Annotated in this window: 55 protein-coding genes (2 of these 55 only partly in view); 30 read left to right on the plus strand and 25 right to left on the minus strand. The window is 70.8% G+C overall.

From position 1 onward, the window contains the following. The 5 genes from B7W94_RS05885 to B7W94_RS05905 form a co-directional block, all read left to right on the plus strand. Window positions 1-398 carry the 3' portion of a putative immunity protein gene (locus B7W94_RS05885; protein WP_085605245.1) on the plus strand. Its footprint begins 136 nt before the window's first position, so only the last 398 of its 534 coding nucleotides appear in the window; its start codon lies off the left edge, out of view; its stop codon occupies window positions 396-398. Between the two features lie 118 nt (window positions 399-516). Then, window positions 517-1,194, plus strand: coding sequence for a response regulator transcription factor (locus B7W94_RS05890; RefSeq protein WP_025102802.1), 678 nt, complete (start codon window positions 517-519; stop codon window positions 1,192-1,194). Next, a complete protein-coding gene (locus tag B7W94_RS05895) occupies window positions 1,187-2,512 on the plus strand; it encodes a sensor histidine kinase (RefSeq protein ID WP_085605246.1) in 1,326 nt (441 codons plus the stop codon). Before B7W94_RS05890 ends, B7W94_RS05895 begins: the two co-directional genes overlap by 8 nt. A gap of 169 nt (window positions 2,513-2,681) precedes the next feature. Continuing rightward, window positions 2,682-3,578, plus strand: coding sequence for a hypothetical protein (locus B7W94_RS05900; RefSeq protein ID WP_253247391.1), 897 nt, complete (start codon window positions 2,682-2,684; stop codon window positions 3,576-3,578). Between the two features lie 28 nt (window positions 3,579-3,606). Then, on the plus strand, window positions 3,607-3,834 hold the full coding sequence (locus B7W94_RS05905) for an RNA-binding S4 domain-containing protein (protein WP_025102805.1): 228 nt from the start codon (window positions 3,607-3,609) through the stop codon (window positions 3,832-3,834). Here B7W94_RS05905 and B7W94_RS05910 read toward each other — a convergent pair. After that, window positions 3,774-4,766 (minus strand): DMT family transporter, encoded by a 993-nt coding sequence (locus B7W94_RS05910; protein WP_253247392.1) that lies wholly within the window; start codon window positions 4,764-4,766, stop codon window positions 3,774-3,776. The two genes, B7W94_RS05905 and B7W94_RS05910, sit on opposite strands and share 61 nt — an antisense overlap. A 32-nt stretch (window positions 4,767-4,798) precedes the next feature. Between B7W94_RS05910 and B7W94_RS05915 the strand changes: the two genes are divergently transcribed. After that, a complete protein-coding gene (locus B7W94_RS05915) occupies window positions 4,799-5,404 on the plus strand; it encodes a TetR/AcrR family transcriptional regulator (RefSeq protein WP_085605248.1) in 606 nt (201 codons plus the stop codon). Here B7W94_RS05915 and B7W94_RS05920 read toward each other — a convergent pair. Continuing rightward, window positions 5,401-5,877 carry a hypothetical protein gene (locus B7W94_RS05920; RefSeq protein ID WP_253247393.1) on the minus strand — a complete coding sequence of 159 codons (477 nt, stop codon included), beginning with the start codon at window positions 5,875-5,877 and terminating at the stop codon, window positions 5,401-5,403. The genes B7W94_RS05915 and B7W94_RS05920 overlap by 4 nt on opposite strands. 91 nt (window positions 5,878-5,968) lie before the next feature. Between B7W94_RS05920 and B7W94_RS05925 the strand changes: the two genes are divergently transcribed. Beyond that, window positions 5,969-6,601, plus strand: coding sequence for a winged helix-turn-helix transcriptional regulator (locus B7W94_RS05925; protein ID WP_085605250.1), 633 nt, complete (start codon window positions 5,969-5,971; stop codon window positions 6,599-6,601). Window positions 6,602-6,610: 9 nt separating this feature from the next. Here the strand turns inward: B7W94_RS05925 and dnaB are convergent, their stop codons facing one another. Further along, window positions 6,611-7,984 carry a replicative DNA helicase gene (dnaB, locus tag B7W94_RS05930; protein ID WP_025102810.1) on the minus strand — a complete coding sequence of 458 codons (1,374 nt, stop codon included), beginning with the start codon at window positions 7,982-7,984 and terminating at the stop codon, window positions 6,611-6,613. 516 nt (window positions 7,985-8,500) lie between these two features. Between dnaB and B7W94_RS05935 the strand changes: the two genes are divergently transcribed. Both B7W94_RS05935 and B7W94_RS18455 read left to right on the plus strand, forming a co-directional pair. After that, window positions 8,501-9,565, plus strand: a complete 1,065-nt coding sequence (locus tag B7W94_RS05935; RefSeq protein WP_085605251.1) for a hypothetical protein — start codon at window positions 8,501-8,503, stop codon at window positions 9,563-9,565. Window positions 9,566-9,667: 102 nt separating this feature from the next. Then, a complete protein-coding gene (locus tag B7W94_RS18455) occupies window positions 9,668-11,530 on the plus strand; it encodes a beta strand repeat-containing protein (protein WP_085605252.1) in 1,863 nt (620 codons plus the stop codon). A gap of 206 nt (window positions 11,531-11,736) precedes the next feature. Here the strand turns inward: B7W94_RS18455 and B7W94_RS05945 are convergent, their stop codons facing one another. From B7W94_RS05945 to rpsF, 6 genes are all read right to left on the minus strand, one after another. Further along, window positions 11,737-12,102: a cupin domain-containing protein gene (locus tag B7W94_RS05945; RefSeq protein ID WP_071329808.1), complete on the minus strand. Its 366-nt coding sequence runs from the start codon at window positions 12,100-12,102 to the stop codon at window positions 11,737-11,739. A gap of 16 nt (window positions 12,103-12,118) precedes the next feature. Beyond that, window positions 12,119-14,254 carry a CapA family protein gene (locus tag B7W94_RS05950; RefSeq protein ID WP_172400074.1) on the minus strand — a complete coding sequence of 712 codons (2,136 nt, stop codon included), beginning with the start codon at window positions 14,252-14,254 and terminating at the stop codon, window positions 12,119-12,121. Window positions 14,255-14,393: 139 nt separating this feature from the next. Then, window positions 14,394-14,846: a 50S ribosomal protein L9 gene (gene rplI, locus B7W94_RS05955; RefSeq protein WP_025102814.1), complete on the minus strand. Its 453-nt coding sequence runs from the start codon at window positions 14,844-14,846 to the stop codon at window positions 14,394-14,396. Between the two features lie 11 nt (window positions 14,847-14,857). Continuing rightward, window positions 14,858-15,112 carry a 30S ribosomal protein S18 gene (rpsR, locus tag B7W94_RS05960; protein ID WP_085605256.1) on the minus strand — a complete coding sequence of 85 codons (255 nt, stop codon included), beginning with the start codon at window positions 15,110-15,112 and terminating at the stop codon, window positions 14,858-14,860. Between the two features lie 71 nt (window positions 15,113-15,183). Further along, window positions 15,184-15,687 carry a single-stranded DNA-binding protein gene (locus B7W94_RS05965; protein ID WP_025102815.1) on the minus strand — a complete coding sequence of 168 codons (504 nt, stop codon included), beginning with the start codon at window positions 15,685-15,687 and terminating at the stop codon, window positions 15,184-15,186. 5 nt (window positions 15,688-15,692) lie between these two features. Beyond that, complete coding sequence (rpsF, locus tag B7W94_RS05970; protein ID WP_021201450.1) at window positions 15,693-16,061, minus strand: 30S ribosomal protein S6; 369 nt, start codon at window positions 16,059-16,061, stop codon at window positions 15,693-15,695. A gap of 224 nt (window positions 16,062-16,285) precedes the next feature. On the opposite strand from rpsF, the gene B7W94_RS05975 reads away from it, so the two are divergent. Then, entirely contained in the window at window positions 16,286-16,990 is a 705-nt protein-coding gene (locus tag B7W94_RS05975; RefSeq protein ID WP_085605367.1) for a hypothetical protein, read from the plus strand. 59 nt (window positions 16,991-17,049) lie between these two features. On the opposite strand, the gene B7W94_RS05980 is transcribed toward B7W94_RS05975, so the two are convergent. The 5 genes from B7W94_RS05980 to B7W94_RS06000 are packed head-to-tail and all read right to left on the minus strand — an operon-like array spanning window position 17,050 to window position 22,257. Next, the gene (locus B7W94_RS05980; RefSeq protein ID WP_025102817.1) at window positions 17,050-17,889 is read right to left on the minus strand and encodes an ABC transporter ATP-binding protein; all 840 of its coding nucleotides are present in this window, start codon (window positions 17,887-17,889) and stop codon (window positions 17,050-17,052) included. Next, window positions 17,882-18,697 (minus strand): ABC transporter ATP-binding protein, encoded by an 816-nt coding sequence (locus tag B7W94_RS05985; RefSeq protein ID WP_062765819.1) that lies wholly within the window; start codon window positions 18,695-18,697, stop codon window positions 17,882-17,884. Before B7W94_RS05985 ends, B7W94_RS05980 begins: the two co-directional genes overlap by 8 nt. After that, complete coding sequence (locus B7W94_RS05990) at window positions 18,694-19,605, minus strand: ABC transporter permease (protein WP_025102819.1); 912 nt, start codon at window positions 19,603-19,605, stop codon at window positions 18,694-18,696. Before B7W94_RS05990 ends, B7W94_RS05985 begins: the two co-directional genes overlap by 4 nt. Then, entirely contained in the window at window positions 19,602-20,663 is a 1,062-nt protein-coding gene (locus tag B7W94_RS05995) for an ABC transporter permease (RefSeq protein ID WP_025102820.1), read from the minus strand. The genes B7W94_RS05990 and B7W94_RS05995 overlap by 4 nt, the downstream gene beginning before the upstream one ends. A gap of 10 nt (window positions 20,664-20,673) precedes the next feature. Further along, entirely contained in the window at window positions 20,674-22,257 is a 1,584-nt protein-coding gene (locus B7W94_RS06000) for an ABC transporter substrate-binding protein (RefSeq protein WP_085605258.1), read from the minus strand. 151 nt (window positions 22,258-22,408) lie between these two features. Between B7W94_RS06000 and B7W94_RS06005 the strand changes: the two genes are divergently transcribed. Beyond that, entirely contained in the window at window positions 22,409-22,996 is a 588-nt protein-coding gene (locus B7W94_RS06005) for an Lrp/AsnC family transcriptional regulator (RefSeq protein ID WP_234024180.1), read from the plus strand. A gap of 2 nt (window positions 22,997-22,998) precedes the next feature. Here B7W94_RS06005 and B7W94_RS06010 read toward each other — a convergent pair whose 3' ends face one another. Then, window positions 22,999-23,358 (minus strand): hypothetical protein, encoded by a 360-nt coding sequence (locus tag B7W94_RS06010; protein ID WP_253247394.1) that lies wholly within the window; start codon window positions 23,356-23,358, stop codon window positions 22,999-23,001. Window positions 23,359-23,423: 65 nt separating this feature from the next. Here B7W94_RS06010 and B7W94_RS06015 point away from each other — a divergent pair, with 65 nt between their 5' ends. Both B7W94_RS06015 and B7W94_RS06020 read left to right on the plus strand, forming a co-directional pair. Next, window positions 23,424-24,329 (plus strand): hypothetical protein, encoded by a 906-nt coding sequence (locus B7W94_RS06015; protein ID WP_085605260.1) that lies wholly within the window; start codon window positions 23,424-23,426, stop codon window positions 24,327-24,329. Then, window positions 24,326-25,414 (plus strand): hypothetical protein, encoded by a 1,089-nt coding sequence (locus B7W94_RS06020; RefSeq protein ID WP_085605262.1) that lies wholly within the window; start codon window positions 24,326-24,328, stop codon window positions 25,412-25,414. Before B7W94_RS06015 ends, B7W94_RS06020 begins: the two co-directional genes overlap by 4 nt. 224 nt (window positions 25,415-25,638) lie before the next feature. Here the strand turns inward: B7W94_RS06020 and B7W94_RS06025 are convergent, their stop codons facing one another. After that, window positions 25,639-26,952, minus strand: a complete 1,314-nt coding sequence (locus B7W94_RS06025; RefSeq protein WP_085605263.1) for a glycosyltransferase — start codon at window positions 26,950-26,952, stop codon at window positions 25,639-25,641. Between the two features lie 63 nt (window positions 26,953-27,015). On the opposite strand from B7W94_RS06025, the gene B7W94_RS06030 reads away from it, so the two are divergent. After that, the gene (locus tag B7W94_RS06030) at window positions 27,016-27,654 is read left to right on the plus strand and encodes a TetR/AcrR family transcriptional regulator (RefSeq protein WP_085605265.1); all 639 of its coding nucleotides are present in this window, start codon (window positions 27,016-27,018) and stop codon (window positions 27,652-27,654) included. 4 nt (window positions 27,655-27,658) lie between these two features. On the opposite strand, the gene B7W94_RS06035 is transcribed toward B7W94_RS06030, so the two are convergent. Next, a complete protein-coding gene (locus B7W94_RS06035) occupies window positions 27,659-28,405 on the minus strand; it encodes a 3-hydroxybutyrate dehydrogenase (protein WP_085605267.1) in 747 nt (248 codons plus the stop codon). Continuing rightward, window positions 28,402-29,787: an MFS transporter gene (locus B7W94_RS06040; RefSeq protein WP_085605269.1), complete on the minus strand. Its 1,386-nt coding sequence runs from the start codon at window positions 29,785-29,787 to the stop codon at window positions 28,402-28,404. The genes B7W94_RS06035 and B7W94_RS06040 overlap by 4 nt, the downstream gene beginning before the upstream one ends. 103 nt (window positions 29,788-29,890) lie before the next feature. Between B7W94_RS06040 and B7W94_RS06045 the strand changes: the two genes are divergently transcribed. Continuing rightward, window positions 29,891-30,802 (plus strand): LysR family transcriptional regulator, encoded by a 912-nt coding sequence (locus tag B7W94_RS06045; protein ID WP_085605271.1) that lies wholly within the window; start codon window positions 29,891-29,893, stop codon window positions 30,800-30,802. A gap of 7 nt (window positions 30,803-30,809) precedes the next feature. Here B7W94_RS06045 and B7W94_RS06050 read toward each other — a convergent pair whose 3' ends face one another. From B7W94_RS06050 to B7W94_RS06070, 5 genes are all read right to left on the minus strand, one after another. Then, window positions 30,810-31,214, minus strand: a complete 405-nt coding sequence (locus tag B7W94_RS06050; protein WP_062765849.1) for an arsenate reductase ArsC — start codon at window positions 31,212-31,214, stop codon at window positions 30,810-30,812. 81 nt (window positions 31,215-31,295) lie between these two features. After that, window positions 31,296-31,685 carry a DUF779 domain-containing protein gene (locus B7W94_RS06055; protein ID WP_085605273.1) on the minus strand — a complete coding sequence of 130 codons (390 nt, stop codon included), beginning with the start codon at window positions 31,683-31,685 and terminating at the stop codon, window positions 31,296-31,298. Window positions 31,686-31,754: 69 nt separating this feature from the next. Further along, entirely contained in the window at window positions 31,755-33,305 is a 1,551-nt protein-coding gene (exaC, locus tag B7W94_RS06060) for an acetaldehyde dehydrogenase ExaC (RefSeq protein ID WP_085605275.1), read from the minus strand. Window positions 33,306-33,476: 171 nt separating this feature from the next. After that, window positions 33,477-34,799: a GAF domain-containing protein gene (locus B7W94_RS06065; RefSeq protein ID WP_085605277.1), complete on the minus strand. Its 1,323-nt coding sequence runs from the start codon at window positions 34,797-34,799 to the stop codon at window positions 33,477-33,479. Between the two features lie 82 nt (window positions 34,800-34,881). Further along, entirely contained in the window at window positions 34,882-35,448 is a 567-nt protein-coding gene (locus B7W94_RS06070) for a TetR/AcrR family transcriptional regulator (protein WP_085605279.1), read from the minus strand. Between the two features lie 70 nt (window positions 35,449-35,518). On the opposite strand from B7W94_RS06070, the gene B7W94_RS06075 reads away from it, so the two are divergent. The 5 genes from B7W94_RS06075 (at window position 35,519) to treZ (ending at window position 42,733) form a co-directional block, all read left to right on the plus strand. Next, a complete protein-coding gene (locus B7W94_RS06075; protein ID WP_025102836.1) occupies window positions 35,519-36,088 on the plus strand; it encodes a dihydrofolate reductase family protein in 570 nt (189 codons plus the stop codon). A gap of 105 nt (window positions 36,089-36,193) precedes the next feature. Then, window positions 36,194-36,478 carry a hypothetical protein gene (locus B7W94_RS06080; RefSeq protein WP_025102837.1) on the plus strand — a complete coding sequence of 95 codons (285 nt, stop codon included), beginning with the start codon at window positions 36,194-36,196 and terminating at the stop codon, window positions 36,476-36,478. Next, entirely contained in the window at window positions 36,475-38,649 is a 2,175-nt protein-coding gene (gene glgX / locus B7W94_RS06085) for a glycogen debranching protein GlgX (protein ID WP_062765861.1), read from the plus strand. Before B7W94_RS06080 ends, glgX begins: the two co-directional genes overlap by 4 nt. Continuing rightward, window positions 38,646-40,994 (plus strand): malto-oligosyltrehalose synthase, encoded by a 2,349-nt coding sequence (gene treY / locus B7W94_RS06090; protein WP_085605281.1) that lies wholly within the window; start codon window positions 38,646-38,648, stop codon window positions 40,992-40,994. The genes glgX and treY overlap by 4 nt, the downstream gene beginning before the upstream one ends. Next, entirely contained in the window at window positions 40,991-42,733 is a 1,743-nt protein-coding gene (treZ, locus tag B7W94_RS06095) for a malto-oligosyltrehalose trehalohydrolase (RefSeq protein ID WP_085605283.1), read from the plus strand. The genes treY and treZ overlap by 4 nt, the downstream gene beginning before the upstream one ends. Window positions 42,734-42,821: 88 nt before the next feature. On the opposite strand, the gene B7W94_RS06100 is transcribed toward treZ, so the two are convergent. Beyond that, window positions 42,822-44,249, minus strand: coding sequence for a CCA tRNA nucleotidyltransferase (locus B7W94_RS06100; protein WP_085605285.1), 1,428 nt, complete (start codon window positions 44,247-44,249; stop codon window positions 42,822-42,824). Window positions 44,250-44,492: 243 nt separating this feature from the next. Between B7W94_RS06100 and B7W94_RS06105 the strand changes: the two genes are divergently transcribed. From B7W94_RS06105 to B7W94_RS06145, 9 genes are all read left to right on the plus strand, one after another. Beyond that, window positions 44,493-47,054: a fibronectin type III domain-containing protein gene (locus B7W94_RS06105; protein ID WP_085605371.1), complete on the plus strand. Its 2,562-nt coding sequence runs from the start codon at window positions 44,493-44,495 to the stop codon at window positions 47,052-47,054. Between the two features lie 142 nt (window positions 47,055-47,196). Then, window positions 47,197-48,222, plus strand: a complete 1,026-nt coding sequence (locus B7W94_RS06110; protein ID WP_025102843.1) for an Lrp/AsnC family transcriptional regulator — start codon at window positions 47,197-47,199, stop codon at window positions 48,220-48,222. Between the two features lie 115 nt (window positions 48,223-48,337). Continuing rightward, window positions 48,338-49,828 carry an aldehyde dehydrogenase family protein gene (locus B7W94_RS06115; protein WP_025102844.1) on the plus strand — a complete coding sequence of 497 codons (1,491 nt, stop codon included), beginning with the start codon at window positions 48,338-48,340 and terminating at the stop codon, window positions 49,826-49,828. Continuing rightward, on the plus strand, window positions 49,825-50,583 hold the full coding sequence (locus B7W94_RS06120; RefSeq protein WP_161973055.1) for a gamma-glutamyl-gamma-aminobutyrate hydrolase family protein: 759 nt from the start codon (window positions 49,825-49,827) through the stop codon (window positions 50,581-50,583). Before B7W94_RS06115 ends, B7W94_RS06120 begins: the two co-directional genes overlap by 4 nt. After that, a complete protein-coding gene (locus tag B7W94_RS06125) occupies window positions 50,580-51,050 on the plus strand; it encodes a DUF3830 family protein (protein ID WP_025102846.1) in 471 nt (156 codons plus the stop codon). Before B7W94_RS06120 ends, B7W94_RS06125 begins: the two co-directional genes overlap by 4 nt. Window positions 51,051-51,092: 42 nt before the next feature. Next, a complete protein-coding gene (locus B7W94_RS06130) occupies window positions 51,093-52,175 on the plus strand; it encodes an ABC transporter substrate-binding protein (protein WP_085605288.1) in 1,083 nt (360 codons plus the stop codon). Next, window positions 52,172-52,999, plus strand: coding sequence for an ABC transporter permease (locus B7W94_RS06135; protein WP_060921346.1), 828 nt, complete (start codon window positions 52,172-52,174; stop codon window positions 52,997-52,999). Before B7W94_RS06130 ends, B7W94_RS06135 begins: the two co-directional genes overlap by 4 nt. Window positions 53,000-53,001: 2 nt before the next feature. Beyond that, window positions 53,002-53,802, plus strand: coding sequence for an ABC transporter permease (locus tag B7W94_RS06140; RefSeq protein WP_231919543.1), 801 nt, complete (start codon window positions 53,002-53,004; stop codon window positions 53,800-53,802). Beyond that, a complete protein-coding gene (locus B7W94_RS06145) occupies window positions 53,802-54,845 on the plus strand; it encodes an ABC transporter ATP-binding protein (protein ID WP_085605290.1) in 1,044 nt (347 codons plus the stop codon). The genes B7W94_RS06140 and B7W94_RS06145 overlap by 1 nt, the downstream gene beginning before the upstream one ends. A 113-nt stretch (window positions 54,846-54,958) precedes the next feature. Here the strand turns inward: B7W94_RS06145 and B7W94_RS06150 are convergent, their stop codons facing one another. Next, window positions 54,959-55,765, minus strand: a complete 807-nt coding sequence (locus tag B7W94_RS06150; protein WP_172400075.1) for a PrsW family glutamic-type intramembrane protease — start codon at window positions 55,763-55,765, stop codon at window positions 54,959-54,961. A 122-nt stretch (window positions 55,766-55,887) separates the two neighbouring features. On the opposite strand from B7W94_RS06150, the gene B7W94_RS06155 reads away from it, so the two are divergent. After that, window positions 55,888-56,307: the 5' end (the start) of an alkaline phosphatase family protein gene (locus B7W94_RS06155; RefSeq protein ID WP_085605294.1), read on the plus strand. 1,344 nt of this gene lie beyond the right edge of the window; the window shows 420 of its 1,764 coding nt (coding positions 1-420); it begins with the start codon at window positions 55,888-55,890; its stop codon lies beyond the right edge, outside the window.

The raw sequence follows: 56,307 nt of genomic DNA on the forward strand, positions 1-56,307 counted from the left end.
GGACGCGCGCCTTCGCGCGGGGCGAGCTGACGGCTGCGGGCGAGATCCGTCGTCGCTTCGTCGCCGGCAGGGCCGCCCGAGGTGCCGTGACCCCTGCCGGGACCGCGGCCGCCCGCTCCGCTGCTCAGGCCGCAGGGGTCGCGCACATGGGAGCGCATGCACTCGGGGCAGCCGCCTACGCCGCATGGGCTGTCGAGCTGGCGCACCCGGATGATCCCGACTCCCGCGCCGCCGAAGTGCGCTGGCAACTCGCGCAGCTCTCCCCCGAAGCCGCTGCGGCCCTGCGCACCCTCCCGCCCCTGGGCACCGACCCCGCCGGCCCCCTCGGCCCCGGACTCCTCTCCTCCGGCCCCCTCGGCGTGGTGATCCGCGAGATCCAGACGCACCTCTCGTCGTAAGTCGCTCTTCGAATCGCGCAACTTGCTGCATCTGAGCCCGGAATGGAACCAGGTGCGCGACTCGAAGCGGTCCGACCGCTTCAGCCCCGATTCAGCGACGACGCGCCACACTGGGGGGATGCGGATCCTGGTGGTGGACGACGAGGTGCGTCTGGCCGAGGGCGTGCGCCGCGGACTCGAGGCGGAGGGCTTCGCGGTCGACGTCGCCCACAACGGCATCGACGGCCTCTGGCGGGCCCGCGAGACCCGGTACGACGCCATCGTGCTCGACCTGATGATGCCCGGCATGAGCGGGTGGAAGGTGTGCGAGGCCCTGCGCGCCGAGGAGAACTGGACTCCCGTGCTGATGCTCACCGCCAAGGACGGCGAGTGGGATCAGGTGGAGGCGCTGGAGAGCGGCGCCGACGACTACGTCACCAAGCCCTTCTCGTTTGCGATCCTCGTGGCGCGGCTCCGGGCTCTCGTGCGCCGCGGTGCCGTGGCACGACCGACGATCCTGGAGGCCGGCGACCTGCGGCTGGACCCCGCCGGACACCACGTGTGGCGTGGCGAGACCCCGATCTCCCTCACGGCCCGCGAGTTCGCGGTGCTCGAGCATCTGATGCGCCACCGCGGGCAGGTGCTGTCGAAGCGCGACCTCCTGGCCGGCGTCTGGGACGACGACTTCGACGGCGACCCGAACATCGTCGAGGTGTACATCGGCCACCTCCGCCGCAAGGTCGACAAGCCGTTCGGACGTGAGGCGATCGAGACCATCCGCGGCGCGGGCTATCGGCTGGCGGCGAACGGTGGCTAGGCGGCTCTGGCGGTCGGTCCGCGGTCGGACGACCCTGGGCGCCACCCTCGTCGTCGCAGTCGCGCTGCTCCTCGGGGCCTTCTCTTTCTACGGGGTGCTGAGCGCGAGCATCCACGGCAGCACCGAACGCGCGGCGGAACAGCGGCTGGAGGAGCTCGTCAGCCGATTCGACGGTCCGGGACGCCGCGGTCCGGACCAGCTCGACGACGATCTCGTGCAGCTGCTCGGGCGAGACGGAGCGGTGCGCGCGGCGAGCGAGGAGGCCGCCGATGCGCTCGGCGCCACGCCGCTGCCCGTCGGCGACGATCCGCAGGTCGTCCGCATCGACGGCGAGCCGATGGTCGTGGTGTCGGAAGACGTCGAGGGCGACCAGACCCTCGTCCTCGCGGTGCCGATGGACGAGGATGCGGAGACCCTGTCGACGGTGGCGACGCTGCTCGTGATCGCCGTCCCTGCGCTGCTGCTGCTCGTGGCCGTCACGACCTGGCTCGTCACGGGGCGCGCGCTACGCCCGGTGACCCGCATCCGTCAGGAGGTCGAGGGCATCACCGCCGAGCGCCTCGATCACCGGGTACCCGTTCCCGACGCCGCGGACGAGATCCACTCCCTCGCCGTGACGATGAACGGGATGCTCGACCGGCTCGACGCGGCGGCGACCGCGCAGCGCCGCTTCGTCTCCGATGCCTCGCACGAGCTCCGCTCGCCCCTGGCGACGATCCGTCAGCACGCGGAGCTCGCCCAGGCGCACCCGGAGGTGACGAGCATCGACGAGCTCGCCGAGGTGGTGTCCGAGGAGGGGCTGCGACTGCAGGGCATCGTGGAGTCGCTGCTGCTCCTCGCCCGCCTCGACGAGGGTGTCACCGGGAGCACCGAACCGGTGGACCTGGACGACCTGGCCCTCGCGGAGGTGCGTCGGCTGCGGGCCACGGGGCTCGATGTCGACGGCTCCGGAATCCGTGCGGCCCGCACCGTCGGCGACCCCCGGCTGCTCGGCCAGCTGCTGCGGAACCTCGCCGACAACGCGGCGCGGCACAGCAACGGCCGCGTGGCGATCGGGGTGGAGCCGCAGGCGGCGCGGGTCGTCCTCACGGTCGAAGACGACGGGGCCGGCATCCCGCCGGAGGAGCGGGACCGCATCTTCGAGCGCTTCGTCCGGCTCGACGAGGCCCGCAGTCGCGACGCGGGAGGCAGCGGGCTCGGTCTCGCGATCGCGCACGGCATCGCCACCGCCGCCCACGGCGCGATCACGGTGGACACCTCCCGGTGGGGCGGCGCCCGCTTCACCGTCACCCTCCCCCTCGCCGGCCCTCTCTCCTGACCGACCGCCCGGGCACAGTTTCGGAGATCCCCGACGACACCCCGGTCATGGCCGCCGCGCGGCGGCGTGTCGTTCCCGAGCTCCGAAGTCGGGCCCGAGATATCGGTTCCTGAACGGGGCTTCAGGAGGCTTCAGGGTGGCTTCAGCGGCGTCGGGAGACCATCGAGACATGAACGACAAGACTCCTGCTCCCGACCAGAACCCCACGCCGGACGAGAACGACACCGCGGGTCAGAACGCGGCACCCGCGGTCCCGAGCGCGGGCCAGGACCAGCACGCCGGACAGGACTCCCCCGCCGGCCCCGGCACCACCGCCGACGCCCCGACGGTCCCGGTCGCACCGACCCCCGGCCCTGCCGCTGCCCCTGCCCCGAACGCCGCCCCGGAGGCACCGGCCGCCGCAACCCCCGCCACGCCCGGACGCAAGCGCGCGCTCCTGATCGGCGGCGGGATCGCGGCCGCGGTGCTGCTCGCCGGCGGAGGCGTCGCGGTGGGTGCCGCGATCGGCGACGAGTTCGGCGACGACGACGACCGCCCCGCCATGGAGGGCCCCCGACACGAGGGCGACCACGGCCCGCGCGGTGACCACCGCGGCGACGAGGATGCCCGCCCGAGCGGAGACCGGGGCGACCGCGGCCCTGTCACCGGCATCGGCACCGACGACGTCGACGAGCTCCTCGCGATCGCCGCCGCCGCCCAGGACGCCGCCGAGGGCGAGGTCACCTCGATCGACGCGAAGCGCGACGGAACGTGGGAAGTGCAGCTGACCACGTCCGCCGGGGACGAGACCGAGGTGCGCGTGGACGACGACCTCACCGCGACCGTGGTGTCGACCGACGCCGCAGACGACGACGACAAGGGACCGACTCTCACGCTGGACGAGGAGACCATCCGCACTCTCGTCGACGCCGCCCTCGCCGAGGCCGAGGGGATGATCACCGACCTCGATGTGGACTCCGACGATGTCAGCCCCTACGACGCCTCCGTCCTCACCACGGACAACCGCTCGATCGACATCTCCTTCGACGCCTCGTTCGCGGTCGTCGGCACCGACGTCGACGAGTGACCGCGGCCCTGACGGCTAGCATGCAAGGATGACGAACTCCGATCCGATCGACGAGGTCTCCATCGGCGGCGAGGTCATCCGCCTCGGCCAGTTCCTCAAGTTCGCGGGACTGCTGGACTCGGGCGGCGACGCGAAAGAGGTCATCATCGACGGCTACGTCACCGTGAACGGCGAGGTGGACCGGCGCCGCGGGCGTCAGCTCCGCGACGGCGATGTGGTGACCTTCGAGGGCCGGGCGGTCCGCGTCCGGCCCTGACCCGGCATCGCGGAGCCTCCCTCCACCTCCGCGCCCCGGTTCCGCGCCTCGCTCACGAGTACCGCGGTCACCCCGGCGCCGCACAGCACGAACCCGCCGAGCGTGATCGCCGTGAGGGGTTCGCCGAGCAGCAGCGCCCCGCCGATCGCGGTCGCCGGGGCGACGAGGAAGAGCAGCGCCTGCAGTGCGGTGATGCCGACCCGGCGCAGTAGCCACCAGTAGAGGCCATAGGCGCCGAGCGTGGGGAAGACGGCGGTCAGGACCACGGCGATCCAGAACGACGGTCGCGCCGGCGGAACGAGTGCCCCGGCGAGCGCGGCGATGACGAGGAGCAGCACGGCGGTCACGCTCACGTGGATGGTCAGGGTCAGCAGCACCCCCGTACGCACGGCCGTCCGCCGCTGCACCAGGGTGCCGATCACGAGGCAGACCATCGCCGCCGCCGGAAGCAGATACGCGACGAGCGGCGCGGAGCCCGCGCCGAACTGGGACTGCACCACGAGCAGCACCCCCACCGCCCCGATCACCAGTCCCGCCACTTGGGCACCATGCACACGGAGCCCCAGCACCGGCCCGACCAGCACGGCGACGAGCAGCGGCTGGACCGCGTCGATCAGCGCGACGGTGCCGGTGGCGATCCCTGCGGCGACAGCTGCGTACACCGCAGCGCAGTACCCGAACTGGGCGAGCGCTCCGATGACCGCTTGGACACCGAGCTCCCGCGCGGTCATCCCCTTCGCCGCTCCGGACACCGCGACAAGGATCACGAGCAGGACGGCGAGCGGCGTGAACCGCCAGACCAGGAGCGTCAGCGGGTCGACGTCCGCGGTGGCGACCGCAGGGATGAGGAATCCCGAGCTCCACGTGAGGACGAAGGCCACCGCTGCACCCGCGGTCACGAACTGGGAGAGTATACCGATCTGTTTACTCATGTCGTCACTATACAGGTTGGTATACTCATCGCATGTCGACCGCCGTGCCGGAGCTGCCGCCGCTGACGCCCGGGGCGCGCCGCGTGCTCGACGCCGCCTCCGACCTCTTCTACGAGCGCGGCATACACGCCGTCGGGGTCGACACCATCGCCGCTGCGGCCGGGGTGACGAAGAAGACCCTGTACGACCGCTTCGGATCGAAGGAAGCGCTCGTCGTGTCCTACCTGCAGCACCGGGACGCCCGCTGGCGGGATCACGTCGCCGCTCACCTCGCACGGGTCCCGGAGCCGGGGCACGCCCGCGTGCTCGCGATCTTCGATGCCGCCATCTCCTGGGTGCCGGACCACAGCACCAAGGGATGCAGCGCCATCAACGCGCGCGCCGAGATCGACGGCCCCGGGGACGCCCCGCTGGTGCTCGCCGAGGCTCGTCGCGAGAAGGAGTGGCTGCTCGCGGTCTTCGCTGAGCTCTGCGGTGAGGCCGGGTTCCACGACCCGGACCGGCTCGCCGAGACGCTCATGCTCCTCTACGAAGGCGCTATCGTCACCGTCGGCATGGGGACGTTCGCGGAGCCGTTCGCGACCGCTCGGGACAGCGCGCGCCGACTGCTGGAATCCGCTGCGTCCGACGCGTCCTAAACGTCGGTCGTCGAAGAGGACGCGCGCGGCGGAAGCGCCGCACGCACCGTGACCACGAGGAACGCCACGAGCAGCACCACCATCGTCACGTCCGCGACGATGTAGGCGTAGTGCGCGCCATCCGTTCCCGGAGCCTCCTGCCCTGCGATGACGAGGTCGCTGCGCCGATTGAGGATCGGGCGGATGACGATGACCTCGACGAGGAACACCAGCCACAGCCCGCCGAGCAGCAGAGCCGAGGAGCGCCCGGCACGGGCACGGACGCTGACCGCCGTCAACACGAGGAGCACCGCTCCCGCGAGGACGTTGAGGGCGGTGAACACGAGGCGACCGATGCCGAGACCCAGCGGGATCGTGATTCCGGGAGCCAGGAACTTCAGCGGTGCCTCCAGGAACGAGATCGCGATGATCGCCCCGAGCAGGAAAGCGGGCAGCAGCAGGCGCAGCGCCGTCATCGTGCGTCCACCCGTCATGGCCTCAGGCTAACCGGGCGATCCGCACCCCCGGCGGCGGGTGACCGTGGAAATCGGCCCCTCGCTCCACGCTCAGGGGATAATGGGTAACATGCCACGTCCTACCGACGCCTACCGCGGACTCATGCAGAGCAGCCGGCTGCGGGTTCTCGCCGCCTTGATGGACACTCCGGGAATCGGCCTCGCCGAGCTCTCCCTCCGCATGGGCCTCCACGTGAACACCCTGCGCGACCACCTCCGCGTGCTCGAGGGTGAGGGTCTCGCCCGGTCCGAGGTGGAGCACACGGGCCGCCGAGGAAGACCGCGCCTGCGCTTCTCCCCCGTGCTGCCGAGTGAGCCGAATGAGATCGAGGAACGGCGGGTCCAGGAGGCGATCCGCCACGGCGACCTCATGCGCGCGGTGCTCCCGGCGACGCGATCGGGCCTGCCCGAGGCCGCGACGCATCAGCTCGACGCACTGTTCCATCACCTCGACGACGTGGGCCTGCAGCCCGACATCGACGAGAAGGCGATGACCGTCGACCTCTCCCCCTGCCGCTTCCACACCCTGCTGACCGATGACCAGACCGTGGTCTGCCGGGTGCACGAGGAGCTCATGAAGTCGGTGCTGGCGAGAGCGGGCGGACCCGTGGAGATCGAACGCGTGATCCCGTTCACGAGCGCGCACTCGTGCCACGTCCGGCTCAGCCTCCGCGAGGAGTCGGCGTCCGACGCAGGAAGCTGACGCCGGGGGTCAGTTGAAGTCGCCGCCCGGCGCCATGTCGGCGAACCGGGAGTAGTGCCCCTGGAAGGCGACGGTGATGGTCGCGGTCGGACCGTTACGGTGCTTGGCCACGATGAGGTCGGCCTCGCCGGGACGGACGTCCTTGTCGTAGACCGAGTCGCGGTGCAGCAGGATGACCATGTCGGCGTCCTGCTCGATCGATCCGGACTCTCGCAGGTCGCTGATCGCGGGCTTCTTGTCCTGGCGCTGCTCGGGACCACGGTTCAGCTGCGACAGCGCGATGACCGGCACCTGCAGCTCCTTGGCGATGAGCTTGAGGCTTCGGGAGAACTCCGAGACCTCCTGCTGACGGGACTCGACGCGCTTACCCGACGTCATGAGCTGGAGGTAGTCGATGATGACCATGCGCAGACCGGCCCGCTGCTTCAGCCGTCGGCACTTCGCCCGGATCTCGACGAGCGTCATGTTCGGGCTGTCGTCGATGTAGAGCGGGGCGTCGTTGATGCGGCCGCGGGTGGCGGCGACCGTCGTCCAGTCCCGCGGGTCGAGCGTTCCCTTGCGCATGTTCTGCAGCGGGATCGCCCCCTCGGCGCTGAGCAGACGCATCGCGATCTCGCTCTTGCCCATCTCGAGGGAGAAGAAGATCGAGGGGAAGTCGTGCCCGATCGAGGCCGCACGGGCGAAGTCGAGGGCGAGCGTGGACTTTCCCATCGCGGGTCGCGCGGCGACGACGATCATCTGCCCGCCGTGCAGGCCGTTGGTGAGCTCGTCGAGCTCGCGGAAGCCGGTGGGGATGCCTGTCATGGAACCGTCGCGGCCGTTGGCTGCCTCGATCTCCTCGACCGCGGCGTCGACCGCGACCGTGAGCGGCACGTAGTCCTCCGCCGTCTCCGAGCCGGTCACCGAATAGATCTCGGCCTGCGCGTTGTTGACGATGTCGGTCGCGTCGCCCTGGCCGTCGTAGCCGAGCTGGACGATGCGCGTCCCGGCGTCGACGAGGCGGCGGAGGATCGCGCGCTCGGAGACGATGCCGGCGTAGTAGCCGGCGTTGGCCGCGGTCGGGACGATCGACGTGAGCGTGTGCAGGTAGTCGGCGCCGCCGGCCTTGTTCAGCTCACCGGTCTTGATCAGCTCGTCGGTGACCGCGACGACGTCGGTCGGCTCGCCGTGGGAGTAGAGCGAGAGGATCGCCTCGAAGATGAGCTCGTGCTTGGGAATGTAGAAGTCGGCGCCCTTGAGCGTCTCGATCACATCGGCGACGGCGTCCTTCGACAGGAGCATGCCCCCCAGGGCGCTCTGCTCGGCGAGGAGGTCGTGCGGAGGGGTGCGCTCGGGCGGACGCTGCCCTCCCAGGCGCTCCTCGGAGATGTCGGCGATCGACACTGTGTTCCCTTCGATGCGACGGTTCTGAGGCGGGCCCCGCGCGCGCATCCGCGGATGCCGGTGCGGGGGACCGCGGCCGCGCGGCGGCCATCCCCAGACAAGCAGGTGCCCCCGACATTCGGTCGCTCGACCACGCTATGAGCGGTCTCCACACGGTGCAACACGGCCTGTGGATAACCATGTGGACAGCGTGCGGACAATCTCGGAGTGTCTGTGCAGAACAGGTGTGGATAACCCGGTGGACGGTGTGAACACCGAACTTTTTTTACTGCCCTGACCGGGGTTTCATCGTTTCCCCACCCTGTGGATGAAAACGAGTTTAAATTGCGCATTGAAGGTTTCCCCTCCGGAGGGGGCATGTGTAGAACCTGGGGAAAGTCAAGCCGGAAATCCGCCGGGCGCGTCACGATCTGACACGAGAAGAATCGGATGTAAACGCCCCTGGACAGACAGGGGGTCCGCGAGTATTCTGCCTCCCATCGACACACCCGTGGACCTTCGGAGGGGGAGGACGACGTGGACGCTCGGACCACCCGACGCGGCGTACCCCACGCCGTCCTCTGGGGTGGAATCGGCGCGCTCGCCTGGGCAGCCCTGACCGTCCTCACCGGCGGCGGCTCCGCGCACGCGGACGAGCAGCCGAAGGGTCCGCTCGACAGCCTCACCTCGGTCGTATCCGAGACCGTCACCGCCGTGACGAAGCCGGTCGTGAACGACGTCGTGGCTCCGGTGGTGAACCAGGTGGCGACTCCGGTGGTCCAGGAGGTCGTCGCGCCCGTGGTGCACGAGGTCGTGGCTCCGGTCGTGACCCACACCGTCGCTCCCGTGCAGGAGGGCGCTCCCGCCGTCGTCGAGACGGTGACCGAGACGGTGACGCAGGTCCCGGTCGTCGGAGACACCGCGGCCCCGGTGCTCGAGGCGGTCGCCGAGACCACCGAGACGGTCGTCGAGCCCGTGACCGACGTGCTCGGCTCTGCACCGGTCTCACAGATCACGGCGCCCGTGCTCGACCTCGTCGGCGGCCTTCCGCTGGTCGGCGGCATCGTCGTCGACTCCGGCGCCATCGACCTGGTCGAGAACGTCGTCGGCGTCGTCGATGGCACGACCGGCCTGATCGGCGGCGTCGTCGATGAGACCGTTCCGCCGGTCGTCGAGGTGCTCACGCCACTCGAGCCGGCCGCACCGCAGACCCCGGAGGGCTCCGTCCCCGCGGGTGTGACAACGGCGCGCGACGAGATCGGCGCGCTTCCCGAGCCTGCGCCCGCACCGTCGGCCTCCCCGAGCACGGGCCAGCGCTCTGCGCTCCGTACCGTGGCTTCCTTTGCAGGCCCGGTCTCCGCGCCCCACTCCTCGGACGCCGGCGCCGGTGACACCGCTCCGGTGCCGCTCGGTGCTCCTCCGGCCGCTCCGGCCGCCCCCGCCTCTTCCTCCGCCACCTCGGCCGGAGGTTCCGCCAGCGCCCCCGCTCGCCTCAGCGAGATCGGGGCGACCCCGCTCCGTGCTGGGGAGCGGGCAGCCGGCGCACGGGACGACGTCCTTCCGGGCGCCCCCGTCGCCGACACCGACGTCTCTCCCGACTGACGGACTGTCGCGTCATCCCACCCGGATGACAGATGCCGTGCTGCGCGCGCACTTCCTCGCGTGCATCCCATCAGACAGACCAGTCACGTCAGGAGAACCATCATGCGTACCTATGCGAAGCGCGTCCTCTGGGGCACGCTCATCGCCGGCGGGATCACCCTGCTCGGCGCGACGGCCGCCAATGCGGCCGAGACATCCGGAGACGACGGCTTGCTCTCCGGCACCCAGGCCGTAGCACCCATCACCGCCCCGATCACGGTCGTCGACAACGCGATCTCCGTGCTCGGCGACGCGGCATCCACGGCCTCTGCCCCGGCCCCTGCTCCGGCACCGGCTCCCGCTCCCGCCCCGGCTCCCGCCTCCGCTCCGGCTCCGCAGACGAGCGGCGCGGAGGGCACGGCATCCGGCACCCAAGCCGTGGTGACCGTGAACCTTCCCGTCACGGTGACAGACAACGCCATCAGTCTCACCGAAGACTCCACGACCAGCACCCCGGCCGCCGCTCCTCCCCAGAGCGCGGCTCCCCAGGCCCCTGACGCGGCCGGGGTGCTTTCCCTCGACACGGACGGCCTGGATGGTGTGCTCTCGGGCACCCAGGCTCTCGTGGCGGTCAACGCCCCGGTGACCGTGTCCGACAACGCCATCTCGCTGCTCGGTGACTCCGAGTCGGCCGCCGAGGGAGAGGGCGCCGCAGCACCGGCGCCTGCCCCGGCGACCGGGTCGAGCACCTCGGGCGAGGACGGCACCGCGAGCGGCACCCAGGTCGTCGCCCCGGTGACGGCCCCGGTCACCGTCGACGGCAACGCCATCTCGCTCCTCGGCGACAGCGAGGCCACCGGCACCACCGGCACCACGGCCCCGACCGCACCCGCGGCCGGCGGGAGCACCACCGGCGGTGAGGACAGCATCCTCGGAGGCACGCAGGCCGTGGCACCCGTGACGGCTCCTGTCACCGTCGGCGGCAACGCCATCTCGCTCCTCGGCGACAGCGAGGCCACCGGCACCACCGGCGGCACTGCGACCCCGACCGCACCCGCGACCGGGTCGAGCACCTCGGGCGAGGACGGCACCGCGAGCGGCACCCAGGTCGTCGCCCCGGTGACGGCCCCGGTCACCGTCGACGGCAACGCCATCTCGCTCCTCGGCGACAGCGAGGCCACCGGCACCACCGGCACCACGGCCCCGACCGCACCCGCGGCCGGAGGCAGCACCACCGGGGGCGACGACAGCACCCTCGGCGGCACCCAGGTGGTCGCACCCGTGACCGCCCCCATCGGCGTCACCGGCAACGCCATCTCGGTCACCGACGACGCCACCGTCACCGGCACCACCGGCGGCACGTCCCCGACCGCACCCGCGGCCGGCGGCAGCACCACCGGCGGCGACGACAGCACCCTCGGCGGCACCCAGGTGGTCGCACCCGTGACCGCCCCCATCGGCGTCACCGGCAACGCCATCTCCGTCACCGACGACGCCACCGTCACCGGCACCACCGGCGGCACGTCCCCGACCGCACCCGCGGCCGGCGGCAGCACCACCGGCGGCGACGACAGCACCCTCGGCGGGACTCAGCTGGAGCTCCCCGTGACGCTTCCCATCACGATCGGCGGGAACGCGATCTCCGTCGTCGGCGAAAGCACGGTGACCGATCCCGGCACGAACCCCGGAACCGACCCGGGCACGGACCCCGGGACGGACCCGGGCACCGACCCCGGAACGGACCCCGGCACCGACCCCGGCACGGACCCCGGCACCAACCCCGGCACCGACCCCGGAGTGAACCCGGGAACGACGCCGAGCACCGGAGCCGGCATGACCAGCATGCCGTGGGCTGCGGGTGCCGCCGCGACGGGTGAGGCCACCGGCCTCGCGATGACCGGTGGCGCCTCGGCCCCGTGGCTGTGGGTCCTCGCCGCTCTCCTGCTGCTGGGAGGTGCGGGCCTGCTGCGCCGTCGCACGGCGTAGGCGCTGAGCCCCGGCGGTGGCGATGTCCTCGGGGGAGGAGACTCGCCCCCGCCGGTGCGCGGCAGCGTCCGCACGTGCGGTGCAGCCCTCGCTGCGCTTCCTCTGCCGAGCGTGACCGCCGCGCAAACGGCGGATGCCCCGTGGTCCCCCCACCGCGGGGCATCCGCGCGCCCGTTCTGCGGACGCACGGGACGCGATGCGGGGGCTTAGCCGAGCTCCTGGAGCTCCGCCGTCATGTCGCCGCCTGCGTCTCCGGTGTTGACCGTGCCCTTCGGCTCGAAGAGGATCGCGTGCACCTCTTCCTCGGCTTTCGGGCAGTGCTCGACGCCCCGGGGCACCACGAACACGTCGTTCGGGTTCAGGACGACGTCGCGGTCGCGGAGCTGGATGGTCAGGCGTCCGCTCACCACGAAGAACAGCTCGTCGGTCTCGGGATGCGTGTGCCAGACGAACTCCCCCTGCAGCTTCACGACCTTGACGTCGTAGTCGTTGACGCTCGTCAGCCGGTGCGGCTGCCAGTGCTCGTGGATGGTGGACAGGGCCTCGTGCACATTGCGAACGTCGTCCGTCATGGCCAGCAGCCTATCCTCACGGCAGGACGATCGACCCGTCGGCGTCGACGACGACAGCACTGCCCGGGAAGTCCCGCCGGCCGCGCTCGTCCATCAGGGCGCCGGCCCGACCGGTCGGATCGGGCTCCGGGGCGCCGCCGTCGGCCCCCAAGCGGATCGAGCGGACCTGTCCGCCGAGAAACGTTCCGTCGGCACGGAGACGGACCGACAGGTAGGCGCCGAAGCGCGTCTCCTCCTCGGCCCCGAAGACGCCCCCTCCCGCGAAGTTGCCCAGACTGTAGGCGATGAGGCGGCCGCGGTAGAACTCCGCACCCCGGACGACGTGCGGGCCGTGCCCGACCACCAGATCGGCCCCGGCGTCGACGGCCGTGTGCGCGAACGCCTGCGGATCTCCCCGGTTCTCCCCGAAGCTGAGCTCGGTCCCCCCGGTGACCGCATCGGCCTCCGGTCCCTCGGCGCCCATGTGCGCGTGGACGACGACGAGGTCGGCCTGCTCCGCCGCCGCACGCACGACCTGACCGACGTGACGGAGGTCGGTGACCCGGTTGAATCCCCCATAGGGCGCGAAGCCGACCAGGGCCACGGTGGTCTCCCCCACCCTCGTCACGACGACCTCGTTCCGGTCCCCGACGGCGTCCATGCCCTCCGCGCGCACGGCGCCCCTCGTCTCGTCGACGCCCTTCCGGCCAAAGTCGTGACTGTGGTTGTTCGCCTGATTGAGCACGTCGAAGCCGCGCAGCGCCGCAGCGGCATCCGGCTCGCTGCGGAACGCGAGGCAGTGGTCGCTCCCGCCGCACTTGTCGACGCCGGTGTCCGCCGCGATCACCTGCTCCAGATTGCCGGTGACGAGGTCCTCGGTGAACCAGGGGCGTACCTCGTCGAAGGTCGATCGCCCGCGATCCGCCGGGATTCCGCGCGACGCGTCGTACAGCAGGATGTCGCCCACGGCGCCGATGCTGACTTCTCCCTCGCTGGTGGCGGCGCGGTCGATGATCGCGGCCGGCCGAGCGGGGATCGCCGCTGCCGCGCTGACGGCGAGGCCGACCCCCAGCAGTGCCAGCACCGCGACCGGGGTCCGCCAGGGGACTCTGCGAGGCGCGCCGTCGACCGCGGCCCGCCGACGAGGCAGATCCCACAGCCAGGTGAGTCCGTCGCGAGCGGTGAGCCGATCGAGGCCGATGCACGCGGCGACGAGACCCGCCGTGAGCACGATCGGGAGCAGGAGGGCCGCGATCAGCTGCACCGCCTGCCCCGCGTCGGACAGCACTCCCACGAGCGTGGCGTCGGCGAGCGCGAGCAGCGGCATGTGCAGGAGGTAGATCGGCAGGGTGCGGACGCCGAGCGCCTGCAGACCCCGCCCGACCAGAGGGAGGCCCGCGAGGATCGGGGCGACCGCGATTCCCATCGCCACCCCGAGGACGGACGCGGTCGGCCACACCCCGGGAACGGTCTCCGTGCCCGTCACGCGCATGACGGCGTAGGCGGCGAGGTACCCGAGGATCAGGGCCCCGGCGAGTGCGGGTCGCGGTCGAGCGGTGAAGCGACGGATGCGCGGCGCGAGGTACGCGCCTCCGAGGAAGAAGAAGAGGTTGTAGAGGAGCGATCCGCGGTTGCTCACCACGTCGACCAGTCCGGCGGCCACCGCCACCGAGAGCATGCCGGCACCCACCAGCAGGACGCCGCGCGGCAGTCGGTGCAGGCCCTTCGCGACGACGAAGTACAGCGCGAGCGCGTAGAGGTACCAGGTGTTCGGCGGGCTGATCGTCACCCCCTCCACGAACGCGGAGACGCTCCGCGGCACGAACGTCGGGAAGTCCGGGAATGCCCACATCGCGGCGGCGTGGATGAGGCTCCACAGCAGATACAGGTAGAGGAAGCGGACGACGCGGGGACGGAACACGACGGCCCACGGTCGGGCCAGCGCCGCGGAGGCGAAGTACCCGGACAGGAACAGGAACAACGGCATGAGGAACGGCCAGATGAGGTCGCTCGCGAGACCCCAGGCTCCAGGGAGGGGGATGCCGAGCCGCCAGTCGACCTGCAGGTAGGTCTTCAGCACGACGTGCCAGAACACCACGAGGACGATCAGCAGCCCCTTCGCGGCATCGCCCCAGGGCGCTCTGGATGTCGGGAAGGGGGGTGGTGTCACCATGGAATCGAGCCAACAGCACAGCATGTTGCGTCGGCGTATGAGAAATGTCGCCTGATCCTCACCTCGTCCCGATGCAGAACGCCCCCTGTCCCGGAGGACAGGGGGCGTTCCGTTCGACAGGCGTGGCCCGTCGGGTGCCTTACTTGGCGGCGACGACCTGCAGCGTGATGACGGCAGTGACGTCCTCGTGCAGACGCACGGTCGCCTCGTGCTCACCGGTCGCCTTGATGGGCGAGGGGATGTGCACCTTGCGCTTGTCGATCGAGCCGAGGCCCGCAGCCGTGACGGCCTCTGCGACGTCGGCGGTCTTCACCGAGCCGAACAGACGGCCTTCCTTGCCGGCCTTCACCGCGAGACGCACCTTGGTGCCCTCGAGGGTGTTCTTCAGGGCCACAGCCTCGTCGCGGTCGTGGATCGCGCGTGCCTGACGCGCGGCCTGGATCGACGCGACCTGCTTTTCGCCACCACGGGTCCACGCCGTAGCGAAGCCCTGGGGGATGAGGTAGTTGCGGGCGTACCCGTTCTTGACCTCGACCACGTCACCGGCGCTACCCAGCCCGGCGACCTCGTTCGTGAGAATCAGCTTTGCCATCTCAGTACCCCTTACCGGCCGGCGCGAGCGTAGGGCAGGAGCGCCATCTCGCGCGCGTTCTTGATCGCGGTGGCGATCAGACGCTGCTCCTGCACCGACACACCGGTGATGCGACGGGCGCGGATCTTGCCGCGCTCCGAGACGAACTTGCGGAGGGTGGCGACATCCTTGTAATCGATGACGCCGACCCGGATGGACTTCGCGGGAGCGGCGTTCTTCGCGCCCTTCCGCGGCTTGCGGCGGTCGCCGCTCGACTTTCCAGCCATTGCTTTTCCTTAGTGATGAGCGGGGTGCGGCCCTTCGACAAGCTCAGGGACCCACCCGTGAAGAAGTGTTTTCAGAAGGGGGTGTCGTCGCCGAAGCTGCCCGGAGTGCTCCAGGCATCGGCGCTGGTCGACGAGCCGGGCGTGGACCACGGCTCCTCCGACACCTGCTGCTGCTGCGCGGGACGGGACTGTCCCCCGCCGCCACCGCCCGAGGCCGCACGGGTGACCTGCGCGGTCGCGTACCGCAGCGAGGGGCCGATCTCGTCGACCTCCAGCTCGATCGCGGTGCGCTGGTTGCCCTCACGGTCCTGGTAGGAACGCTGGCGCAGACGACCCTGCGCGATCACGCGCATGCCCTTGGTGAGCGAGCCCGCCACGTGCTCGGCGAACTCACGCCACACCGAGGCGCGGAGGAACAGCGCTTCGCCGTCCTTCCACTCGTTCGCGGCACGGTCGAAGTTGCGAGGCGTCGATGCGATGGTGAAGTTCGCCACCGGCAGCCCGTTCTGCGTGTAGCGCAGCTCGGGGTCGGCGGTGAGGTTGCCCACCACGGTGATGACGGTTTCGCCGGCCATGAGACTTAGGCCTTCGCAGCCTTGGCGGCCTTGCGGGCAGCCTTCTCTTCGGAGCGCTTGGCCTCGGAAGCGATCATCGCCTGAGCCTCTTCGGCGCGGAGCACCTTGGTGCGCATGATCTGCTCGTTCAGCTTGAGCTGACGGTCGAGCTCCTGCGTGGCGGCGCTGGTCGCGGTGAAGTTGACGACGGCGTAGATGCCCTCGGTCTTCTTCTGGATCTCGTAGGCGAGACGGCGCTTGCCCCAGATGTCGACGTTCTCGATAGAGCCACCATCGTTGGTGATGACCTTCAGGAACTTGTCGAGCGTCGGGGCGACCTGGCGCTCGTCGATCTCGGGGGTCAGAATGACCATGAGTTCGTACTGGTGCGTCACTTACCCACCTCCTTCGGACTAGAACGGCTCTCGGGACTTTCCCGGGAGCAGGAGGGCGTGTGCACGTGCCCGCCCCAGGAGACCGAATGGACGCCGGAAGGCAGACAACCTCGACAGTCTAGCGGAGTTTCCTCGGAGCTGCCTCCCGCACTTCCCGCGCGGCCTTGGCATGCTGGAGGGCGTGCCTGGTGACGGTCATCGGCACGGACCTGGAGGGGGGCGCCATGCGCGTCAACAAGTGGGGGGTCGGCGTCGTGCTGGCCGCCGCCGTCATGCTCACCGGATGCTCGGCGGGAGCGTCGGAGAAGCCTGCCGAGTCGAAGCCGAGCGGGGCCGCGTCGCAGGAGGCCGAAGCGCCGTCCAGCGACTGCCCCGAACTGGCCGACGGCGCCACCGTCGACGGCTCGGCCCTCGGCGCCTGCATCGCCGAGGCCATGACCGACACCGCCGGCTACGCCGCCAAGACCGTCGTGATGGGCATGGAGTCCACCACGCGCTTCAACCCGGCCGAGAAGGCGCTGGAGTCGCTCTCCCCGATGGGCTCGATCGTCGCGATCGGCGACGACGTCTGGGTGAAGTCGCCGTCCAGCGACTGGCAGGCCGCCGACCCGTCGTCGAGCGACCCCATCATCGCCGGCCTCAGCACCACCGCGAAGGACGTCACCGCGATGGACCCCGCCGAGACGGCGAAGGCCATCACGGGCGACTTCACCGTGACCGGCACGGGCGAGCGCCTCGGCCAGAAGGTCTACCTCGTCAGCGGCACCGTCGAGCAGGCGGGCACGCCGGTCGAGGTCGTGTTCGAGGTCACCGAGGACTACGTCAACCTCGCCTCGACCAGCTCCGCGACCGTCCAGGGACAGTCGGTCGACGTCGCCCTCGAGATCACCGAGTGGGACGTGAAGCAGGACATCGTCGCGCCGCTCTGATCGGACGGGAAACACGGAAGGGCCGGAGCGCACGCTCCGGCCCTTCGCCGTATCCGGCGTCAGTAGGCGACGGGAGGCACCTCGGCCCAGACCGCGCGGTCGTCGGCGGAGGGCGCCTCAGGGATGCGCCCCGTGCCGTCGGGCTCCGGGATCGCGGCGAGCAGCGCCTGCGTGTAGGGGTGCCGCGGCGCCGCCCACAGCTCATCGGTCGGCCCCGATTCGAGCACCCTCCCGCCGAACATGACGAACGTGCGGTCGGCGATGCGGCGCACGACGGCGAGGTCGTGGGAGATGAAGAGCATCCCCGCGCCGGACTCGGCCACCAGATCGCGCATGAGTCCCGCGACGCTCGTCTGGGTGGACGCGTCGAGGGCGGAGATGGGCTCGTCGGCCACGAGCAGCGAGGGCCGCGCGGCGAGGGCCCGGGCGATCGCGATGCGCTGCTTCTGGCCGCCGGAGAACTGATGCGGGAAGCGGGTGCGCACCTCGGCGGGCAGTCCGACCCGCTCCAGCCACTCCTCCACGGTGGAACCGGCGGCACCGCGCGCACGGGCGGTCGCGATGCCGTCGGAGATCTGGTCGCCGATCCGCCGGCGCGGGTTCAGCGAGGTCGCCGGGTCCTGGAAGACCATCTGGATGCCGGTGAGCGCCGTGTCACGACGGCGGATCCCCAGCGGCGCGACGGGGGCGCCGCGGAACGACACCGTCCCGGCGGCGGTCTTCTCGATGCCGACGACGGCGCGGGCCAGGCTCGACTTGCCGCTGCCGGACTCGCCCACGAGGGCGACCGTCTCTCCCGCCGCGACACTCAGCGAGACGCCGTTGACCGCGATCACGGGCGGGGTGCCCGGGTACCGCACCACCACGTCGCGGGCGTCGAGGACGCTGACCTCACTCATCCGCGGCCTCCTCGGGGCTCTCGTCGATGCGCGACCCTGGGAGGGCCGCGAGCAGCATGCGGGTGTACTCGTGCTGCGGGGCGCGGAAGAGCGTCTCCCGATCGGCGAGCTCGACGATGCGGCCGTCCTTCATGACGGCGACCGTGTCCGCGATCGCACTCATCACGCCCAGGTCGTGGGTCACGAGCAGCACGGCCAGATTCCGCTCGATCGCGAGGTCGCGCAGGAGCTTCAGGATGCCGGCCTGCACCGTCACGTCGAGGGCGGTCGTCGGCTCGTCCGCGAGCAGCACCTCCGGGTCGCACGCGAGGGCGCACGCGATCGCGATGCGCTGCCGCTGTCCGCCGGAGAATTGATGGGGATACCGCTTCAGGGCCTCGGCCGGGTTCGGCACCTGCACGGTCTGGAGCAGCTCCACCGCCCGCTCGCGCGCAGCGGCGCCCTTGAGTCCGAGGTGCACGCGCATGTGATCGGTGAGCTGACGGCCGACCGGCAGCTGCGGGTGCAGCGAGGCCGACGGGTCCTGGAAGACCATCGCGATGCGCTTCCCGCGGACGCGGTTGAGCCCCCGCCGGTTGCGACCGACGAGCTCCTCCCCCGCGAGCAGGATCGAGCCGCCGGTCTTCGCCTGTCGCGGCAGGAGGCCGAGCACCGCCAGGGAGGTGAGCGTCTTACCGGAGCCCGACTCCCCCGCGAGGCCGTGGATGCGCCCGGGTTCGAGCTCCAGGGACACGCCCTTCACCAGCGGACGGCCGATGTCGATCGTGAGGTCGCGGATGCTCAGCGTCGCCGTGCTCTGCGCGGTCATGCGGGCACCCCCGTCGCGGAGGCGGTGTGCTCCGCCTGCTTCTCGTGTGTGATCTCGGCGGTCGGGTCGAGCACGTCGCGCATCGCGTCGCCGAGGAAGTTGAACGCGAGCACCACGGTGAGGATCGCGAGGCCGGGGAAGACTCCGAGCCACCAGGCGTCGAAGTTCTGCATCGCCCCGGAGATCATCGACCCCCACTCCGCCGTCGGCGGCTGCGCACCGAGACCGAGGAAGGAGAGCCCTGAGAGGAGCAGGATCGCCGCGCCGATGTCGAGCGTCGCGAGCACGAGGACCGGGCCGGCGATGTTCGGCAGGATGTCGACGAAGAGCGTGCGCAGCGGCGAGTGGCCGAGCAGGCGCCCGGCGATCACATAGTTCTGCCCGCGGAGACCGAGCACGATGCTGCGGGTGACGCGGGCGTACTGCGGCCACGAGACCACGATCGCGGCGATGACGGCGTTGAACAGCGAGGGGCCGAGCGAGGCCGCGACCACCATGGCGAGGATCACGGTCGGGAAGGCCATGAAGAGGTCGGTGATGCGCATGAGCGTCTCGTCGACGGCGCGCCCGAAGTACCCGGCGACCGCACCGACGAGGGTACCGATGATGAGGGCGGCGATCACGAGCATGAGCGCGAGCGGCAGACTCACCGTCGCGCCGGTCATCAACCGGGAGAAGATGTCGCGGCCGTTGCCGTCGGTACCGAGGATCGTGTCGATGCCCGGCGGCTGCAGGCGCGGCAGCACCTGCGCGTTCGGCGGGTAGGGCACCCACCACTGCGCGGTGAAGGCGACGATGATCCACGCACCGGCGATGACGGTGCCGATGATGCCGAGCGGAGTGCGCCAGGCACGCGGCCAGCGGAAGCGGAAGCGTCCGGCGGGGGTCGCTGCGGCGATGCGGCTCATGCGATCCTCACTCTCGGGTCGAGCACGCCGTAGAGCAGGTCCACGATGAAGTTGATGAGGAGGTAGATGACGCCGACCACGAGACCGACGCCCATGATGCCGGGCAGGTCGAGGTTGGCGGCGGAGTTGTAGGCGTACGTTCCCAGTCCCGGCCAGGCGAACACCGACTCGACGAGCACGGTTCCGGAGAGCAGGGCCCCGAACGCGACACCCACCACGGTGAGGATCGGCAGCGAGGCGCCCCGGAGCACATAGTCGATGATGACGCGCATCGCCGGCAGGCCCTTGGCCCGGGCCGCGCGCACGTAGTCGCTGCCGAGGACCTCGAGCACCGACGTGCGGATGAAGCGGGTGAGCAGCCCGATGGTCACGAGCGAGAGCACCATGACCGGAAGCGCGAGGTGCGCGAGGGCGTCGAAGAAGCCCACCGCGTCGCCGTTGAGCAGGTAGTCGACCGTGTAGAGCCCGGTCACGCGCGGCGGCGGGGTGATCGACGGCGAGATGCGTCCGGAACCCGGGGCGATCCGCAGCTCCAGGAAGAACACGTAGAAGCTGACCAGAGCGAGCCAGAAGGTCGGGACGCTGAGCCCGACGAGCGTGACGACGCGGATGACCTGGTCGGTGACGAGGCCGCGGCGGTAGGCGGCCAGGGTGCCGAGCACGATGCTGACCGCGAGGCTGACGATGATCGCGCCGATCGCGATCTCGATGGTCGCGGGCACGGCGGTGGCGAGGTCGCTGGTGACCGGGCGTCCGGTCACCAGCGACGTGCCGAGGTCCCCGCGGAGCAGGTTCCCCATATAGATGAAGTACTGCACGAACAGTGGCTGGTCGAGTCCGTTCGCCTTGATGAACGCCTCGCGCGTCGCGGGGTTCTGCGACGCGCCCTCACCGAGCGCGGCCGAGACCGGGTCTCCCGGCACCAGGTTGGTGAGCGCGAACGTGACGATCGTCACGCCCACCAACAGGAGCAGAGAGGTCCCGGCCCGCCGCAGCAGGTATCCGACGAGAGGCGAGCGGCGCCGCTGCGCCTGCCTCTGCACGGCCACTGTCGTCATGGCGATCCGCTCAGCCGGCCGGCTGGATCTCGGCGATGTCCATCTCCCACACGGAGTTGTACACGGCGCCGGACACGCTGGAGGCGGAGGAGATGTTGCGACCGGGGACGATCAGCGGCACGAACGGGCCCTCGGCCTGCATGGCCTCGGCGAACTCGGTGAAGGCCTCGGTGCGCTGCTCGGCGTCGGTCGCGGCGGCCGCACCGGCGGCGATGCCCGCGATCTCCGGGTTGGCCTCGGCCGCCCAGCCGGCGCGGAGACCGACCTTCAGACCCGGGGCGAAGGGGAGGAAGTTTGCCGAGTCGGCGTAGTCCGGACCCCAGAACCACAGACCGAAGCCCTCGGTGCCGTTGACGTACGCGTCGAGCTCGGTCGCGAACGGTGCCGGAGCCAGGTCGACGGCGATGCCGGCGTCCTCGAGCTGCGCCTGGATGCGCTCCGCGAGCGGGGTGAACTCCACGCCGCCGACCGGGTAGTCGTTCGGGAACTGGAGCTTGAGGGTCTGACCGGTGTACCCGGCCTCCTCCAGCGCGGCCTTCGCCTTGTCGAGGTCCTGCTTCACGCCGCTGTCGAGGGCGCCCTCGAACCCGGGCGGGATGACGCCGGTCGCCTGGACGGCACCGGCGCCGGCGAGCTCGAGCAGCGCGTCGTAGTCGAGCGCGTAGCGGATGGCCTCCGCGATCTTCACGTTCGCGAGGTCACCGCCGGCCTCGCCCTGGTTGAGCAGCAGGAAGATGGTCTGGCCGGACGGGACCGAATCGACGCTGATGTCATCGCCGAGACCGGCGACCTGGTCGCCGTTGAGGTCCATCGCGACCATCGAGTCGCCGCCCTTGAGGTTGGCGAGCTGGGTCGCGCTCTCCGAGACGTTGCGCACGACGACGCGGCTGTAGGCCGACTCCTCGTCGCCGTTGTACTCGTCGTTGCGCGTGAGCACGACCTGCGAGCTGAGGTCGAGCGTGTCCAGCACGAACGGGCCGGATCCGGCGGACTCGCCGTCGAGGAAGCCCTGGGCGCTGTCGGAGCCGTCGGTGCTTCCGCCGTTCTCCATCACGACGTCGGCGTTGACGATGCCGAGCGCCGGGTTCGCGAGGATCGCGGGGAGCTGCAGGAGCGGGGTCTCCGAGGTGAACCGGATGGTCTTGTCGTCGACCTCCTCGATCGTGAGGCCGCCGAGCAGGAAGTTCGGCTTGGCGTCTTCCATCCCCTGGATGCGCTGCAGCGAGAACACGACGTCCTTCGCCTCGACGGGCGAGCCGTCGGAGAACACGCGGTCGCCCTCGAGCGTGAACGTGAACTCGGTCGCCTCGTCGTTCTGCTCCCACGACGCGAGGCCCGGGACCGGAGTGGAGACGTCGGAGCCCTCGAAGTCGACGAGGGTCTCGTACAGCGCCTTCGCGATCATGTTGCCGGTCGGGTCGTACGTGTGACCCGGGTCGGCCGTCTCGATCGAGAACGCGGTGTCGATGACGAGGGAGTCGGAGCCCTGGGACGACTCGGGGGTGTTCGCCGAGTTCCCTCCCGAGCAACCTGCGAGCGCCAGGAGCGCGACGGCTCCGAGCGCGATGACCGGCGTGATACGGCGTGACGACATCAGGGCCTCCAAGGGCGAGGAGTACATTCGGGTCCGGTCGCCACCGATGTGGACGACCGGGGATCAGATTCGCATCATATGCGACGATGTGTCCAGCAAGTGCGCGTCACACAGGCACGCATTGTCGAGAACCTCGGATGTGAGGAGCAATATGTCCAGCAAGGACGCGGATCCGTCGAAGCAATCTGGACGAAGTGCCGCCCCTTTGGATGAGACGGCGTACAGAATCCTCGATGTGCTGCGCGATAACGGTCGCGTCTCGATCGCCGCGCTGGCCGAGAAGGTGGGCATCTCGCGGGCCAGCGCGTACACGCGGGTCGAGTCGCTCGTGCACGACGGCGTCATCACCGGATTCAGCGCACGCGTGGATCAGGCGAAGGCCGGGCTGTCGATCGGAGCCCTCGTCTTCGTGACCGTGATGCCGCAGGCCTGGGCCTCGTTCCGGGAGCGGATCATCGAGATGCCGGACGTGGAGTGGTGCGCGATCACGACCGGGGAGCACGACGCGATGCTGCTCATCCGCGCGGTCGACGTGAGCGGTGTGCACGAGTTCTCGACGGGAGTCATCGCGCAGCTCCCCGAGGTGCGGACGGTGGTCAGCGTCGTCGTGCTCGACGAGGTCATCCGGCGGCCCTACCTGCTTCCCGGAGACCTGCCGGAGCGGCAGACGGAGGTTCCGCTCGGGATGACGCGATGGACGCCCGCCTCGCCGGGGCGGGATGCGCTCCCGCCGCGCTGAGGTCAGGCGGCCGGGATCTCCTCGACGACACTGAGCTGCGGGAGGCCGTGCATCTCGTAGTGCTCCACCAGGCGGATGCGGCCGTCGTCGGTGAGCTCCAGCCCGCTCTCGCCATCGCCGGTGACCACGGTGCCGTCGGCCTTGAGCACATGGACGAACGAGACCCAGATCGTGTCGCCGGTGCGCGTGCCGACGAACTTCCCGAAGGTGACCGTGTCGCCCTCGTAGCCGCCCCAGATCGCGCCGTCGCGTTCGAAGTACTCGAAGACGCTGGGGGCGTCGGGGTCGACGGCGGAGGTCGTGGACGAGACCATGCGGAAGCGTCGGCCGTCGAGGGAGGGGAGAGTGGCGGTGGCAGTCACCCCTCGATTATGGGGGATCGACGGCCGCGGCTCGCGTCGTCGGACGCGGCCGGTACCGTGGTCGCATGGAGTGGATCGCAGACCCCGGCGTCGGCGCGTGGCTGCGGGAGACCCTCGACGACGGTCTGGGGAGCATGCACGCGGTCGTCCCCCGCGGCTTCCCCGCGTACGCCCGGATCTTCCATCCCGCCACGGTGCGGGAGAGTCCCGCGACGGCGGATTCCGACGTGCGCGTCAGCTGGGCGGACACCGCCGCCGCCTTCGGCACGACGATGCACGCGGAGGCCCAGTGGCACCGGATCGTGCGCACTCCCGTCGACGCCGACTGGCGGAGCCGCATCGCTCCGGACGGCCGCGAGTTCACGGCGCCGATGGAGGGCGCGCTCGACAGCGACCTCGTGACGGTCCTGGCCGGGCACCTCGCCGCCCACACCGCGACACCGGACGACGGGGTCGTCGCGCTCTGGGAGGGATTCGGCGGTCTGGTCGGCTTCTTCGGAGACGGACCGTCCCGTGTCTTCCTCACGTTCAGCGAAGACCCGCACCATCAGGCGATGCTCGACCGCAGCACGCACGACCCCTTCAACAACGTCTTCCGGAAGCCCACCTGGCAGGACGGCATCCTCTCGCGCGAGATCTCCGAAGGGCCCCGGCTGCAGCTCCCCGGGCGCGACTACGTGCTGTTCTCCGGTGGTGCCAGGGCCTTCGCGGATCCGGACTGGGTGCTCGGCGTGCCGTGGCGCGACCGGGTCGGCGAGGAGCACGGCTTCCCGCCCGCCGCCCAGAGCCCGAACATCCTCTGGCCCGCCGATCGCGCCTGGGTGATGGTCTCGGAGATCGACTACGACTCCACGATCGTCGCAGGCTCGCCCGACCTCATCCGCGCGATCTGCACCGACGAGCGGCTGGAGGCGAAGGCACTTCGCGAGGGCGCCGACCTCACGTGGGATGCCGACGAGGTCAACCGATGACGTCTCCGCAGGCATCGGCGTCGTTCGATGCGCGTCCCCTCACCGATCCGGTCGACCCGGCCGCCGTCCGCGCCTTCACGGCGGAGCTCCGGTCCCGGCGGACGACCGGCATGGCGGTGTCGTCGATCATCGGCATCGTCGCGGTGGCGATCGCCGGCCTCGTGATGCTTCCGATCCTCGCCTCCGTGGTGGTGGCGCTGGCAGCGGGCAGCGGCTCCCCCGCTGCGGCGGCGATCCCCCTCGTGCTCCTCCTGCTGGTGGCCGCGGGGGTGGGCGTGCTCATCTGGATGGGCGTCCGCAACGCGCGCACCGCCCGGTACCGCCTGCACCGGTTCGCCCAGGCCAACGGCATGACGTACGAGCCGCGCGTGGACGATCCGCCGCTCCCCGGGATGATCTTCCATCTCGGCCGCTCGCGCATGGCGACCGATCTGGTCCGCGGCACGAATCCACGGTTCGTGGAGTTCGGCAACTACCAGTACACGGTGCAGTCCGGGAAGAACTCGACGACGTATCGCTGGGGCTATGTGGCCGTGAAGCTGGATGTGCCCCTGCCGAACATCGTGCTCGACGCGAAGGGCAACAACGGCTTCGGCTCCAACCTGCCGGCCTCGTTCCAGCGGGCACAGCGCCTGTCGCTCGAGGGCGACTTCGACCAGCACTTCACCCTGTACTGCCCGGACGGCTACGAGCAGGACGCGCTCTACCTCTTCACGCCCGACATCATGGCGCGCTTTATCGACAACGCCGCGCAGCTCGACGTCGAGATCGTCGACGACTGGCTGTTCCTCTACACGCCCCGCCGCGCCTCCACGCTCGATCCGGCGACCTGGGCGTGGCTGTTCGGGGCGGTGGGGGCGCTCTTGACCAAGCTCGACCAGTGGGCGCGGTGGCGCGACGACCGCCTCGCCGCCGCGGCGACGCCCGGGGGCCACGCTCTCCCGTTCGCTGCGCCGGCCGGGATGATCACCCCACCGCCGGGGGTCGCGCCGCAGGGTCGGCGCCTCAAGCGCACGGGGACCTGGGTGCCGATCGTCGTGGTGATCGGATTCGCGGTCTTCTGGATGCTCAGCCGCTGGAACTGACGACGAACCCGATGTGGGGGTGGGTGCCGTTCTGGGGAACCGACGCCCACCCCATCCCCCCTCGGGATCGAAAGGAATTCGACGTTCCCTCCGCATTGACGGTTCGACCGTCCCGCCCGTGGTCAGCTGGGGACTGACGCTGCGTGGCGATACCGGGATGGTATACCGGCGGACGTTGCACCCGGTTGCGTTCATGCGCGGGAATGCACTTTCCCGCGCGGCGCTCAGCGGTGCATCGAGCTGTCGGCTGCGGCCCCGCTCGCGGTCTCCGCGGCCAGGACCGCGTCGAGCGTCTGCCAGGCGTCCGCAGCGCGCATCGCCTCTCCGACCTGCCGCGCGCGATCCCGGAACGTCGGCTCGGCCAGCACCCGGCGCACGGCTTCGGCCACCTGTCCCGGCTTCGGCGCATTCGTCCGCAAGTTGATGCCCACCCCGGTCCACCCGACTCGGGCGGAGACCTCGACCTTGTCCTCCGTCTGCCCCGCGACCACCAGCGGGACGCCCTGGGCCAGGGCCTGCTGCACCCCGCCGAAACCGCCGTTCGTGACGAACACGTCGACCTCCGGCAGCAGCCGGTCGTAGGGCAGGTACTCGGCGACGCGGACGTTGGCCGGCAGCTCCGCCGGGAGCGCGTCGACGGGGCGTCCACCGGTGGAGACGACCACGAGGGCGTCCGTCGCGGCGAGCCCGGCGATCGTGGGAAGCACGAGCTGGCCGAAGTCGGCGTTGGCGATCGTCCCCTGACTGACATGGATCACGGGCCGCCGTCCGTCCAGGTCGGACCACCACTCGGGCAGTGGCACGGTCGCCGCCGCCGCGGGCAGGGGGCCGGCGAAGTGCACGGACGCCGGGAGGTCGGAGCGCGGGTACTCGAACGCCGGCACCGAGAACTGCACGTACGCGTCGGCGCGGCCCGCCCAGTCGAGCACGAATCCGCCCAGATCGCGGCCGACCGCCTCGCGCGCCATGGCGTCGGCCTCCTTCTGCACGCCGCCGAAGATGACGCGCTCCGCCACGGTGCGGAGGAAGGCGTTGCGCATCCGGCCGAACGGCCCGCGCATCGGCGTGACTCCGAGCCCGAACGGGGCCGTGTCGACACTGCGGGCGCCGAGCGGGAAGATGCCGAGGACCACGACCGGGGGCCGTTCGGCCTTCGGCAGCCGCTGCAGCAGCGCCGCGCCGACGAACAGCGGCTCGGTGAGGACGGCGTCGATGCGGTTCCGCGCCAGCTCGACGCGCACGGCCTCGAGCTGAGCCCGGCCCGGGCGGATGAAGAGAGTGCTCATGTCGAAGCGGAGGGCGGCCACCCCGGTGAGACCTTCGCGCTCGGGGAACGCGCCGTTCGCGTCGTCGAGGTCGACGTCGGCCTCCGTCGGCAGCGGGCGGAACCGCGCTCCCGCCGCGGTCACCTGCTCCTCGTAACGGGTGCTCGTGAGGAAGAGGACCTCGTGCCCGCCCGCGACCAGGTGCCTGGCGACCTGCAGGAGCGGGAGCACATGCCCGTGGGCGGGGGTGCAGGTGAGGAGGTAACGGGACATGGCGGCTCTCTCGATAGGGTTGGTTGTACCGTTGAAGTATTCATCACCCCTTGAGGAAAGTCAATGACGTCGACTGCACGCCCGTACCGCTCCGCCCTGCGGACCCGACAGGCCGAGGAGACCCGTGCGCGCATCGTCGCGGCAGCCGCCCGGCTGTTCGCCGCGCAGGGATACCAGGCGACGACGATCTCCGCGATCGCCAAGGAAGCCGGGGTCTCCGCGGAGACGGTGAAGACCACGGCGGCGAAGGCGGAGTTGCTCATCGCCGCCTTCGAGGTCACCTTCTCCGGCTCGGAGGCCGCCGAGACCCTCGCCGACACCGAGGCCGGCTCCGGGTTGACGACTCTGCCGGACGACGTCTTCCTCGACGCGGTCATCGCGCAGATCGGCGCGGCGAACGAGCGGGGGCATGCCCTCTGGACGGTCCTCCTGGGCGCGGCGCTCTCCGACCCGGTCGTCGATGCCGCCCTCCAGCGCATCCTCGAGAACCGCGCTGCGGACTACCGGGGGTTCGCGGCGGAACTTCAGCGCCGCGGCATCGTCGACTCGGACCACGACGGCGACGCCCTCGCCGACGCGCTGTCGTTCCTGCTCTCGCCGGAGAGCCACCAGCAGCTCGTCGTGCAGTCCGGATGGTCGCAGGAGCGCTATCGCTCCTGGCTGCGGAGTGCTGTGCTCGCCGCGGCCTCTCCGTCGGCGTGACGGCTCACCGCGCGGACCAGCCGCCGTCCATCGTGTAGCTCGCGCCGGTCACCATCCCGGCGGCGTCGGCGGCGAGCCAGACGGCAAGGCCGGCGACCTCCTCCGGCTCCACGAGGCGTTTGATCGCGGCTTCGGTGAGGAGCACCTTCTCCAGGACCTCGTTCTCCGGGATGCCGTGCACCCGCGCCTGGTCGGCGATCTGGCGCTCCACGAGAGGCGTGCGCACGTACCCGGGATTGATGCAGTTGCTCGTGACGCCGTGCGCGGCACCCTCCAGCGCCGTCACCTTCGACAGGCCCTCGAGACCGTGCTTGGCCGCCACGTAGGCCGCCTTGAACGGCGAGGCGCGAAGACCGTGGACGCTCGACATGTTGATGATCCGCCCGAAACCGCGCTCGTACATTCCCGGGAGCACGGCCCGCGTCAGCAGGAACGGCGCCTCCAGCATCAACTGCAGGAGGAGCGAGAAGCGGGCCGGGTCGAAGTCCTCGATCGGGCTGACGTGCTGCACGCCTGCGTTGTTGACGAGGATGTCGGTGTCGAGGCGGAGTGCGGCCAGCGCATCGCGGTCGGTGAGGTCGATCTGCCACGCCTCCCCGCCGATCTCGTCGGCGAGGGCTTCGGCCGCGTCACCGTCGATGTCGGCGATCCTCACGCGGGCGCCCGCCTGCGCGAAGGCTCTCGCGCAGGCGGCACCGATGCCGCTCGCTCCCCCGGTGACGAGAGCACGACGTCCGTGCAGATCCGTCATGCGGCACTCGCAGCCGCGGTGCGGGCGTTCGCGCGGGCGGCATCCGCGTCGTCGATGGCCTGCAGGGACACGCCCTTCGTCTCCCGCAGCGAGAGCACCGCGATCGCCGTGACGATGCAGGCGAACACGATGTAGAGCGCGATCGGCAGCCAGGAGCCGAAGTCCCGGAGCCACTGGATCGCCAGGATCGGCGCCAGCGACCCGGCGAGGATCGCCGTGACCTGCGACCCCAGCGAGACGCCGGAGTACCGCATCCGCGTCGGGAACAGTTCGGCCATGACCGCCGGCTGCGGCGCGTACATGAACGCGTGGAAGCAGAGGCCGATGGTGACCGCGAGGACGATGAGCACGGGGTTCAGGGTGTCGAACATCGGGAAGGCGAAGAAGGCCCAGGTGGCGCTGAGGATCGCGCCTGTGAGGTACACCGGCTTGCGGCCCCAGCGGTCGGCGAGCCGTCCCGCCTGCGGGATGATCGCGAAATGCACGACGTGCGCGATGAGCAGGGCGAGCAGCAGCTGACTGGTGTCGTACTCGTGCACGGTCTTGAGGTACACGATCGTGAAGCTGACGACGATGTAGTAGACGATGTTCTCGGCGAAACGGAGGCCCATCGCCTGCACGATCCCGATCGGATACCGGCGCAGCACCTCGACGACGCCGTAGGAGGTGGCCTTCTCCGCCTCGACCTGCGCCTTCGCCTCCAGGAAGATCGGAGCCTCCTCGACGTTGCGGCGGATGTAGTAGCCGACGAGCACGATCACCGCGGAGAGCCAGAACGCGATGCGCCAGCCCCACTCGAGGAACGCCGCCGAGCTCATCGCCCACGAGCTCACGAGGAGCACGAGCGTGGCGAGCAGGTTGCCGACGGGAACCGCGGCCTGGGGCCAGCTCGACCAGAACGCGCGCGACCGGTCGGGGCTCTGCTCCGCGACCAGGAGGACGGCCCCGCCCCACTCGCCGCCGACAGCGAAGCCCTGGATGAAGCGCAGCGCGACGAGCATCGCAGGCGCCCAGTAGCCGATGCTCTGGAAGCCGGGGAGGCACCCCATGAGGAAGGTCGCGGCGCCGACGATGATGATCGTGGCCTGCAGCGTGGGCTTGCGGCCGAAACGGTCGCCGATCTGACCGAAGACGATGCCGCCGAGCGGCCGCGCGATGAAGCCGACCGCATACGTCACGAAAGCGGCGATGATGCCGTCCAGCGGCGATCCGGTGGCCGGGAAGAAGTAGGTGCCGAAGACGAGGCTGGCGGCGGTCGCATAGAGGAAGAACTCGTACCACTCGACGACGGTGCCGGCCATGGAGGCGGCGACGACGCGCTTGAGCTTCGAGGAGGACGGGGCGGCGGCGGGGTGACCGGAGGCGCGGGTGGGGGCGGTCATTTCTCTCCTTCGGTGTCGACGGTGACACATCCGTTCCAGTGTCGGCACGGGCCGGATTTGCAGCAATGCCCAGTGGCGCGCAGCGGCTGTGCATAATTGCAGCATGGATGCGGCGAAGAGGCCTCGTGCCGACGATCTGCTCGTGCTGCTCGCCGTCGCCCGCACCGGCCGGTACACGAGCGCCGCCGCCCACCTCGGTCTCGATCACACGACGGTGGCGCGCCGCATCGCCGCCCTGGAGGACGCGCTCGGCGGACGGGTCGTCGCGCAGTCCGCGTCCGGGTGGGAACTCACCGACCTGGGGCGCACCGCCGCCGAGACCGGTGGACGCATCGAGGCCGCGCTGTCCCAGCTCGACTCCGCACCCGGCGAGACTCCTGATCCGATCGCCGGCGTGGTGCGCATGTCCGCCACCGACGGCTTCAGCGCCTACATCGCCGCCCCCGCGATCGCAGAGCTGCGCCGAGCGCACCCACAGCTGACGGTCGAGATCGTCGCGGCCACGCGGAGGGCCGCCGAGCACCGCGCCGGGCTCGACCTGGAGGTGGTCGTGGGCGCGCCGCAGACCCGCCGCGCGCAGGCCGTGAAGCTCGGCACGTACACCCTCGGCATGTACGCCTCCCGGGACTACCTCGGCCGCACCGGCACCCCGGCGTCGCGTGCCGAGGTGGAGCAGCACCGACTCGTGTACTTCGTCGACTCCATGCTCCAGGTGGACGCGCTCGACCTTCCGCGCCGCCTCGTCCCCGGCATGCAGGACGGACTCACCTCGACCAACGTCTTCGTGCACGTCGAGGCCACTCGCGCGGGAGCCGGGATCGGCCTGCTCCCCTGCTTCGCGGCCGACCGGCACCCGGATCTCGTGCGCCTGCTGCCCGAGGTCTTCGCCGAGAAGCTCCCGTACTACATGGTCGCGCGGCCCGAGTCGCTGCGGCTCCCCGCGGTCGCGGCGCTCGCCGAAGCCCTGCGCGCCCGCACGCGTGCTGCCAAGGCGATGCTCGACGGGGCCGGCTGAGCGCCGGTCAGAGCAACTCGGACACGAGGGTTTCGATGCGACCGCGGATGTCGTCGCGGATCGGCCGGACGGCGTCGATCCCCTGGCCGGCGGGGTCGTCGAGCACCCAGTCCTCGTAGCGCGTGCCGGGGAAGAACGGGCAGGCGTCACCGCAGCCCATCGTGATCACGACGTCCGACGCCTGCACGGCCTCGGTCGTGAGCACCTTCGGCTGCTCGGCCTTGATGTCGATGCCGACCTCCGCCATCGCCGCCACCGCGACGGGGTTGATCTCGGCAGCGGGCATCGACCCGGCGGAGCGCACCTCGATGCGGTCGCCGGCGAGGTGCCGGAGGAAGCCGGCGGCCATCTGCGAGCGCCCCGCGTTGTGGACGCAGACGAAGAGGACGGAGGGTCGGTACGGTGCGTTCACCGGGCAAGCGTATCCCGTTCGAATCGCCTGATTGGCTGCATCTCCGGCCGAAATGGGACCAATCAGGCGATTCGAAAGTCCTCAGACCAGGCCGAGGCTCGCCAGCTCCGCGGGGTCGAGCATCCGCGACCGGATGAGGAACCGCATCCCCGTCGGACCTTCGACGCTGAACCCGGCGCCGCGTCCCGGCACGACATCGATCGTCAGGTGCGTGAACTTCCAGTACTCGAACTGCGAGGCCGACATGAAGACCTCGACCGGATCGTCGAGCCCGACGTCGAGGGCGCCGAGGAGCACGTCGCCGGGGCCGGTGAGGAACATCCCCACCGGGTAGCACATGGGCGCGGAGCCGTCGCAGCAGCCGCCGGACTGGTGGAACATGAGCGGCCCGTGCTGCGCGGTGAGCTCGCGGACGAGCGCGGCGGCGGGGGCGGTCACCGCGACGCGGGCGGGCAGGGCGGCGTCGGCCATGGGGACTCCTTCCGGGATGCCGGGTGTCGGACCGGGCGGCGAGCGCCGTCCGACATACGGGCGGGGGGATCAGAAGAAGCCCATCGGACCGTCCGCGTACGAGACGAGGAGGTTCTTCGTCTGCTGGTAGTGGTCGAGCATCATCTTGTGGTTCTCGCGGCCGACGCCCGACTGCTTGTACCCGCCGAACGCGGCATGGGCCGGGTACTGGTGGTACGTGTTCGTCCACACGCGACCCGCCTCGATCGCCCGGCCTGCGCGGTACGCGGTGTCGCCGCTGCGACTCCACACGCCGGCGCCCAGGCCGTACAGGGTGTCGTTCGCGATCGAGATCGCGTCGTCGAAGTCGTCGAACGAGGTGACCGAGAGCACCGGACCGAAGATCTCCTCCTGGAAGATCCGCATGTCGTTCGTCCCCTCGAACACGGTCGGCTGCACGTAGAAGCCCTCGCTGAGGTCGCCGCCGAGGTCGGCGCGCTCGCCTCCCGTGAGCAGCCGGGCCCCGCCCTGCTTCCCGATGTCGATGTAGCTGAGGATCTTCTCCAGCTGATCGTTCGAGGCCTGCGCGCCGATCATGGTCGCGGGGTCGAGCGGATTGCCCTGCACGACCTTCTTCACACGCTCGAGGCCGTCGGCGAGGAACCCGTCGTAGATCGAGCGCTGGATGAGGGCGCGTGACGGGCAGGTGCAGACCTCGCCCTGGTTGAGCGCGAACATCGTGAAGCCCTCGAGCGCCTTGTCGTAGAACGGGTCGCTCGTGGATCGGGCCACGTCCTCGAAGAACACGTTCGGACTCTTGCCGCCGAGTTCCAGGGTGACGGGGATCAGGTTCTGCGAGGCGTACTGCATGATGAGGCGCCCGGTCGTGGTCTCCCCGGTGAAGGCGACCTTGCGGATGCGCTTGTGCTGGGCGAGCGGGGCGCCGGCCTCGATGCCGAAACCGTTCACGATGTTGACGACTCCGGCCGGCAGCAGGTCGCCGATGATGTCGAACAGGAACAGGATCGATGCGGGCGTCTGCTCCGCGGGCTTGATGACGATGCAGTTGCCCGCGGCGAGCGCCGGCGCCAGCTTCCACACGGCCATGAGGATCGGGAAGTTCCAGGGGATGATCTGGCCGACGACACCGAGCGGTTCGTGGAAGTGGTACGCGACGGTGTTCTCGTCGAGCTGGCTGATGCCGCCCTCCTGCGCGCGGAGCACCCCGGCGAAGTAGCGGAAGTGGTCGATCGCGAGCGGGATGTCGGCGGCGAGCGTCTCCCGCACGGGCTTGCCGTTCTCCCAGGTCTCGGCGACCGCGATCTCCTCCAGGTGCTGCTCCATCCGGTCGGCGATGCGGTTCAGGATCACGGAGCGCTCCGCGGGGCTGGTCTTGCCCCAGGCGGTGAAGGCCTTCCAGGCGACGTCGACGGCGCGGTCGATGTCCTCCACGGTGCCACGGCCGACCTCGGTGAAGGGCTTGCCGTTGACGGGACTGATGTTCTCGAAGTACTGGCCCTTGGCGGGTTCGACGAACTCGCCGCCGATGTAGTGGCCGTAGCGGGGCCGATAGCTCGCGACCGCTCCGGGCTGCCCGGGGGCCGCGTAGGCGAGGGACACGTCTTCTTCGACGATGGTCATGGGGGTCTCCTTCGACGGGGGCGCCGCGGCGTCGATGCCGCGGTGTTCCCTCGACGCTAGGCCGTCGCCCGTTGCACTCCCGGTGCGCAACGTTGCAGCCGGTTGCACCCCGTTCGAATCGCGCACTGTGCTGCATCCGCGGCCGAAATGGGGCCAATCGGGCGATTCGAATCAGGTGAGGCGCTCGATCCGGGTCACGAGACCGGCACGACGCGGCGAGCGCGCCGGAAGCATCTCCAACGCGAGCCGCAGCACCTCCGCGTCCTCACTGCCCTCGGGGGTGTCCGCGTAGGCGAGCAGCACGTCCAGACTCGCCCCCGACAGCATGACCTCCCGCAGCGCCGCACGGACCGAGTCACGGAACTCCTCCACGCCGGGCGAGGCCGAGTCCGGCAGCACCGGACCCCGATACGCCGTCAGAGCGACCCGGTGCGCCCCGCGGTCGAGGAGGGACAGCACGTCGTGGGCGTCGGTCTCCAGCGGCACCGGAAGACGATACGGGCGGGACTCCGGCACGAGGTCCGGAGCCGCCCGCTCCAGGACCTTCCGCAGACGCACCATCTCCGGCCGCAAGGTGTCCGGCGAGACGCCAGGGCCGTAGACGAGCTCGGCGAGCCGGTCGGCGGAGAGCCCCTGACGGTGCACGGCCAGCATCAGGAGGATGGCGGCGTGCCGGGCGCTGAGCTCGGTGACCGCCTCCTCGTGCGCCGACACGGTCTCCAGCCGGGCGCGGTCGCGTCCGAGCACGTGCAGTCGCGCGCGGGCGAGGGGTTCCGGCGGCGTCCTGCCGGGCAGTCGTCGAGCCGGAGGCTCCGCCCGTCGCTGCAGCCGGGCCACGAGGAGCTCGGACTCGACCGCTCGCGCCGTCGCGTCGACGAGCAGCCGGGCCTGCGGGGTCACCACCTCCGGTCCCCCGGTGATGTCGATCACGCCCAGGACCCGCTGCGTCTCCGGGTCGCGCACGGGCGCCGCGGTGCACGACCACGGGTGCACCAGCCGGTTGTAGTGCTCGGCCCCGCGGATCTGCACCGACCGTTCCAGGGCGAGCGCGGTGCCGGGAGCGCTCGTGCCCACGGCGTCCTCCGCCCAGTTCGCGCCGGCGACGAACCCCATGCCCTCGGTGAGGGACCGCAGCTGCGCGTCCCCCTCGATCCACAGCAGGCGCCCGGCCTGGTCCCCCACGGCGATCACGACCCCCGAGTCCTCGGAGTCGCCGGGAAGCAGCAGCGCGCGGATCATCTCCATCGCCGAGGCGAGCGGATGAGCCAGACGATAGGCGTCGAGCTCGTCCTCATGCAGATCGAGCGGCGGCAGCCCCTCCGGACCGACGCGGCGGCGCCACGACCGCTCCCACGACTCGCGCACGAGCGGACGCACCTCGCGGAGGCGGTGATCGTCGAGGTTCCCGGCGATGAGCTCCTCGTGCGCGCGCTCGACGAGGAGGCGAGACGCCGTCGGCGACGCCTCCCGCGGATCGTGCCACGTCGCAGACACGCGTTCTCCGTTCCTGGAGCCGGGAGCGTGCCCTCAGTGTACGAGCAGGATCGACCGGGCGGAACAGCAGCCGCGGCGGCGGTCAGGGCAGCAGCCCGGCCACGAGATCGTCGATCACGTCGTCGGTCGAGGTCTCCGGGTCGATCGGGGTGGTGAGCCGGTCGAGCAGCAGACCGTCGATCGCGTAGTGGAACAGGGCGATCTCCCGCCGGCCCCCGGGGAGACCCGCCCGGGTGTTGAAGGCGACGTCCGCATCGAAGCCGGCCCGTTGCCAGGCGCCGAGCACGGCGGCGAGCTCGGGACGGCGCGCACTCTCGAGCCGCAGTTCGAAGAGGGCGAGGGTCACGTCGCGATCAGCGGTGAGGCGGCGCACGATGTCCCGGATGTAGTCGGCGAAGAGCTCCCGGCTCGGCGTGATCTCGGCCCTCCGCTCCAGGTCCTCGGGCGTCGGAGCCAGGCGTTCCCCGATGCGGTCGACGAGGCCCTCGATCAGCGCCTCCCTGCTGCGGAAGTAGTTCGACGTCGTCCCCGCGGGGACGTCCGCCTCGGCGTCGACCGCGCGGTGCGTGAGCCCCCGGGATCCCTCGCGGGCGAGCACCGCCAGCCCGGCATCCGCGATCTGCCGTCGTCGCGGCTCATTCCTCGCCATGCCGCCACCCTAGCGCAATCACTACGACTGTTGTACTCTCAACCGCAACAGATGTAGTGATTGGAGAACCATGCGAGAGCTCGTGTACTACGCCGCGGTGACCCTGGACGGTTTCATCGCCGGGCCGGGCGGGGAGTTCGACGCCTTCCTCGTCGAGGGCGACCACATGGACGGCATCAACGCCCGCTTCGCCGACACCCTGCCGACCGTGGCCGCCGAAGCCCTCGGCATCCCGCAGCGCAACGACGTGTTCGACACCGTGTTGATGGGCAGGAACACGTACGAGGTGGGCGGGCTCGCAAGCCCGTACCGGCATCTGCGGCAGATCGTCTTCAGCCGCACCCGCACCGCCGAGGCCGAGAACCTCGAGGTGACGGCGGAGGACCCGGTGCAGGTCGTGCGGCGGCTCAAGCGTGCCGAGGGCGGCGCGATCTGGCTGTGCGGCGGCGGGGCTCTCGCGGCGACGCTCGCCGACGAGATCGACCGGCTCATCCTGAAACGGCAGCCGCTGCTCTTCGGATCCGGCATCCCGCTCTTCGGCGACCGCCCCTACCGTCCCGAACGGTTCGAGGCCGTGGAGACGACCCCGTATGAATCGGGCGTCGTGGTGACGGAGTACGTGCGATGGCGCGGCGAGTGATCCCGTCGTCATCGGGTGCATAGCCGGTCGACGCCCGGTTGGCAATACCGTTCTCGGATCCGTTCCCGGTTCCTATCGTGGTCCCATCACGAGTCAGGAGGCGCCATGAACGTCCACACCCCCACCAGCACTGGCTCCTCGCAGCGCGCCGACGCGGCCCACCCCGCCGCGATCGAGCCGGCCTGCGAGCGGATCGACTTCGACCGGTACGTCGTCGCACACGACGCCCCTGTCGGGTACATCGAGGTCGTGCCGCCGCTCTATGTCTGCTACCTCGGACACCCGTATCCTCGGGCTGTGGAGATCGCTCAGGTGTACGACTACGACCATGCCGTCAGCATCGTCAGTGCCATGGCCGCGGGTTCGCGCGACCACGCCCTCGCCGGATGAGCCGCGAGGTCTGGCCCGGGTCCGCCTACCCGCTGGGGGCCACCTTCGACGGGCAGGGCACCAACTTCGCCCTCTTCAGCGAGGGCGCGGAGCGCGTGGAGCTCTGCCTCTTCGACGCGGACGGCACGGAGACGCGCGTGCCCCTCACGGAGGTGGACGCCTTCGTCTGGCACGGCTACCTGCCCACGGTTCAGCCGGGACAGCGCTACGGCTACCGGGTGCACGGCCCCTACGACCCGGCCCAGGGGCAGCGGTTCAACCCGAACAAGCTGCTCCTCGACCCGTACGCCAAAGCCGTCGCCGGCGAGATCGACTGGGGTCAGTCCCTGTTCGGCTACGACTTCGGCGACCCTGACTCCCGCAACGACGACGATTCCGCGGGCGCGATGGCGAAGGGCGTCGTCGTCAGCCCGTTCTTCGAGTGGGGCGGCGACCGGCCGCTGAAGACGCCGTACGCCGAGACCGTCATCTACGAGGCCCATGTGAAGGGGCTCACCCAGCGGCATCCCGAGGTGCCGGAGGAGTTGCGGGGGACCTACGCCGGCATCGCGCATCCGGCGGTCGTCGAGCACCTCCAGCGTCTCGGCGTCACCGCCCTGGAGCTGATGCCCGTGCACCAGTTCGTCAACGACTCGGTGCTGCAGGACAAGGGCCTGTCGAACTACTGGGGCTACAACACCCTCGGCTTCTTCGCCCCGCACAACGCCTATGCCGCCGGCGGCCAGGACGGTCAGCAGGTGCAGGAGTTCCGTGCCATGGTGCGCGCGCTCCACGAGGCCGGCATCGAGGTCATCCTCGACGTGGTCTACAACCACACGGCGGAGGGCAACCACCTCGGTCCGACGCTCTCGATGCGCGGGATCGACAACGAGGCGTACTACCGGCTCGAAGAGGACAAGCGGTACTACACGGACTACACCGGCACGGGCAACAGCCTGAACGCGGGCAACCCGCACGCCCTGCAACTGCTCATGGACTCGCTGCGGTACTGGGTGACCGAGATGCACGTCGACGGCTTCCGCTTCGACCTCGCGGCGACCCTCGCCCGCGAGTTCTACGACGTCGACCGCCTCGCGGCCTTCTTCGAGCTCGTGCAGCAGGATCCGATCGTCTCCCAGGTGAAGCTCATCGCCGAGCCGTGGGACATCGGACCCGGCGGCTATCAGGTGGGCAACTTCCCGCCGCAGTGGACGGAGTGGAACGGCAAGTACCGCGACACCGTGCGCGACTTCTGGCGCGGGGAGCCGCAGGCCCTCGGCGAGTTCGCCTCGCGCCTCACCGGCTCCGCCGACCTGTACGAGCACTCCGGCCGACGACCCGTCGCCTCCATCAACTTCGTGACCGCGCACGACGGCTTCACGCTGCGCGACCTCGTCTCCTACAACGAGAAGCACAACGAGGACAACGGCGAGGACAACAACGACGGCGAATCCCACAACCGCTCCGACAACATGGGCGCGGAGGGACCGACCGACGACATCGACATCAACCGGCGGCGCGCGCGTCAGCAGCGGAACTTCCTCGCGACGCTGCTGCTCTCGCAGGGCGTGCCGATGATCTCCCACGGCGACGAGCTCGGCCGCACGCAGCACGGCAACAACAACGGCTACGCGCAGGACAACGAGCTCACCTGGATCGACTGGGAGGCGGCCGACCTGCCGCTCGTGGAGTTCACGGCGGCGGTCGCACGGCTCCGGCACGACCATCCGACCTTCCGCCGCAGCCGCTTCTTCGACGGACGCCCGGTCGCGGACGAGGACGGCGAGCGCATCCCCGACGTCGTGTGGCTGCGACCGGACGGCGCCCGCATGACCCCGGAGGACTGGGACTCCGGCTTCGGCCGCTCTGTCGGCATGTTCCTCAACGGCCGCGGGATCCGCGAGAACGACCGGCGAGGGCGACCCGTGGAGGACGTGAACTTCCTCGTCTACTTCAACAGCGGCGACGAGCCCGTCGACCTCGCCCTGCCGGACGATCGCCACGGTGCGGAATGGCTCGTCGCAGTGGACACCGCCGGCGAGCTGGGCGACCGGAACCTCCGCGCCCGCGACACCGTGCCGCTCGAGGGCAAGGCCATGCTCGTGCTGCAGGAGATCGACGGCGAGCCGGTCGACACCGACGACTCCGTCGACGCCTCGCTCCGCGCGCAGAGCGAACAGGCCGCCTCATGACCGACAGGCCGCTGTCGACCTATCGCCTCCAGATCAGCGGCAGCTTCCCCCTCGAAGCGGCGGCCGATGTGGTCGGCTACCTCGCCGAGCTCGGCGCGTCCTGGGCGTATCTGTCGCCGCTGCTGGCGGCGACGCCGGGTTCGAACCACGGCTACGACGTGGTCGACCACGCGCGCATCGATCCGGACCGAGGGGGCGAGGACGGTCTCGTCCGGTTCGCCTCGGCGGCGCGCACGGCCGGCCTCGGCATCCTCGCCGACATCGTCCCCAACCATGTGGGCGTCGCGGTGCCGCGGCAGAACCCGTGGTGGTGGGAGGTGCTGCGACTCGGCCGGAAGACCCGTCATGCCGCCGCCTTCGACATCGACTGGGACGCCGGCGGCGGACGGCTCCTGCTCCCGCTGCTGGGCGCGAGCCCGGAGGAGGTCGTCGCGAACGGCGAACTCGACGTCGACACCACCCCGGCCGCCGATGCGCCGGACGGGGTGCTGCGCTACTTCGAGCACGAGCTGCCGCTCGCCCCCGGCACCGCGGCGCTGGCCGACGACCTCCCGGCACTCCTGGCGGCCCAGAACTACGAGCTGCGATTCTGGGAGGACCAGAACACCGATCTCACGTATCGCCGATTCTTCGCGGTCTCCGAACTCGCCGGCATCCGGGTGGAGCGTCCCGACGTCTTCGCGGAGTCGCATCGGGAGATCCTCCGCTGGCTCCGGACCGGACTCGCGGACGGGCTGCGGGTGGATCATCCGGACGGCCTCGTCGACCCCGGTGCGTATCTGGAGCAGCTCGCCGACGCGACCGGGCGCGCGTACACGCTCGTGGAGAAGATCCTGGAGCCCGGCGAGGCCCTCCCGGCCTGGTGGCGCACCGACGGCACGACCGGCTACGACGCGCTGGCCGAGCTCGACCGCCTGTTCGTCGACGCGGAGGGTGTCGCGGCGCTGGACCGGCTGGACGCCCGGCTCCGCGCGGAGACCGGCCTCCCGGACGCGCTCCCCTGGCACGACCTCATCCACGACACGAAGCGGATGATCGCCGACACGCTCCTGGCCGCGGAGGTGCGCCGCCTGGTCCGCACGCTCCCCCACGGTATCGTGCACGCCGACGACGCCCTCGCCGAGCTCCTCGCCTGCTTCCCCGTGTACCGCTCCTATCTCCCCGAAGGTCGCGAGCACCTGTGCGCCGCCTTCGCGGAGGCCCTGCGTCGACGCCCCGACCTCTCCGCCGCCTTCGCGGCGCTCGAACCGCTCCTGGTCGACCCCTCGCTCGAGGTCGCGCAGCGGTTCCCGCAGGTGAGCGGCGCCGTGATGGCGAAGGGCGTGGAGGACACCGCGTTCTACCGGTTCACCCGCCTCGGGACGCTGACCGAGGTCGGCGCCGATCCGTCGATCCCCGCCCTGTCGGTCGAGGAGTTCCACGACGCGCAGCGGGCACGACTGGCCGCCTGGCCGCACTCGATGACGACGCTCTCCACGCACGACACGAAGCGCTCGGAGGACGTGCGGGCACGCCTGTCCGTGCTCTCGGAGATCCCGGAGCGGTGGGGCGAGGTGCTGGCGGAGCTGCGCGCCGTCGCGACCACCGGACACGGTCCCCTCGACGCGCTGATCTGGCAGGCCGCCGTCGGAGCCTGGCCGCTGCCCTCCGACCGGCTCCTCGCCTATGCCACCAAGGCCGCGCGCGAGGCCGCCGAGCGGACCACCTGGCAGCATCCGGACGCGGCCTTCGAGGAGGGTCTGGCCGCGATCGCGCGATCCGTGGAGGGCGACGCCGCGCCGATCCTCGACCGGTTCGTGGCGGAGATCGTCGATGCGGGCCGTTCGAACTCCCTCTCCGCCAAGCTGTTGCAGCTCACCGGTCCCGGCGTGCCCGACGTCTACCAGGGCACCGAGCTGTGGGACCTCTCGCTCGTCGACCCCGACAACCGTCGACCCGTGGACTTCGCTCTGCGCGCCCGGATGCTGCGGGAGCTCGACGCGGACCACGCCCGCGGTGTGCTCCCGCCCATCGACGACTCCGGTGCCGCGAAGCTGCTGGTGACCTCGCGGGCCCTGCGACTGCGGCGGGACAACCCGGAGCTGTTCCGCTTCTACCGGCCGGCCGTCGTCGAGGGCGCGGCCGCCGACCACGCCGTCGCCGTGCACCGCGGCGGCGCGACCGCCGTGGCCACGCGGCTGCCGGTGACGCTGGCGCGCCGCGGCGGCTGGGGCGACACCGTCCTGATGCGCCCGGAGCTGCCGGGGACGGATCTCCTCACCGGTCGGCGGATCCCGCCCGGACCGGTGCGGCTGGCGGAACTGCTCGACACGTATCCGGTCGCGCTGATCGAGCTGGCCCGATGATCTCGGTGTGGGCGCCGCGGGCGAGGCGTGTGCGGGTGCGACGCCTCGACGCCGCGGGCGCGACCGTGGAGGAGCGGGAACTCACGGCGACCACTGAGGGGCACTGGACCGCCGACCTCGTCCTCGCGGACGGCGAGCGCTACGGGTTCCTGCTCGACGACGGCGACGACCTGCGTCCGGACCCTCGGTCGCGGCGGCAACCGGACGGCGTGCACGGCGCCTCGGCGGCGTTCGACCCCGCGGCCTTCGCCTGGACCGACGCCTCCTGGACCGGACGGCAGCTCGCGGGCGGGCTGATCTACGAGCTGCACCTCGGCACCTTCACGCCGGAGGGCACGCTGGACGCGGCGATCGGCCGCCTGGCGCATCTCGTCGACCTCGGCGTCACCCACGTCGAGCTGCTGCCCGTCAACGCCTTCAACGGCGCCTGGAATTGGGGGTACGACGGCGTGCTCTGGTACGCGGTGCAGGAGGAGTACGGCGGTCCCGCGGCGTACCAGCGGTTCGTCGACGCCGCCCACGCGCACGGGCTCGCCGTCGTGCAGGACGTGGTCTACAACCACCTCGGTCCGAGCGGGAACTACCTCCCCCTCTTCGGTCCGTACCTGCGCGAGGGCGAGAGCAACACGTGGGGCGACTCGGTGAACCTCGACGAGGACGCGGTGCGGGAGTACATCCTCGACAACGCCCTGATGTGGCTGCGCGACTTCCACGTCGACGGGCTCCGCCTCGACGCCGTGCACGCCCTGCACGACCGGCGGCCCGTGCACCTGCTGCGGGAGCTCTCCGAACGGGTGGACGCCCTCTCCGCGCAGCAGAATCGGCCGCTGACCCTCATCGCCGAGTCCGACCTCAACGACCCGACGCTCATCCTGCCGCGGGAAGCCGGGGGCTACGGACTCACGGCGCAGTGGTCGGACGACTGGCACCACGCCGTGCACGTCGCACTCACCGGGGAGACCGCCGGGTACTACGCCGACTTCGCCGCAGCCGAGGCGGTGGCCAAGGTGACCAAGGGCGGGTTCTTCCACGACGGCACCTTCTCGTCCTTCCGCGACCGTCCGCACGGGTCCCCGATCCCGGCCGAGGTGCCGAGCTGGCGGCTGGTGACCTTCGCGCAGGATCACGACCAGATCGGGAACCGCGCGGCCGGGGACCGGCTCTCCGCCACCCTGTCCCCCGATCGGCTCGCGGTGGCCGCCGTCCTCACGCTGACGGCCCCGGGCACCCCGATGCTCTTCATGGGCGAGGAGTGGGGCGCGACGACACCGTGGCAGTTCTTCACCGCCCACCCCGAGCCCGAACTCGGCCGCGCGGTCGCCGAGGGTCGCACGGCGGAGTTCGCCCGCATGGGCTGGGATCCGGATGCGGTGCCCGACCCGCAGGATCCCGACACCTTCCGTCGCTCGCACCTCGACTGGGCGGAGGCCGAGGCGCCGGTGAACGCCCGGCTCCTGGCGCTGTACCGCGACCTCGCGCGACTGCGGCGAGCGCGACCGGAGCTCACCGACCCGGACTCCGCGCACACGACGGTCGAGGTCCGGGAGACGGACGGCCGCCCCGAGCACCGCGTCTACCGCATCGATCGCGGAGGAGTGTCGGTGCTCGTGAACCTCTCCCCCACCCCCGCAACGTTCGCGGTGCCCTCGACGGCCGAACTCCTCCTCACAACCGCCCCCGCGTCGAGCACCCCCACGCTCCTGACTCTCCCCCCGGACGCCGCCGCCATCATCAACTGAGGTCGACCCACCCCTCTGCGGTCGGCCCGGCCCTTTACGTGCGGGCGCAGGGGGCCGGGAGGCACGCAAGGGGGTGGGTCGGCAGAAGTCAGCCGCGCGAAGCCCACCACTCGCGGAGACGCTGCTCCGCGACGTCGTCGCCCAGGACGCCCTCATCGAGGCGCAGATCGAGGAGGAACCGGTACGCCTCGCCGACCTCCCGGCCCGGAGAGATGCCGAGGACCTCCTGGATGCGGTTGCCGTCGAGCTCCGGACGGATCGCGTCGAGCTCCTCCTGCTCGCGAAGAGCCGCGATCCGGGACTCGATGTCGTCGTAGGCGGCGGCGAGCCGCGCGGCCTTGCGCTTGTTCCGCGTGGTGACGTCGGCGCGCGTGAGGATGTGCAGCCGCTCCAGCAGGTCCCCGGCATCGCGGACGTAGCGACGCACGGCGGCATCCGTCCACGCCCCCTCCGCATAGCCGAAGAACCGCAGATGCAGCTCGATCAGGGTCGCGACGGCGTCCGTGGTCGCCGAGTCGAAGCGCAGGGCCTGCAGCCGCTTGCGGGCCATCCGGGCGCCGACGACGTCGTGGTGGTGGAAGGTCACCGCGCCACCCGGCTCGAGCTTGCGCGTGCGGGGCTTGCCGATGTCGTGGAGCAGAGCCGCGATCCGCAGCGGCACGTCCGGAGCGGCCCCGGGGTTCCTGGCGTGCTCGAGCGCGATGGCCTGACGGAGCACCGTGAGCGAGTGCTCGTAGACGTCCTTGTGGTGGTGGTGCTCGTCGACCTCGAGCTTGAGGGCGCTGACCTCGGGGAGGAACTCCTCGATGAGTCCGGTCTCCACCAGCACCCGGATGCCGCGGACGGGGTCGTCGGTCTGCATGAGGCGCACGAGCTCGGACTGCACGCGCTCCGGGCTCACGATCGTCAGGGTCTCGCGGAGCTCGGTGATCGCCCGCTCCGTGTCCTCCTCCACCGTGAAGCCGAGCTGCGCGCTGAACCGGGCGGCGCGCAGCATCCGGAGCGGGTCGTCGCCGAACGACACCCGGGGATCCGCGGGTGTCCGCAGCACGCCCGCCACGAGGTCCTCGACCCCGCCGGTCGGGTCGACGAGCTTCACCGCGGGCACCTGGAGGGCCATCGCGTTGACCGTGAAGTCGCGGCGGACGAGGTCGCCGTCGATCGAGTCGCCGAACTCCACGGTGGGCTTGCGCGTCACGCCGTCGTAGCTGTCGGCGCGATAGGTGGTGATCTCGACCTGCTCGCCCCGCACCCGGGCGCCGATGGTCCCGAAGGCCCGGCCGATGTCCCAGTGCGCGGAGGCGACCGGCTTCACGATCGCGAGGATCTCGTCCGGCGAGGCGCTCGTCGTGAAGTCGAGGTCGTGCGTCTCGCGGCCGAGCAGCGCATCGCGGACCGGACCGCCGACGACGGCGAGCTCGAAACCGGCTTCGTCGAAGGCCTCCGCGAGGGTACGGACGACGGGATTCTCGGCGAGCGCGCCGAGACGGGCGAGGCCGTCGGCCATGTTGAGCATGGGTTCCAGCGTACCGGCCCGCTTTCCACCCCTTCCGGACCGGGCACGACTTCGGAGCCTCCGGCCGACGCGCCGGCTCCGAGCCGGTACCCCGGCGTGTCTCGGGCGATCTCCGAAGCGGTGCCCGCCCGCGAGCGCGTTCACCTCCCCGTCGCCTCGATGTCAGACCGCGGTCATCCGGCTCCGCTGGGCTGGGGGCGCCCCGTGCGGCTGAGCACGGACACCCACCCACGAAGGACAGACATGACCTCCCCCACCCCTGCGGTGCGGTGGCGGCGTCGCGGACTGACGTCCGTCGCGCTGCTCGCCGTGCTCGGCGGCGCCGTCGTCGCCCCCGCGGCCCTCGCCGCGCCCGACCCCGAGGTGCCCACCGGATCGCTCGTCACCGGCGACACCCCCTGGCATTACCTCGACGACGGCTCCGACCCGTCCCCTGCCCCGGCCGCGCTGCGCGATTGGACCCTGCCGGCCTACGACGACAGCGGGTGGAAGACCGCACCGGGCTCGTTCGGCGCCAAGGGCGGGAAGCTCGCCCCCGTCGGCCCGCAGACGCCGAAGACGCTCCTCAACCACTACCTCGACGGCACCGCGGCCCCGACCGTGCCCACCTACTTCTTTCGGACGACGTTCGAACTCGAAGCCGGCGTCGCCGAGCAGGTCGCCGCTCTGCAGAGCACCATCACCTACGATGACGCCATCATCGTCTGGATCAACGGCGAGGAAGTCGCCCGCTACGTCGACGGCCGCATCACCGACACCACCAACGTCGAGTATGCCGGCGACTCCAACGGTGACCCGCTCACCAGCACGTTCAGCGCCGAGGGCGACCTGCTCCGTGACGGCACGAACACGATCGCCGTGTCGCTGTTCCAGGACCGCGCGTCCAGCTCCGACATCTACTTCGACATGTCGTCGCTCACCCTCGTGAAGGCCTCCGACCCCGGCACGCCCGTGGTCGCCCCGCCGACCCGCGTCATCCTCACCCCGACAGAGAAGCCGGAGGTGTCGCAGTCGTTCTCCTGGCTCGCCGGCGACGCCTCGCACACGGTCGGCCAGGTCGAGATCGGCCTCGCGACCGGTGGTGCCACCCGCACGGTCGACGCGTACGACGCCGGTGTCGTGAACGGCAACCCGAACAAGCACTTCTCGGCCACGGTCACCGACCTCACCCCCGCCACGGCGTACCGCTACCGGGTGGGTCTCCCCGGGAGCTGGAGCGACTGGTACGAGTTCCGCACCGCCGACCCGAAGGCGAACGACTTCCAGTTCATCTACTACGGCGACGCCCAGATCGGTCTCGACACCACATGGCCGAGCGTCGTGAAGCAGGCCGAGGCACACGCTCCTCGCTCGATCGGCTCCGTGCACGCCGGCGACCTCATCAACACCTCCAGCAACGAGAACGAGTGGCTGAACTGGTTCCAAGGCATGAAGGACTCGGCGGTCCGCACCAACGTCATGGCCGCCCCCGGCAACCACGAGTACTCGGGCGACAAGCTGCTCACGGCGTGGAAGGCCGCGTTCGAGTACCCGCACAACAACCCGTCGACGAGCTCGATCGGCGAGCTGGCGAACCTCGCGAAGGGCGACTCCGAGGTCGCGCAGCAGTACCGCGCGTTCTTCGACCACTGGAGCTCGTTCGCCGCCGAGACCGCGTACTACACCGACTACCAGGGCGTCCGTTTCATCACCCTGAACGCGACCCGCGACACGACCTTCCTCACCCCGGCCGGGCTCCCGTCCTGCACGGGGGCGGAGTGCCCGTCGTCCCAGATCGGCACCCTGTGGACGCGCTTCCAGGCCGCCTGGCTCGACCTGCTGCTGCAGAACAGCCCGTCGAAGTGGAACGTCGTCACGTTCCACCAGCCGGTCTTCTCGGCCTCGGCCGGTCGTGACGAGCCGGTGCTCCGCGCCGAGTGGCTGCCCGTCTTCCAGCGCAACGACATCGATCTCGTGCTCATGGGCCACGACCACACGTACGCCCGCGGCTACGTGAACACGGATGCGACCGAGACTCCGGGCCTCACCACCGGTCCGGTCTACGTCGTGTCGAACTCCGGCGCGAAGCACTACGACCTGGAGACCCCGGAGAAGAACGTCTGGACCAACAACGGCGCCACCCAGGTGCTGCGCGGTCAGGGCGTGACGACGTACCAGGTGATCGACGTCTCGAAGAACCAGCTCGTCTATCGGTCGTACCTCGCCGAGAAGCAGCCGGACGCCACGACCGACCTCCCCGTCGGCGCCGTCTACGACACGTTCACGGTGACCAAGTCGGATGCCGGTGAGAAGTGGGTCACCGAGGCCGGTGTCACTCCGCCGGTCACGGAGGAGCCGGAGCCGGAGAAGCCCGCGGCGGTCGAGCTGGGCGCGTCCTCGGTCGCGGCCGGCGGCACGCTCGCGGTGTCCGGAAGCGGCTTCGCGGCCGGCGCGGAGCTCGCCCTCGAGCTGCGGTCCGACCCGGTCGCGCTCGGTACGGTCACGGTCGCGGCCGACGGCACGTTCTCGCGCACCGTCACCATCCCCGCGGCCACCCCGGCGGGGACGCACACCCTCGCCGTGATCCTCCCCGACGGCACCGAAGTGACGGCCTCCCTCACCGTGACCGCAGCGGCTGACGGCGGTGCGATCGCCCCCGGTGAGAGCGACTCGGGCGGCGCGACCGACGGCGACCTCGCGACGACCGGTGCGGACAGCACGCCGTTCGTCATCGGCGCCATCGTGCTGCTCGCCGCCGGCCTCGGCCTGTTCGCGCTGCGTCGCCGTCGTGCGACCGCGGTCGTCGAGACGACGGACGCCGGGTAACCCGGTCGTCTGTCCCTCCGCGGGCGCCGCCGGTCCTCCGGCGGCGCCCGTGCCGTCTCTCCCGGCTCTCGCCTCGGACCATGCACCGGTCCCCTCCGGGTCTGGGATAACCTTCACGTGCCCGACCCGCGAAGGAGAACCCGTGCCCGCGAACGATGCCCTGGCCGATGAGACCGATCGGATCGTCGCGGCGGCCCTGCAGGTGAACGGCCGCGCGTCCTGGGGCGAGATCGCCCGCGTGGTCGACCTCCCGGAGCGGACGGTCGCCCGCCGCGGACAGCGTCTCCTGGACCGCGGGCTCGTGCGCGTCTCGACCTACGTCGACCCCGCGCGCGTGCTCCATGCGCGCGCCGTCCTGTTCCGGATCACGACCGAACCGCATGCGCTCTGGCACGTCGCCCGCACCCTCGCCCGTCGTGCCGACGCGTCGTCCGTGTCGGTCCTCGAGGGCAGCAGCGACATCGCCGGCATGCTCCTCCCCCACGACGACGCATCGATCCGCGAGCTGCTCTTCACCGACTTCCCCGAGGTGGAGGGCATCGCGTCGATCAACGTCACCACGGTGCTGAAGTTCTTCCGCTCCGGACACGACTGGCGGGTGGGCGTGCTGTCCGACGAGCAGGTGCGCATGCTGGACGAGTCCTCGGGATCCGAGGTCGACCCGGCGGACGCCTTGAGCGAGGACGAGGAAGCGCTGATCCGGCTCCTGCTGAAGGACGGACGGATGCCCGTGGCACAGCTCGCCCGCGCGCTCGGACTGAACGTCACCACGACGCGTCGACGGATGGAGTCCCTCAACCGCCGCGGTCTCATGCACCCCCGCACGGAGATCGTCCCGAGCCTCTTCGGCCTCGGGCTGGAGGCACTCGTGTGGCTGCGGGTGCCGATGGATCGGCTGGAGAAGGTGGGATCCGCCCTCGCCGCCGCCCCCGAGGTGAAGTTCATCGTCGCGACGACCGGCACGTCGCAGCTCCTCATGAACGTGCTCGTGCGCGACGCGGACGAGTTCTACGACTTCCTCACCGGTCCCGCAGTGGCGGGCCACGACGGGCTGGAGGTCGTGGAGTCGCTCGTCGTCATCACGCCGGTGCTCCGCGGGTCGCTGATCGTGGACGAGGCGCCGGCGGCGCTGGCGCAGGACATGCCGACGGGAGCCATCCGCTTGTAGGCCGATTCTGTTACGGACGTGTAAAGAAATGGCGGAATCGTTCGCATTGCCTTGACGCAATGGCGAAATAGAGCGAGTATCCCTTCCAGGGCCTTCACCCCTGGAGAGGACGACCGTGTTCACGGCAACTGGAGACGACTGGGCGGACCGCGCGGCGGCGCTGTCGCTGCACACCCGCATGTTCATCGACGGCTCCTGGGAGGACGGGGCCGCCGAGCCCCTCGCACCGATCAGCCCCCGCGACGGCCGGGCACTGCCTCCGATCGCGGCCGCCTCCGCCGCCGACATCGACCGCGCGGTCCGCTCCGCCCGTGCCGCGTTCGACGCGGGCGTCTGGTCGCGCATCGCCCCCCGGGAGCGCGGCCAGCTGCTGATCGCCTTCGCGCAGAAGATCCACGACAACGCCGAAGAACTCGCCCTCACCATCTCCCTCGAGATGGGCAAGCCCGTGCGCGAGGCGCTGCAGACCGAACTCCGCGCGGTCGTGAACTGCTTCCGCTGGTACGGCGAGGCCGCAGACAAGGTGCTCGACGAGCTCCCCGTCACCGCCCCGAACAGCCTCGCGCTCGTCACCCGCGAACCGGCCGGCGTCGTCGCCGCGGTCGTGCCGTGGAACTTCCCGCTCACGATGACGGCCTGGAAGCTCGCCCCCGCTCTCGCCGTCGGCAACAGCGTCGTCCTCAAGCCCGCCGAGCACACCACCTTCTCGGCCCTGCGCCTGGCCGAGCTCGCCCACGAGGCCGGCCTCCCGGCCGGCGTGCTGAACGTCACCCCCGGCGCCGGCCACGTCGCCGGCCGCGCACTCGGCGAGCACCCCGATGTCGACGTCGTCACGTTCACGGGCTCGCCCGAGGTCGGCCGCCGGTTCCTCGGATACGCCGCGGCGTCGAACGGCAAGCGCGTGTGGCCGGAGCTCGGCGGCAAGACGGCGAGCCTCGTGCTCCCGGACGCCGATCTGGAGCGGGCGGTCCGGGCCACGGCCGACGGCTGCTTCTACAACCAGGGGCAGATGTGCACGGCCTCGTCCCGGCTGCTCGTCCCCCGCGCGCACTACGACAGGGCCCTGGAGATCGCCGCCGAGGTCGCCCGCACGAGCCTTCCCGCAGACCCGTTCGACGTGTCCACGTCGATGGGGGCGATCGTCAGCGAGAAGCAGCTCGCCGGGATCGCCGGGTTCGTCGAGCGCGCGGAGGCCGACGGCGCCGAGCTCGCGGCCGGCAGCACCGAACGGTTCTCCGCCGTCGACGGCGGCAGCTACTTCGCCCCCGTCGTGCTCGGCGTGACCCCCGCGCACGAGGTGGCGCAGCGCGAGGTCTTCGGCCCCGTGCTGTCGGTCATCGCGTACGACGACGTCGAGGACGCCCTCGCCATCGCCAACGGCACCGAGTACGGCCTCGCCGCCGCGCTGTGGAGCACCGACCTCAACGCCGTGCACACCCTCTCCCGCCGGCTGCGGGCGGGTGTCGTCTGGGTCAACTGCTTCGAGGAGGGCGACATGACCATCCCCTTCGGCGGGGTCAAGGGCTCCGGCTTCGGGCGCGACAAGAGTCTGCACGCGATGGAGAAGTTCACCGACCTGAAGACCACGTGGATCGAGCTGTCGTGACCCGCCCGCTCATCGGCATCACCACCTGGCGCCGCGCCATCGACACCGACCTCGGCACGGGCCGCCCCGCGCACAGCCTCGGCACCGAGTACGCCACGCCGATCGAGGCCGCCGGCGGCGCCGTCGTGCTGCTGCCGCCGACCGCCGGTGTCGACGAGGTCCTCGATCGGCTCGACGGGCTGGTGCTCTCCGGCGGGGAGGATCTGCACCCCTCGCACTACGGCGCCGAGCCCCAGGACGGGAAGTCGTACGACTCGGCCCGCGACGGCTACGAGATCGCGCTCGCCCTTGGTGCCCGGGAACGCGGCCTGCCGGTGCTGGCGATCTGCCGCGGGCTCCAGGTCTGCACCGTCGCGTTCGGCGGCTCCCTCATCGTCGACATCCCCGCCACGGCCGACCATCACCCGGTGCGAGGAGCAGACGAGCAGCTCTCCGCCCGGCACGCCGTCGCGTTCGCGGAGGACAGCAGGCTCGCCGCGCTCTACGGGACGACGACGCGGACCGTCAACACCATCCACCACCAGTCCGTCGACACCCCGGCCCCCGGGCTGCGCCCCGTCGCCTGGGCTCCTGACGGCATCGTCGAAGCCGTCGAGTCGGACGACGACTGGGCCTTCTGGGCGGTGCAGTGGCACCCCGAGAAGATGACAGCCCCCGAAGAGGCCGCCGAGGAGCGCCCGCTGTTCGCGGCGTTCGTCGCGGCCGCCCGTGAACGCGCAGCGGAACCGTCCGCTGGCCAGAAAGGAACACGATGACCAAGCAGGTCTTCCTCGAGTACGAGAACGGCGTCCGCGCCGTCGCCACCCTGTTCGAGGACCTCGCTCCTCGCACGTGCGAGGCGATGTGGGGCGCGCTGGAGAAGCCGGTCACCATGCAGGCGATGCACGCGATGTACGCCGGACCCGAGGTCATGGTCGGTCTTCCCGAGGAGGCCCAGAACTTCGACCCCGAGGCCGTGCCCGCGGAGAACCAGCAGGTCGTGCCCGCACCGGGTGACCTGCAGTGGTACTGGCAGCGCCCCATGCAGATGGGCGGACTGCCGTTCGAGTGGTACGAGATCGGAGTCTTCTACGATCGTGGTGCCCGTATTCTCGGCCCCCTCGGATGGACACCGGTCAACATCTGGGCCGGCATCACCGAAGGACTCGCGGAGTTCGCTCAGGAGAGCGCCGCGATCCGCATCGACGGAGCGAAGCAGCTCACCATCGGACGCCTGGTCTAGGCGTCCACCCCCCGTGCTGGACCCATCCCGAAGGAGCAGTGCATGAACACCCGCAGAATCCTCACCGCCGGCGCGCTCGTCGCCACCGGTGCCCTCGCCCTCGCCGGCTGCGCGTCCGGCGACGGCGAGTCCTCGTCCGGTGGTGACAAGGAGTTCGCCGGCGAGACCCTGGTCGTCACGTCGTTCGGCGGAGACTGGGAGAAGGCCTTCATCGAGGCCGTCGTCGACCCGTTCGAGGAGGAGACCGGAGCGAAGGTCGAGCTGATCACCCTGTACAGCGCCGACGCCCTCGCCCAGGTCACCGCCCAGAAGGCGAGCCCGCAGATCGATGTCGTGCACTTCTCCGGCGGACAGGAGTTCACCGCCGCGGAGCAGGGCCTCATCGCCCCGATCGCCGCCGACGACCTGTCCGCGTCGGGGGACCTCATCGACATCGCGACCGCCGGCCTCGAGCGTGGGGAGGGTCCGGTCATCCAGCTCGCGCCCATCGGGCTCGTCTACAACACCGAGGCCGACGCCCCGGCGCCGACGTCCTGGGAAGACCTCTTCGACGACGCCTACGCCGGTCACGTCGCCCTGACGGACTTCTCGAACACCTACGGGGTGCTGTCGATGCTCCGCGTGGCCGACGCGCTCGGGGGTGGCATCGAGGACCCGTCCGCGGCCATCGCCGACCTCGGGGCGCTGGCGTCCTCGGGCGACGCGATCGTCGTCCCCACCTCGCCGGACCTGCAGACCGCCTTCGCCCAGCGCGGCACCTGGCTGGCCCCGTACGCGATGGACTACGCGGGCACCCTGCAGGACGCGGGTCTCCCCGTCGAGTTCATCGTCCCGGAGGAGGGCGCCACCGCGTCGCTCATCACGGCGAACGTCGTCGAGGGTCGGGACAACCCCGAGCTGGCGACGCTCTTCATCGACTACGAGCTGCGCCCCGAAGCGCAGGCCGTCTTCGCGGAGAACATGCGCTACTCCCCCGTCAACACGAAGGCCGAGCTGTCGGACGAGGCGGCCGAGGCCGTGCTCACCGGCGACGAGCTCGACGACGTCGTGGTCTACGCCCCGGGCGACATCGCCGCGTCGCGTCAGGCGTGGACCGATGAGTGGAATGCGCTGATCACCAAATGAGCGTCCGAACCCGTAAGGAGCCCTGGCTCCTGCTCCTGCCGGCGATCGTGCTGCTCGCGCTCGCCTTCGTCACCCCGGTGGCCGGCATGCTGCTCATGAGCGTGCAATCGCCGGCAGGCGGGTTCACCCTCGACAACTTCACCCGCTTGTTCGCGAGCGAGTATCACCTCCAGGCGGCGCTGCGATCGCTCCGCCTGGGGGTGATCCAGACGGTGATCACCCTCGTCATCGCCGTCCCGCTGTCGTACATCATGGCGCGCGCCGGCTCGAAGGTGCGCTCCTTCCTCCTCATCGTGGTGATCCTGCCGCTGATGACGAGCGTCGTCGTCCGCACCTTCGGCTGGGTGGTGCTCATGGGGCCGTCCGGCCTGATGATGCAGATCCCCGGCGCGGAGTTCCTCGTCGGCGGCACGCAGGGATTCCTCGGTACCGAGACCGGCGTCGTGATCGCGATGGTGCAGGTGCTGCTGCCGTTCGCCGTGCTCAGCATCCTCGGCGTCATCTCCGGCATCCGTCCGCAGCTGGAGGAGGCCTCTCGCACCCTCGGCGCCGGATTCTGGCGCACGCTGCGGCACGTCGTGCTGCCGCTGTCGGTGCCCGGCATCGTCGCCGGCGCCTCCCTGGTGTTCGTGCTCTCGGTGAGCTCCTTCATCACCCCCCGCTTCATCGGCGGCTCGCAGATCCCCGTGTTCGCACAGACGATCTACGTCGACGCGACCACCAACCTCGACTGGGCGTTCGCGGCGGCGCAGGCCGTGCTGCTGTTCGCGGGCGTGATGCTCGTGCTCGCGGCCACCTCCCGGCTCGGGAAGCAGAAGGTGTGACCATGGTCCGTTCCGTCCCGATCCTCGGCCGTATCCTCGCGATCCTCCTCGGCGTCATCGTGACGCTCTACATGCTCGTCCCGTTGCTCGTCGTCGCCGGCGCCTCGGTGGGAGAGAACCGCTTCCTCACGTTCCCCGGACAGGGCTTCACGCTCGACTGGTACGTGGAGGCCCTCACCTCCGATACCTACCTGGAGCCGTTCCGCCTGAGCCTCGTGGTGGGCGTGTCGGTCGCGATCCTCGCCGCCTCCATCGGCACCGCGGCCGCCCTCGCGCTGACGCGGTTCCGCGTTCCGGGAGGCGCGGCGATCCAGGCGCTGCTGATGTCGCCGCTGACGATCCCCACGATCATCCTCGCGATCGGCGCCCTCTCCATCGCCTCGCTCACGATCGGCTCCCCCAACGTGGGCGTGCTCATCGCGATCCATGTGGTCATCGCGATCCCCTACGTCATGCGCACCGTGACCGGCGTGATGACCCGGGCCGACCACTTCACCGAGGAGGCCGCGCGCACCCTCGGCGCCGGCACCTGGAACCGCTACCGCCTCGTGGTGCTGCCCATCGCGCGTCCTGGCATCGCGGCCGGAGCGTTCTTCGCCTTCAACATCTCGTTCGACGATGCGGTCATCGCCCTCTTCCTGCGCACCCCGCAGCTGGAGACCCTGCCCATCGCCATCTACGGCCAGCTGGAGTTCAGCACGTCGCCCACCGTGGCGGCCGTCTCGACCCTGATGGTCCTGCTCACCGTCGTCCTCATGATCGTCCTCGAACGCATCATCGGCCTGGGAAGGTTGTTCGTCTGATGACAACGCTCACCATCACTGCACTCACCAAGGACTTCAAGGGGACGAAGGTGCTCAAGGGCATCGACCTCTCGATGCGGTCCGGCGAGTTCGTCTCCCTCCTCGGTCCTTCGGGCTGCGGGAAGACGACGCTCCTCCGCTGCATCGCCGGGCTCGAGTCGCCCACGAGCGGCACGATCGAGATCGCGGGGAAGGACGTCACGAAGCTGCCGCCCGAGAAGCGTCACCTCGGCATGATGTTCCAGAGCTATGCGCTCTTCCCGCACATGAGCGTCGCCGAGAACGTGCGCTTCGGGTTGCGGATGTCGGGCGAGAAGTCGAAGACGGAGCAGAAGGAGCTCGCCGTCCGGGCGCTGGAGCGTGTGCAGATGGGCCACCTCGCCGATCGCATGCCGGCGCAGCTCTCCGGCGGACAGCAGCAGCGCGTGGCCCTGGCCCGCGCCATCGCGTTCGAGCCGCGCGTGCTCCTGCTCGACGAGCCGCTGTCGAACCTCGATGCGCGTCTGCGCGAGGACATGCAGGTCGAGCTCAAGGAACTGCACCGCACCCTCGGTCTCACGACCGTGTTCGTCACGCACGACCAGGAGGAGGCGATGAGCCTCTCCGACCGCATCGTGCTCATGAACGGCGGGATCATCGAACAAGAGGGCGCGCCGGCGGAGCTGTACAGCGCCCCGCTCACGCCCTTCGCCGCCGACTTCATCGGTGCCGCGAACCTCCTTCCCGCCACGCGCTCCGGCGCGAGCGCGACCCTCGACGGCACCGCCGTGCAGGTCCCGCTCACGGGCGCCGGGCCGGACGGCTCGGGCGAGGTCGTGCTCCGGCAGGAGGATCTGCATCTGTCGCCCGCGGCGGGTCCGGGTGCCCCCGTCCCGGTCGAGGTCATCGCGCACGTCTACCGCGGCGCCGACGTCGTCTACATCGTCGAGCTCGCGGGACGCCGCCTCCGTGTGGTCCGTCCCCGGCACGAGGACCCGCTCCCCGAGGGCGCGGCCGGTCTCGGCTGGCGCGACGGCGCCGTCCTCTGGATCCCCGCCGCCTGAGCCACCCCGCGCACAGCTTCGGAGATCAGCCCCGACGCGCCGGACGGCCACCCCGCACGACGGGGTGGCGGCCGCGATCTCCGAAGCTGTGCCCGGTCCGGCCGGCGTGCGACTCAGGCCCGGCGGGTCAGCACGAGACGGAGGGTCACGGCGAGGACCGTCGACACCACGATCCAGCCGAAGGCCGTGCCCAGGGCCACGAAGAACGAGGCCTGGTCGGTGGCGCCGGCCACGTTCCCGTAGTTGATCGCGCCGTGGGCCGCGATCGCCACCAGGAGTCCGGCGAGCGCGAGGAGCGGGCGCGACCAGGCGCGTCGGGCGTCGAGAGCGAGACCGAGCGCCGCGCCGGTCCAGATGGTGAGCGCGGCATGGGTGGGGAAGGTGAAGGTGCGGACGATCCAGGTCGCGATGCCGGAGCCGAGATCGTTCGCCGCGATGTCCGCCGCGATCGCGGAGGCGTCCTCCACGGCTGCGAAACCGACGCCGACCAGGGCCCCGACCATCGCGCCGAAGAGCACGCCGCGCAGCCCGATCCGCCGTGCGAGCAGAAGGATGAGCAGCGCCCCGAGGCCCTTCCCCACCTCCTCCACGACGGGCGTGAGCACCCACATCGTGGGGATCGCCTCCCGGAGGATGCCCTGATCGTCCACGTACATCGCCTGCTCGGCAGACCACGCGCCGATCCCGGTGGCGAGGAGCACGGCCGCGCCGGCGCCCCAGGCGAGGGCGAGCAGGGACGACCCCCTCGACCGCGCACCCCGCGGAGCGATCCAGCGGGCGACGAACGTCGTCACGGCTGCCGCGGGCAGAACGGCGGCGAGACACAGGAGGAAGACGGGACCGGTTTCGATCGTGAACAGCACGATCGCGAGTGCCAGCGGGAGGAGGAAGACGGCGAGCACCACGGGGCGGCGAGTCACGAACGGGACGGTTTCGGAGGGGACGACCGCGGAATGCACTCGCCGATCCTTCCAGACCCGTTCCGCGACATTCCTGGGACACCGGAATGCTGCACGGGCTCGCGCGGTCATAGGATCGCGGCATGGTCGACGACGACAAACCCTCCGGCGCCTCTCCCCGCGACCCCTCCCGGCGCGGATTCCTCACCGTGGGCGGTGCCGCCCTGGCCGGAGCGGTGATCGGGGGCGCGGGAGGAGCGGCGATCGGGGCCTCCGTTGCCGGGGCCGGAGGCCGGGACGGCTTCGCCGACGATCCGGATCCGTTCGCCGCACTCGCGCCCCGCTCGGAGCCCGGCTTCGATCACGTGGTCGTGGTGATGGGCGAGAACCGCTCCTTCGACAACCTCCTCGGCTACCTCTACACGGCCGAGACGCTGCCGGCGGGCGAGACCTTCGAAGGTCTCGCGTTCGGCACCCACAGCAACACCGCCCCGGACGGCACGGTGGTGGAGGCGCACGTCTACCGGGGGGACACGGATCGCATCATGAGCCTCCCCGATCCG

Origin of the sequence: Microbacterium sp. LEMMJ01 (assembly GCF_002114135.1) — a bacterium.
GTDB lineage: Bacteria > Actinomycetota > Actinomycetes > Actinomycetales > Microbacteriaceae > Microbacterium.

Coding starts and splice junctions, on each gene's coding strand:
- B7W94_RS06125 (WP_025102846.1), top strand. CDS start 50,580: ATGACCAAGCAGGTCTTCCTCGAGTACGAGAACGGCGTCCGCGCCGTC.
- B7W94_RS05925 (WP_085605250.1), top strand. CDS start 5,969: ATGCCACGTCCTACCGACGCCTACCGCGGACTCATGCAGAGCAGCCGG.
- B7W94_RS05915 (WP_085605248.1), top strand. CDS start 4,799: ATGTCGACCGCCGTGCCGGAGCTGCCGCCGCTGACGCCCGGGGCGCGC.
- rpsR (WP_085605256.1), bottom strand. CDS start 15,112: ATGGCTGGAAAGTCGAGCGGCGACCGCCGCAAGCCGCGGAAGGGCGCG.
- B7W94_RS05975 (WP_085605367.1), top strand. CDS start 16,286: ATGCGCGTCAACAAGTGGGGGGTCGGCGTCGTGCTGGCCGCCGCCGTC.
- treZ (WP_085605283.1), top strand. CDS start 40,991: ATGATCTCGGTGTGGGCGCCGCGGGCGAGGCGTGTGCGGGTGCGACGC.
- B7W94_RS06040 (WP_085605269.1), bottom strand. CDS start 29,787: ATGACCGCCCCCACCCGCGCCTCCGGTCACCCCGCCGCCGCCCCGTCC.
- B7W94_RS05995 (WP_025102820.1), bottom strand. CDS start 20,663: ATGACGACAGTGGCCGTGCAGAGGCAGGCGCAGCGGCGCCGCTCGCCT.
- B7W94_RS05945 (WP_071329808.1), bottom strand. CDS start 12,102: ATGACGGACGACGTTCGCAATGTGCACGAGGCCCTGTCCACCATCCAC.
- B7W94_RS05990 (WP_025102819.1), bottom strand. CDS start 19,605: ATGAGCCGCATCGCCGCAGCGACCCCCGCCGGACGCTTCCGCTTCCGC.
- B7W94_RS05980 (WP_025102817.1), bottom strand. CDS start 17,889: ATGAGTGAGGTCAGCGTCCTCGACGCCCGCGACGTGGTGGTGCGGTAC.
- B7W94_RS06100 (WP_085605285.1), bottom strand. CDS start 44,249: ATGCTCAACATGGCCGACGGCCTCGCCCGTCTCGGCGCGCTCGCCGAG.
- B7W94_RS18455 (WP_085605252.1), top strand. CDS start 9,668: ATGCGTACCTATGCGAAGCGCGTCCTCTGGGGCACGCTCATCGCCGGC.
- B7W94_RS05985 (WP_062765819.1), bottom strand. CDS start 18,697: ATGACCGCGCAGAGCACGGCGACGCTGAGCATCCGCGACCTCACGATC.
- B7W94_RS06005 (WP_234024180.1), top strand. CDS start 22,409: ATGTCCAGCAAGGACGCGGATCCGTCGAAGCAATCTGGACGAAGTGCC.
- B7W94_RS05910 (WP_253247392.1), bottom strand. CDS start 4,766: ATGAGTAAACAGATCGGTATACTCTCCCAGTTCGTGACCGCGGGTGCA.
- B7W94_RS06145 (WP_085605290.1), top strand. CDS start 53,802: ATGACAACGCTCACCATCACTGCACTCACCAAGGACTTCAAGGGGACG.
- B7W94_RS06105 (WP_085605371.1), top strand. CDS start 44,493: ATGACCTCCCCCACCCCTGCGGTGCGGTGGCGGCGTCGCGGACTGACG.
- B7W94_RS05920 (WP_253247393.1), bottom strand. CDS start 5,877: ATGACGGGTGGACGCACGATGACGGCGCTGCGCCTGCTGCTGCCCGCT.
- B7W94_RS05950 (WP_172400074.1), bottom strand. CDS start 14,254: ATGGTGACACCACCCCCCTTCCCGACATCCAGAGCGCCCTGGGGCGAT.
- B7W94_RS06075 (WP_025102836.1), top strand. CDS start 35,519: ATGCGAGAGCTCGTGTACTACGCCGCGGTGACCCTGGACGGTTTCATC.
- B7W94_RS06000 (WP_085605258.1), bottom strand. CDS start 22,257: ATGTCGTCACGCCGTATCACGCCGGTCATCGCGCTCGGAGCCGTCGCG.
- B7W94_RS06055 (WP_085605273.1), bottom strand. CDS start 31,685: ATGGCCGACGCCGCCCTGCCCGCCCGCGTCGCGGTGACCGCCCCCGCC.
- B7W94_RS05890 (WP_025102802.1), top strand. CDS start 517: ATGCGGATCCTGGTGGTGGACGACGAGGTGCGTCTGGCCGAGGGCGTG.
- B7W94_RS06130 (WP_085605288.1), top strand. CDS start 51,093: ATGAACACCCGCAGAATCCTCACCGCCGGCGCGCTCGTCGCCACCGGT.
- B7W94_RS05965 (WP_025102815.1), bottom strand. CDS start 15,687: ATGGCCGGCGAAACCGTCATCACCGTGGTGGGCAACCTCACCGCCGAC.
- B7W94_RS06070 (WP_085605279.1), bottom strand. CDS start 35,448: ATGGCGAGGAATGAGCCGCGACGACGGCAGATCGCGGATGCCGGGCTG.
- glgX (WP_062765861.1), top strand. CDS start 36,475: ATGAGCCGCGAGGTCTGGCCCGGGTCCGCCTACCCGCTGGGGGCCACC.
- B7W94_RS06035 (WP_085605267.1), bottom strand. CDS start 28,405: ATGACGGATCTGCACGGACGTCGTGCTCTCGTCACCGGGGGAGCGAGC.
- exaC (WP_085605275.1), bottom strand. CDS start 33,305: ATGACCATCGTCGAAGAAGACGTGTCCCTCGCCTACGCGGCCCCCGGG.
- B7W94_RS06025 (WP_085605263.1), bottom strand. CDS start 26,952: ATGTCCCGTTACCTCCTCACCTGCACCCCCGCCCACGGGCATGTGCTC.
- B7W94_RS05905 (WP_025102805.1), top strand. CDS start 3,607: ATGACGAACTCCGATCCGATCGACGAGGTCTCCATCGGCGGCGAGGTC.
- treY (WP_085605281.1), top strand. CDS start 38,646: ATGACCGACAGGCCGCTGTCGACCTATCGCCTCCAGATCAGCGGCAGC.
- B7W94_RS06140 (WP_231919543.1), top strand. CDS start 53,002: ATGGTCCGTTCCGTCCCGATCCTCGGCCGTATCCTCGCGATCCTCCTC.
- B7W94_RS06020 (WP_085605262.1), top strand. CDS start 24,326: ATGACGTCTCCGCAGGCATCGGCGTCGTTCGATGCGCGTCCCCTCACC.
- B7W94_RS05900 (WP_253247391.1), top strand. CDS start 2,682: ATGAACGACAAGACTCCTGCTCCCGACCAGAACCCCACGCCGGACGAG.
- B7W94_RS06015 (WP_085605260.1), top strand. CDS start 23,424: ATGGAGTGGATCGCAGACCCCGGCGTCGGCGCGTGGCTGCGGGAGACC.
- rplI (WP_025102814.1), bottom strand. CDS start 14,846: ATGGCAAAGCTGATTCTCACGAACGAGGTCGCCGGGCTGGGTAGCGCC.
- B7W94_RS06135 (WP_060921346.1), top strand. CDS start 52,172: ATGAGCGTCCGAACCCGTAAGGAGCCCTGGCTCCTGCTCCTGCCGGCG.
- B7W94_RS06030 (WP_085605265.1), top strand. CDS start 27,016: ATGACGTCGACTGCACGCCCGTACCGCTCCGCCCTGCGGACCCGACAG.
- B7W94_RS06080 (WP_025102837.1), top strand. CDS start 36,194: ATGAACGTCCACACCCCCACCAGCACTGGCTCCTCGCAGCGCGCCGAC.
- B7W94_RS06045 (WP_085605271.1), top strand. CDS start 29,891: ATGGATGCGGCGAAGAGGCCTCGTGCCGACGATCTGCTCGTGCTGCTC.